The following is a 56,239-nucleotide window of genomic DNA, read 5'->3' as shown; positions in this document are numbered from 1 at the left end:
GCCCCTCGTACTCCAGCTGGCAGACGATGGAGTACGGCGCGAGGGGTGCCTCCGTGGCCCCGACGAGCATGGCCCGGCTGCCCTGGCGGATCGCCCGTTCGGCATGCGCGAAGGCGTCGAGGCCGCCGGCCTCGTCGCTGCACACGACCCCGCAGGGGCCCTTGAGCCCGCGCCGGATGGAGATCTGGCCGGTGCTCGCGGCGTAGAACCAGGCGATCGACTGGTACGGGCCCACGAAGCGCGGCCCCTGCTCCCAGAGGTGCTGGAGCTCGCGCTGGCCGAACTCACCGCCGCCGGATCCGGCGGCGGTGACGACGCCCACGGAGAAGGGGTCGCCCTCGTAGTCGGCCCGGCCGAGCCGGGCGTCCTCCAGGGCGAGGTCCGCCGCGGCGAGGGCGTGGTGGGTGAAGCGGTCGGTCTGGACGAGGAAGCGGTCCTCGACCATGGCGCCGGGGTCGAAGCCCCGGACCTCACCCGCGACGCGCAGCGGCAGGTGCTCGCAGCCCGCCCTGGTGACCCGGTCCAGCACGCTGACCCCGGACTGGGTCGCCTTCCAGAAGGCGTCGGCGCCCACGCCGTTGGGCGCGACGACCCCGATGCCCGTGATGACCGTACGGCTGGTCACGAGACCTCCTCCTTCGGCCGGGTCATGACCACGGCGGACTGGAAGCCGCCGAATCCGCTGCCCACCGACAGGACGCTGCTCAGCTTCCGGGCGCGGGCGACACGGGGTACGTAGTCCAGGTCGCACTCGGGGTCGGGCGTCTCGTAGTTCGCCGTCGGCGGTACCACCTGGTGGGTCATGGCGAGTACGCAGGCCGCGAGTTCGATCGCGCCGATCGCGCCGAGGGAGTGCCCCACCATGGATTTGATGGAGGTCATCGGCGTCTTGTAGGCGTGGTCGCCCAGGACCCGCTTGACCGCCGCGGTCTCGTGGCGGTCGTTCTGCTTGGTGCCGGAGCCGTGCGCGTTGACGTAGTCGATCTCGTCGGCGGCGACGCCGGCCTGGGCGAGGGCGGTTTCGATGGCCCGGGCCATCTCCAGGCCCTCGGCGGTCAGCCCGGTCATGTGGTGGGCGTTGCCGAAGGTGGCGTAGCCGCCGATCTCGCAGTAGACGGTCGCACCGCGGGCGCGGGCGTGTTCCAGCTCTTCGAGTACGAGGACGGCTCCGCCCTCGCCGAGGACGAACCCGTCCCGGTCGGCGTCGAACGGCCGGGAGGCGTGGGCCGGGTCGTCGTTGTTCGGCGAGGTCGCCTTGATGGCGTCGAAACAGGCCACCGTGATCGGCGATATGGGTGAATCGGACGCGCCGGCGATGCACACGTCCATCCGGCCCTCCGCGATGGAGTGGACGGCGTACCCGATGGCGTCGAGCCCCGAGGTGCAGCCGGTGGAGACGGTCTGGACCGGGCCCCGCGCACCCGTCTGCTCCGCAACGGCGGAGGCGAGGGTGGCGGGGGTGAACGCCCGGTGCAGGAAGGGGCCGGCCCGCTTGTGGTCCACGTCCCACCAGGAGCCGGACTGGCTCACGGCGACGTAGTCGTGCTCCAGACGGGTGGTGCCGCCGACGGCCGTGCCGAGGGAGACTCCGGTCCGCCAGGCCTCGTCCGTGGTGAGGTCGAGTCCCGCGTCCTTCACCGCCTCCCGGGCGGCGACCAGGGCGAACTGGATGTACCGGTCCGCCCGGTCCGCCTCGCCCGGTTCGAGGCCGTGCGCGGCCGGGTCGAAGTCGACCTCGGCGGCTATCCGGGAGCGGAACCCGGTCGGGTCGAAGAGGGTGATGCCGCGCGTCGCCGTACGGCCGTTGGAGAGCAGGTCCCAGAAGTCGCGGACCCCGATCCCGCCGGGTGCGACGACACCGACTCCGGTGACGGCCACCCGCCGGGGGGTCACGAGACCGCTCCCGTGCGGTCCGGGGGCTGCTCCCACGCGGTGCCCTCCGGGTGCGGGGCCTGTTCGGTGTCCACGTGCCCGAGCTCGGGCCGCGGGGCCAGCGGCCCGAGGTGGAAGACCATGCGGGCCTCGGTGTCCCCGACGTTGCGGAACCGGTGGCGCACGTTCAGCGGGACCAGCAGGCCCTGGTCGGTGCGCAGCGGGTGGGCCTCGCCGTCGAGGTCGACCTCGAGGCGGCCGCTGACCACGTACACGAACTCCTCGGAGTACGGGTGGTAGTGCTCGGCGATGGACTCCCCGGGGGCCATGATCGCCAGGCCCATGAACCCGCTGGTGGAACCCACGGAGGTCGGGGTGAGCACCGCCCGCAGGTCACCGCCGCGGCGGCGGTTGGGGGGCGTCTCGCTGAGGTCCACGATGCGTGGGGGCTGTTTGGTCATGGCGGGTTCCTCCTGCGTATGGGGAGAGCCTGGCTGCGGCTGGAATGGGACGGGACGGGGACGGGGATGGAGCGTGGTGGCGTGGACCGGGTGGAGCCGGCGGCGGCCGGGCCGGGGGCTCAGGACTTCGCGGGTGCCCGCCGGTCGGTGATCAGCTTCATCGTGTGGTCCGCCGGGCGGGCCCGCTTGCCGGCCCGGACCGTCAGCCGTTCGAGTACCGCCGCCTTGCGCGGTCCCGAGATGCCGAAGGTGGTCTCCGGCTCGGCGTCGAGCGGGCCGCGGACGTCGATGAGTCGGACGACGATGTCGTCGCGCTGGAAGATGCTGCTGCTCCGGACGGGGCTGGCCGGGTGCTTCGCGGCCGCCTCGTCCTGCCGGGCCAGGAACTTGGCCAGGGCCGCTCCGCAGCCGGGCTTGGCCGGGTAGAAGAGCGCGTGCCGCTGCACTTCGGCGGACTCGGGCTCGGGTGCGGCGATGTGGTGGACCGCCGGGAGCGCGGCGCGCATGAAGAACATGCGGGCGGACTCCGGGTCGTTCAGGTTCCGGTCCTTCTCCAGGTGCGGGTTGAGCGCCTCCTCCGCGGCCCGGACCCCGGGCTGCTCGGAGACGTGGCGCAGCGCCGCCATCAGGTCGCCCTGGACCTCGACCGTGCGCACGACCCGGTTGCCGTGCATGAACAGCGAGGTCCGGCAGAGCCGGGTGTGGTCGTCGACCCGGGCTTCCGGCGAGGCGTAGCTGGAGAGGATCGACGCGACCTCCTTCTCGCTGCCCGGCTTGACGGTGAAGGTCAGGGCGTGGCGCACGATGCCCGCGCCCAGCCGGGGGGCGTCCTGCAGCCGGGCGGAGGCCGGGCGGGCCGCCTGGTCGTAGCCCCGGCCGGTCTCCCGCAGGACGGTGAACTTGAGCGGCCGCATGGCGCGGGCGCAGGCGCCGAGCGGCTTCACCTGTTCGGCGTGGTGCTCGCTGTTGACCCATGCGAGGTACTGCGGCGCGCTCTCCCACTCGCTGGTGATGAGCCATTGGGAGGGATTCTCGAAGGACTGGCACAGCTGATCGCTGATGTGGCCCGGAACCGACGCGATGTCGTGGCGGAGCTGTTCGTACGCCTCGAAGAACTGCTGCTGGGTCCCCTCGTGGAGATCCATCAGCAGGACGACCCGGAGCATGGAGCCGTCGAAGGCTGACTGCGACACCCGTTCGGACAGGGTGGTTGTCATCTACTCACTCCTTCATGAGGGGGTGGAGATCCATCGCGTACGGACCCCTCGTCCGTCACCGGTGGCGTCCGCCCGGGCCGGCGGCCGCCTGAATGGGGAACGGCAGGCCGGCGCGTCTCAGGGGGAGCCGCTGTCGCTCATCGTCGTCCGGGTGGGGACGTACCGCTACATGTCCGGATCAAGCGGGTGACAACCGGCGAATCAACTGGGCCTCATCGCGGATCGGGGGCATAAAGACTCCACTCCCCCACACAGAAAACAGGAGCCCGCAGCTGATGGAAGACAACGCCGATGTTCGCGTACCGGTTCTCGTCGTGGGCGGCTCCCTCGTGGGCCTGTCCACCTCGCTTTTCCTGAGCCGCCACGGAGTGAGGCACCTGCTGGTCGAGAAGCACTCCGGCACCTCCGCACACCCGCGGGGCCGTGGCATCAACGCCCGGACCATGGAGCTGTTCCGCACGGCAGGGGCGGAGCGCGCGATCCGCCGGGCGGCGTCCGTACTGGAGGGAACGCAGGGCATTCTGCAGGCGCGGTCGCTGACCGACGGCGACCACAACTGGCTGATCAAGTCGATCGATCCGGCCGGGGCGCTGGCCCGCTTCAGTCCGACCGGCTGGTGCCTGTGCAGCCAGAACAACATCGAGCCGGTGCTGGCCGAACAGAGCCGCGAGCTGGGCGCCGACGTCCGCTTCGCCACCGAGCTGATGAGCTTCGACCAGGACGCCACGGGGGTGAACGCCGTGGTCAAGGACCGGGAGACCGGCGAGCACATCAACGTGCGCGCCGACTTCCTGATCGCCGCGGACGGCCCGCGCAGCCCCGTCAGGGAGCAGCTGCGGATCCCCCAGACGGGCAACGGCGAGCTGTTCCACAACGTGAGCGTCACCTTCCGCTCGGAGAAGCTCGTCGAGGTACTGGGTGACCTGCGGTTCATCGTCTGCTACCTGATGCGCCCGGGAGCGGACGGCGCGCTGCTGCCGGTGGACAACAAGACCCAGTGGGTCTTCCACGCCCCGTGGCACCCGGAGCAGGGCGAGACCCTGGAGGACTTCACCGACGAGCGGTGCGTGGACCAGATCCGCGACGCGATCGGCGTACCCGACCTGGACGTGGAGATCGGTGGCAAGGCGCCGTGGCACGCGGCCGAACGGGTGGCGCTGCGCTATTCGTCCGGACGGGTGTTCCTGGCCGGGGACGCGGCCCACGAGATGTCGCCCACCGGGGCGTTCGGCTCCAACACGGGCATCCAGGACGCGCACAACCTGGCGTGGAAGATCGCCGCGGTCCTGGAGGGCTCCGCCGGCATCGAGCTGCTCGACAGCTACGAGGCCGAACGGCTGCCGGTGGCCAGGGCCACGAGTGAGCGGGCGTCCGCCCGTTCGGCGGAGCACAGCCACCCGGGCTACGCGCCGCCGCCGACCATGGGCGGCGGGCCGGGCAGCGGGGTCCTCACCACGGCCATGGGCTACTGCTACCCGACGGGCGCGCTCGTCGGCGGCGAGCCCGACCGGCCGGTCATCCCGGAGAACCTGCGCCTCGTCGGCGACACCGGCACCCGGGCCCCGCACATGTGGGTGGTCAAGGACGGTGAGCGGGTCTCCACGCTGGATCTCTACGAGCGCTCGTTCGTGCTGCTCAGCGGTGCGGGTACGCCGTGGCAGGCGGCCGCGAAGCAGGTTGCCACGGAGCTGTCGGTGCGGCTGGAGGCGTACACGATCGGCGCCGGGCCGGATGTGGACCTGGTCCAGGACGGACGTACCGACTGGACGGAGGCCCACGCGATGAGCGCCCAGGGCGCCGTGCTCGTACGCCCGGACGGGTTCGTGGCCTGGCGTTCCGAGGGCGCGGTGGCCGATGTTCCGGCCACGCTGCGCGAGGTCCTCTCGACGGTGCTGCGCCGGGCGTGACCACCTCGGCACCGCTTCCGCCGGCCGTGCGTGCGGCCGGCGGAAGGGGTTCAGCGGCAGGCCCAGCAACCCGCCCAGCAGCCGGCGGCGGCGAGGGCCGTACGCCGGCGGGCGCTTGCGGACCCCGACCCGCCGGCCGTGTCCCGGCCGGCGGCGCTCCGCCCGGCGTAACACGCGACGACGACCGCGATCGCGGCCAGTTCCTCGGGGGCGGCGACGCCCCGCTCCACACGCAGCAGGCTCGCTATCGGGACATCCTTCGACATCGGCACGGCCTCTCTCACGGGGGCTGCGCGTGCGCCCGGTCGCTTCGCGAGGGGCGGACCGGCTCGGCTCCGGCGCGGGCGGCACACGGGTGGCTCGGCGCGCTGACGGGACGTGTTCCGCAGACGCGAACCGGCCGGTGGACTCCGGTCGGATCACCGGGAGTCCTGTCGCGACCGACGCTACAAGAGCGTGCCGCGAGCGGCACGCCGGACCGGCCGTGATGAGCGGTCACCGGCCGCTGCTGTGCCGGGGCTGCGCCGGCAACCTGTACGCCGTCTGCACCACGGACCATGTCGGCGGGAACACCGTCGGGCAGTGGGAGGTGGACCACGAGATGCCCGTACCGTGCCCGTTGGCCGGTCTGCTGCCGCTCACCGGGACGGCGGCCTCGGTGCACGACCTGCCCGGGGCCGAAGAGGTGATCGGGCCGCCGCCGTGAGACACGGCGGGTTGGTCCGGACGGGTGAGGCCGTGCCGTTGCGACCGCCGATCGGCGGGAGGCGGCGGCACGGGCCCCTGGTTGTCGTCTCGACCGTCGGCCGGGGCTCCCCGTGTTCACTGCTTGAACTCCCCTCTCCTGTATGCGCTTTGCCGGTTCAATCTCTTGACGCCCCGCGAGGGCGCGGAGGACAGTGTCCAGCGGCGGCTCTGAGAGCGCTCTCAAGGCGGCCGACCCGCTGACCCTTCCCCCCGCACCGCGCCTCGGCGCGCTTCAGAGAGGGCACGCATGCACGAGATATCCGGCATATCCGGCAGGAAGCGACCGACGGTCCGGCGGGCCGTCGCAGCCGCGCTCAGCACCGTCGCCGTGGTCGCGACAGCCGCCGCGGCCGTCGCCGTCGCCCTGCCCGCGAGCGCCGCGGCTCCCCCGGCACCCACCGGCTGGTCCCGGGTGTTCCTGGACGACTTCGACGGCCCCGCCGGCTCCGGGGTGAACGCCGCCGACTGGCAGTACACGACCGGCACTTCCTACCCCGGTGGGCCCGCCAACTTCGGTACGGGCGAGATCGAGACGATGACGGCGGACCCCTCCAACGTCTCCCTCGACGGCGCGGGCAACCTGCGCATCACCCCGCGCCGGGACGCCGCCGGCAACTGGACGTCGGGGCGCGTCGAGACCCGGCGGTCCGACTTCGAGCCCCCGGCGGGCGGCAAGCTCCGCTCGGAGGCCCGCATCCAGATGCCGAACGTGAGCGGCCCGGCCGCCAAGGGCTACTGGCCGGCGTTCTGGATGCTGGGCGCCCCCTACCGGGGCAACTGGTGGAACTGGCCGGGCATCGGCGAGATCGACATCATGGAGAACGTCCAGGGCCTCAACAACGTCTGGGCCACCCTGCATTGCGGTACGACACCCGGCGGCCCCTGCAACGAGACCTCCGGAATCGGCGGCCAGCGCGTCTGCCCCGGGGCGAGCTGCCAGGCGGGCTTCCACACGTACGCCGTCGAGTGGGACCGGTCGACGGCGGTCGAGGAGATGCGCTTCTACGTCGACGAGTTCAACTTCCATACCGTGCGCGCCAATCAGGTGGACGCGACGACCTGGACCAACGCCACGAACCACGGCTACTTCATCATCCTGAACGTCGCCATGGGCGGCGGCTTCCCGGACGCCTTCGGCGGCGGCCCCGACGCGGGCACCCAGCCCGGGCACCCCATGGTCGTGGACTACGTGTCCGTCCTGCGCTCCACCGGCGGCAGCACACCTCCCACCACTCCCCCGACGACGCCGCCGACCACCCCGCCCGGGCATCGCGACGCGTACACCGCGATCCAGGCCGAGTCGTGCGACGGCCACGCGGGCGTGTCCAAGGAGACCACCACGGACAGCGGCGGCGGCCAGAACCTCGCGGCGATCGGCAACGGCGACTGGGCACTGTTCCGGGGGGTCGACTTCGGTTCCGCGCCGGCCCGGCAGTTCTACGGACGCGTGGCCAGCGGCGCGGCCGGCGGGGTCAGCGGGCTGGTCGAGGTACGGCTCGACAGTCCGGCCTCGGCGCCGATCGGCAGCTTCGCGGTCGCCTCCACCGGCGGCTGGCAGACCTGGCGCACGGTGCCGGCCAACATCACCTCGGTCACGGGCACCCACGACGTCTACCTGACCTTCACGAGCGGCCAGAGCGCCGACTTCGTGAACGTCAACTGGTTCGACTTCGGTCACTGACCCCCACCCCCTCGCAGGCCGGACGTCGTCCGCGCGGCAGTCCGCGCGGACGACGCCGCGCGTCCGGTGGACGGCCCGGGCGGGGCCAGCCAGGCTGGGGCCGACCGCACCACGACGCCGCAGCAGGCCGCCGCCGCAGGAGGACACGCCATGCCCGAGGAAGAACCCCGCGCCGAGCTGGACGCGCGCTACAGCGACGAGCAGGCGACGGCGGTGCCGTGGCGGGACGCCGTCACCCGGCTGGCCGCGGCGGAGCTGTACTGGCTGACGACCGTACGCCCCGACGCACGGCCGCACGTCACCCCGCTGATCGGCGTCTGGGCGGACGGCGCGCTGCACTTCTGCACCGGCCCCGAGGAGCGCAAGGCCAAGAACCTCCGCGGCAACGCGCACGTCGTCCTCACCACCGGCACCAACACCCTGCACGAGGGGTTCGACCTGGTCGTCGAGGGTGTGGCGGCCCGGGTCACGGATCGCGAGCGGCTGCTCCGGCTCGCCGCCGCCTGGGAGGCGAAGTACGGCCCCGAGTGGCACTTCGACGTCGCCGACGGTGCGTTCGTGAATCCCGACGCGGGCGAGGCACTGGTCTTCGCGGTACGCCCGAGCACGGCCTTCGGCTTCGGCAAGGGCGGGTACAGCCAGACCCGCTGGCTCTTCTCCTGACCCCCCGCGCCGCGGCCCCGGCCCGCCCCGGCCGGATCCCTCCCGGCCGCCACCTGCAGCCCGTCCCGCGGGAACCGCGCCGTCAGTGGGGTTAGGCTCGGAGCAGATTGCGAAGGGGATGGTGCGCATGTGCCGGTGGCTCGCCTACTCGGGTTCGCCCATGCTCCTCGACACCGTGCTGTACCGCCCGGAGCACTCACTGATCAACCAGAGCCTCCGCTCCCGGATGGGCGCGGAGCCGACCAACGGCGACGGGTTCGGCATCGGCTGGTACAGCGCGGACGGCGACGGCACACCGGCGGTCTTCCGGGACGTCGGCCCGGCGTGGAACAGCCGCAACCTGCAAGAACTCTCCGCGCACGTGCGTTCGCCGCTGTTCTTCGCGCACGTCCGCGCCTCGACGGGGTCGGCGATCCAGCAGTCCAACTGCCACCCGTTCCGCCACGGCCGCTGGCTGTGGATGCACAACGGGGCGATCGCGGAATTCCACCGGTTGCAGCGCGACCTCTGCATGGCCGTCGATCCGGCGCTCTTCCCGTGCATCGAGGGGTCCACCGACTCCGAGGTGATGTTCTACCTGGCGGTCACTTACGGTCTCGACCAGGACGTTCCGGGGGCGGTGGCCAGGATGGCCGGCCTGGTGGAGCGCCTCGGCAAGGAGCACGGCGTGCCCGAGCCGCTCCAGATGACGGTGGCGGTGAGTGACGGCGAGCGCGTCTGGGCCTTCCGCTACTCCAGCCAGGGGAAGTCCCGGTCTCTCTACTACAGCAGCAGGGCCGAGACCGTCCGCCACCTGCATCCCGAGCTGCCCTACCTCCAAGAGGTCTCGGACGAGACCCGTCTCGTGGTCTCCGAGCCGCTCGGAGACCTGCCCGGTGTGTGGAACGAGCTCCCGGAGAGCAGCTATGCGGTGATCCCCTCCGGTCCCGACCCCGACTACCTGCCGTTCCTCCCCGAGCTCTGACCCGGGCGGCGCTCGGTGCCGGGCTGCGGCGTAGCGGGCGGGGTGGGGGGTATGCGCCTGTCCGGAGAGCAAGAGCATGCGAATGTCACCTTCCGTGTCCGCTCCGGCACGGTCGAGCACGTGCGAGCGCGTCCAGCAGGTGGGAGCACGGGCGGGCGGACAACCGCACCCGCAGCAGCACAGGGAAGGCAGGGCCTGGCGTGAGTTATGTGCAGCGTGGCGCAGCCTACGCACGCGACAGCCGGTACATCACCACCCGGATCACCGCCGACGGGAGCGAGGGCTTCGCCGTCGAGCCGGGCCGCTACCGGCTGGTGGTCAGCCGGGCGTGCCCCTGGGCCTCCCGCGCCGTCATCGTGCGGCGGCTCCTCGGTCTGGAGAAGGCACTGCCGATGGCCGTGGCGGGCCCGACGCACGACGAGCGGAGCTGGCGGTTCGACCTGGACCCGGGCGGCCGTGACCCCGTACTCGGCATCGAGCGGCTCCAGGAGGCCTACCTCGCCCGCGATCCCGACTACGACCGGGGGATCACCGTTCCGGCGATCGTCGATGTGCCGACGGGCGAGGTGGTGACGAACGACTTCGCGCGGATCACGCTCGACATGTCGCTGGAGTGGGCGGCGTACCACCGCGAGGGCGCCCCGGCCCTCTACCCGCCCGAACTGCGGGCGGAGATCGACTCCGTGAACGAGGCCGTGTACACGGAGGTGAACAACGGCGTCTACCGTGCCGGTTTCGCCGGGTCCCAGGAGGCCTACTCCGCTGCGTACGAGCGGCTGTTCGCCCACCTCGACCGGCTCACCGAGCGGCTCGCGGGCTCCCGTTACCTGGTCGGCGACACCATCACCGAGGCGGACGTACGGCTGTTCACCACCCTCGTGCGCTTCGACGCCGTGTACCACGGCCACTTCAAGTGCAACCGGCAGAAGCTGTCGGAGATGCCGGTCCTGTGGGGCTACGCGCGCGACCTGTTCCAGACCCCCGGGTTCGGCGACACCGTGGACTTCGATCACATCAAGCGCCACTACTACCTGGTCCACGAGGACATCAACCCGAGCGGCATCGTGCCCGCCGGACCGGATCTGTCCGGCTGGCTCGATCCGCACGACCGGGCGGCGCTGGGCGGACGTCCCTTCGGCGACGGCACGCCGCCCGGACCCGTCGCTCCCGAGGAGGCCGTCCCGTCGGGTTCGAGCCCGCTCTCACCCTGACCCCACACCCAGGGGCGATCACCGGTTACGCTGCTGTCCGGCGAGGGGCGGGCACCGTGCGACCGCCCCTGTGTGGACCCCGTGGAGGAGCATCCGTGACCGAGCCGCGTCCCGACAGCCGGCCCACCCTGGAGGCCGTCGCGGCGCACGCCGGGGTCTCCCGGGCCACCGCGTCCCGTGTGGTCAACGGCGGTGACGGAGTCCGCGCCCATCTGGCGGACCGGGTGCGTACGGCGATCCGCGAGCTGGGCTACATCCCCAACCACGCGGCGCGCACCCTGGTCACCCGGCGCACCGGCGCCGTCGCGGTGATCATCCCCGAGCCGGAGATCCGGGTCTTCTCGGACCCGTTCTTCTCGCGCCAGGTCCGCGGCATCGCGAAGGAACTGACCTCGCACGACACCCAGCTGGTCCTGCTGCTGGTGGAGGACCGCGGGGACTACGACCGGATCGAGCGCTATCTGGCGGGCGGCCATGTCGACGGCGCCCTCGCCTTCTCCCTGCACGCCGACGATCCGCTGCCCGCCATCATCGGCCGCCTCGGCATGCCCACGGTCTTCGGCGGCCGCCCCGGCTGGACGGCCGGGCCCGCCGAGCAGGACGGTGTGGCCTATGTGGACGCCGACAACCGCGGGGGCGCGCGGGATGCCGTGCGCTATCTCCTGGGGCAGGGCAGGAGGCGGATCGCGCACATCGCCGGGCCGCTCGACCAGACCTCGGCGGCCGACCGGCTGAGCGGCTACCGGGACGCACTCGCGGCCGCCGGCCCCGAGCTGTTCGCCGAGGGGGACTTCACCCCGGCGGGCGGGGCCCGCGCGATGGCGGAACTGCTGGAGCGGGACGCCGGTATCGACGCCGTCTTCGCCGGGAACGACCTGATGGCGACGGGCGCGCTGCGCGTACTGCGGGAGAGCGGCCGGTCGGTACCGCAGGACGTGGCCCTGGTGGGCTTCGACGACGCCGAACCGGTGGCGGAGAGCGCCGACCCGCCGCTGACGACCGTACGTCAGGACATAGAGGGCATGGGCCGGCTGATGGCACGGCTGCTGATGGACGGTCTGAACGGGGGGCCGGAGGAGCGGATCGCTCCGCGTCCGGTGATCACCACCACGGAACTGGTGCGGCGCGCGTCGGCCTGATGTGCCGCAGGGGCCCGCCCGCGGGCGGGCCCCTGGGGTCAGGGCGAGAAGCCATCACCGAGGGCCGAGCGCCCAGGACCCGGACCCTCGGACCCCGACCCCAGGACCCGGACCCCCGGACCCGGACCCCGGGACCGAGGCCTTCCGGATCAGCGCCGCACCGGGCACTGCTTCCAGGTGAAGTGGTACACGCTGTTGATGCTGCCGTCCGTCGAGTCCAGAGCCATGTAGCTGGTCAGCGACGGGTCCGAGCTGCCCAGTTCCGCACGCAGCTCGGTGTTGATGTTGAAGTTGCGCTGCTCACCGCAGGGTGCGAAGACCAGGGCCTCGATGCCCGTGGTGTCGGTGGCCTGCCAGTTGTCGTCGAGCGCGCCGTTGAACTTGTGGGTCCGGGAGGCGGTCTGGCTCATGCCCTGGAAGTAGTAGCTGGCCTTCTGCGTGCCGACGGCGCCGGGCTGCAGGTTGCCGAAGCCGCGGTAGTCGACCTTGGCCACGGCGTACGTGTACCCCTGCGGGACATGGACGTCGAGGGAGAGGAGGCAGTTCTTGCGGCCTTCGACGGCGGGGGCGCCGCCGCCGACCTGGGCCACGTACTCGCTGTAGGTGATGGTGAAGGCCGAGTTGTCCGGCGACACGGCGACGGCGGCGCTGCCTGGACGGCAGCCCGATCCGTTCACGGTGGCGACGTCCACACTCACCTGGTCTTCGGGGGCCGAGGGCGCCGAGGACGAGGCCCCGGCGGCGGGGGTGAGCGCGAGGAGCGTTGCGGTCACGGCGGCTGCGGTGAATCCGGTACGGAGCGACTTGATCACAACGCCATGGATAGCCGTCCGCGCGGACCCGTCCGGTCTACGGGCACGCGGTCTCACCTCGTTGGCCGAAGGCCATCACCGCAGAAACGATAAATCTACCCAAATCATCCCGCCGAATGGCCCCAGGCACCTCGGGGCACCGAGTCGCAACGATCACTTGTTCCTGTTTGTCCTAATATCGGCGAGGTCCTTCAGGCAACCAGGGTTCCGGAGCCGGCCGGGGTGCCGGGCCCTCCTGCGGTGAGGAGTCCCATGTCCCGCGCACCACGCTCCGCCCTCCTGTCGGCGCTGGCGCTCGCCGGCGCCCTGACCGCGGCCCTGACCGTGGCCCCGACCGGAACTGCTCCGGCGTTCGCCGCGGTCCACCACACCGGCGACGAGGGCGCAGTGCTCGGCGAGGAGCACGCCCGCGCGCACGCGCGGCTGCGCGACGCGGCCAGGGGGACCCAGGGCTATCCGCAGGCCAAGCGGACGTCGAGCCTGGCCTCGTTGCAGCAGTCCCAGCGCACGGCCAACGCGAAGTTCGACGCCGCCCGGTTCGGCCGGTTCACCGAGTTCTTCCCCTCGCCCGACTTCGGCGTCCACGTGGCCCAGCTGCCGACCGGCAAGGTCCTGCTGTTCTCCTTCGAACGCGTGGAGGCCGACCCCACCAAGGAGACCGGGCCCACCAACACGGTGGGCCGGACGAACGCGGGCCGCGCCTACCTCTGGGACCCCGCCAGGGGGACGGGGGCCAGGGCCTTCAAGAACGTGCCACCGCCGGTGGTGCTGATGCCCGACGGCAGCTACGCCCCGCGCCCGGCCCCGTTCTTCTGCGCCGGCCACTCCTACCTCCCCAACGGAATGGTGGGGGTGTTCGGCGGCAACGTCGGCGGGAAGGGCGGCAGCGGCGCCAAGCTCTCCTTCGTCTTCGACCCGTGGACCGAGAAGTGGTTCCGCAATCGCGACATGTCCGTCGGACGCTGGTACCCCTCGGTCGTGACCGGGCCGGACGGCCGCCAGATCATCATGTCCGGCCAGTCCGAGCGCGGTACGGGCACACCCACGCCGGTGGTGGAGCGCTTCCCCGCGCTCGGACGTCCCGTGCCCTGGCGCCCGTACGACATCCCGGCGAACGTCCCCTCGGAGCGGCTCCGTTCCGACGCGCCCTTCCGCAACGACTATCCGCACCTCTTCGCGCTGCGGGACGGAAGGATCTACGGGCTGGGCCGCGACGCCGACCAGCAGTGGCTGTTCGACCCGGTCAAGGAGACCCGTACCGACCTGCCGCGGCGGCCCGCCGACTTCCGCGGCTACGGTTCGGCGGTGCCGCTGCCGGCCGGCCTGCGCGGCCCGGACTCCGTCCTGGTGCTCGGCGGCGACCCGCGCGACCCCCTCACCTACCGGCTGTCCGGGGGCCGCTGGAGCATCGAGGGGCCGAGGGCCTTCGGCCGCACCCAGGACGGGACCCTGATCCTGCCCGACGGGACGTTGCTCACCGTCAACGGCGCCCTGGACACCCGGAACTACGGCAACGGGCCGTTCAACCCGAAGGCGGACCTGAAGTACCGGCAGATCGAACTGCGCGACGCCCGCGGCCACTGGACGCTGGGTCCGGCCCAGCGGCTGCCGCGCGGCTACCACTCCAACGCCCTGGTCCTGCCGGACGGCCGGATGATGGTCACCGGGGACGAGCTCCAGCAGATCGCCAACGACCCCGACATCAAGGACGGGATGGACGGCAGCATCGAGCTCTACGAGCCCGCCTACCTGCACCGGGGCCCCCGCCCGGCGCTCGACCGGGCCCCGGCGGGCGATCTGGGCCACGACGCGGCCTTCCAGGTCTCGAGCGCCACGGCGAAACAGGTCACGCGGGCCGTGCTGCTGGCCCCGACGACCGTCACCCACTCGGTGAACACCAGCCAGCGCCACCTGGACCTGCGGATCACCGGCGTGCACGGCTCCACCATCGGCCTCCGTACGCCGCCGAGCGCGGCGGACGCCCCGCCCGGGTACTACATGCTCTTCCTGCTCAACGCGAAGGGCGTGCCCAGCACCGCGAAGTGGGTGAAGCTGGGCACGCGTTCCGCCGGCTCCCGCTAGTCCGTCTCCGCCGGGCCGAAGCGGACGACCGCCGCGCGGCCGTCCGTGCGGACCGGGCAGTCGAGCTGTCCCGCCACCAGGGCCGCGTCGTACGGGAGGAGTTCCGCGGGGCCGTCCGGCCGGTCGAGCACGGCCGGCCCCTCCAGGGCGACCACCAGCAGCGTCCCGCCCGGCGGGACCGCCAGGACCGACCGGCCCCGTACGACGGCGGTCCGCGCGTCCACCGCGCCCCGGCGGTACATCACGTTGAAGTTCACCACCGGGCCGGCGAGGAGCCGGCAGTCGGTGGGCTCGTCCCCGGGGAAGTCCTGCGGCGCGTACCGCTCGGCCACGAGCCGGCGTACGCCGCCCACGGTGAGGTCCATGCCCGCGCCCTCGGCGAGGGTCAGGGTCCGCGCGATGCCGGGGAAGGCCGAGAACGGCCCGTCGGCGGCGACCTCGGCCAGGCTCACGCGCCAGCCGAAGTCGTCCATGCCAGCCCCCTCGGGCCAGGCCGCGATCTCCCGGGTGACTCCCCCGCCGTTCTTCCACACGGTGGCCGTGCGATCGGCCGCCCGCAGGATGCGGATCCCGCCGCCGCTCGGTGCGCCCACGGTGATCAGGCCTTCTCCATCGAGGGGCGCAGGCGGCCCAGCAGGGCGTAGAGCGTCGCGCTCTCGGTCTCGTCGAGGGCGTCCAGCGCGCCGTGCATCGCCTGCATCTCCTCCCGGACCCGGCGGATCACCTCGCGCCCCGCGTCCGTGGCGACGACGTTCTTGACGCGCCGGTCGGCGGGGTCGGGCTCCCGGCGCACCAGCTCGCGCGCCTCCAGGCGGTCGACGATGCCGGTCACGTTCGAGGCGTCGCAGACCAGCAGGGTGGCGAGGCCCCGCATCGGCACGGGGCCGTCGAGCTGGGCGAGGACCCGGGCCTGGGTGGAGGTGAGGCCGTGCTGGGCCGCGGCGGCCGCGAACTCGCGCCACTGGGCGGTGCCGATCGCGGCGAGCAGCTCCAGCAGCTGGAGCTTGGTGGGGATCTGCGTGGCGGTGTCGCTCATACCTGGAGCGTACTCAGGATGCTTCACATTATCAATTGTTTACTTGACCACCTGAACTATCGACGTTTACCGTCGTTCGAGTTACTTGATGAAGTCAAACATCTGCGTTCCGAAGCTCTTCAGCTCCGAAACACGAAGAAGGTCACCCCCAGCCATGAGCACCCCCTCCCCCGCCACCCCGGCCGCCGGGCACCGGAACGAGACGGTCATCGTCTTCGCCCTGAGCCTGGCCGCCATGGTCGTCTCGATGATGCAGACGCTGCCGGTCCCGATCCTGGGCCTCATCCGCCAGGACCTCGGCACCACGACGGCCAACGTGAGCTGGGTGACCACCGCCACCCTCCTGTCGGCCGCCGTCTTCACCCCGCTGCTGGGCCGCTTCGGCGACCAGCACGGCAAGAAGCCCACCCTGGTCGCCGTACTCGGCGTCATGGTCGCCGGCTCCGTCATCGCCGCCCTGGCGTCCTCGCTGCCCCTGCTGATCCTGGGCCGGGTGCTCCAGGGCGCCGCCACCGCGATCTTCCCGCTGGCCCTCTCGGTCCTGCGCGAAGAGGTCCGGCCGCAGAAGCTGCCGGGCGCGATGGCCCTGGTCAGCGGCACGCTCGCGTTCGGCAGCGGGCTCGCGCTCGTCGCGACCGGGCTGCTCACCTCCGGCTCCGGCGCGGACTACCGCAACGCCTTCTGGATGGCGACCGGCTTCGCGCTCCTGGCCCTGCTCGCGGTCGTCCTCCTGGTCCCCGCGACCCGGCACAAGACCGGCGGGCGCACCGACTTCCTCGGCGCCCTGACCCTCGGCATCGCGCTGCTGCTGCTCCTGCTGCCGATCTCCCAGGGCCACGAGTGGGGCTGGGGCTCCGCCCGTACGCTGGGCAGCTTCGCCGGCGCCGCCGTCATGGCCGCCGTCTGGGTGCTCGTCGAGCGCAGGGTGAGCGAGCCCCTGGTCGACATGAAGATGTTCGTCCACCGCCCGGTGCTCATGGCCAACCTGGCCGGCGTCCTCGTCGGCTTCGGCATGTTCGCGAACTTCCTGGGCGTCTCGTACCTCGTCCAGATGCCCGAGGCGCTCACCGGCTACGGCTTCGACGCGTCCATCCTGCGGGCCTCCGTGCAGTTCCTGCTGCCGGGCGCGATCGTGTCGCTGCTCGCCTCGCCCGTGGGCGGTCAGATCGTGCGGCACCGCGGTCCGCGCACCGCGCTGGGTCTGGCCGCCGGGCTCGGCACGGCCGGGTTCGCCTGGCTGGTCCTGGACCACCAGCACAGCCTCTCGGTGATCGGCGCCGGACTCGTCGTCGGCGCGGCCGTGAGCTTCGGCTACGCCGCCATGCCCGCCGTGATCATGTCCAGCGTCCCGCACCACCAGAGCGGCATCGCCAACGGCATCAACTCCATCTCCCGTTCCACGGGCAGCGCGATCGGCAGCGCCGTCGTCACCACGATCCTGGCCTCCAGGACCATCGAGCACCTGCCGGCGGGGGTTCCGCCGCTGCCCGCCGAGTCCGGGTTCACGCTGACCTTCGGGATCGGGGCCGTGGCCTTCGCACTCGTCGCGGTGATCGGGTGGATCGGACTGCGCAGCGGTCACGGCATGCGGACGGCTGCCTCCGGACCGTCGGCGAAGGCCGAGCCGGCCACGGTGACCGAGTCGGCCGAGTCGGCCGCGGTGGACGGGCCGGCCGTGACGGCCGGGAAGACGCAGAAGGCGGACGCCGTCCGCTGAGCCCGCGTGTCGCTCGCGGCGGGCGGGCCCCCCGGCCTTGCATGGTGGGTGCATGAAGGCTACGGAGGTCATCGCCGACGGGTTCGGACGCATCCGGGAGATCGTGCACGAGGTCGTGGAAGGGGTCCCGCCGGAGCTGCTCAACGCCCGCGTGGACCCGGCGGCGAACTCGATCACCTGGCTGATCTGGCATCTGACCCGCGTCCAGGACGACCACCTCGCGGACGCTGCCGACACCGAGCAGGTGTGGGACACCGAGGGGTGGTCGGACCGGTTCGCGCTGCCACTGCCCGCCGGGGCGACTGGGTACGGGCACTCGCCCCGGGACGTCTACACCGTCCGGGTCGATTCGGGCGAGCTGCTGCTGGGGTACTTCGACGCGGTGCACGAGCGGACCGCGCGGTTCGTCCGGGGGCTCGCCGCCGCCGAACTGGAACGGGTGGTGGACGAGCGCTGGGACCCGCCGGTCACCCTCGGGGCGCGCCTGGTCAGCGTGCTGACGGACGACCTCCAGCATGCCGGGCAGGCGGCCTTCGTACGGGGCGTGCTGGAGCGGGAGCGGGGCGTCTGACGGCGCCGCCGTCCCGTTGCCCGGACAGCGCCGCCGCCGAGCGGACGCCTGCATGGCAGAGGGCCGGGATCCCCGATGGGGTCCCGGCCCTCGCGCACTACGCTCCGCTGGCGTCGAGCATGCCCTCGCGCTCGACGATCTTCACGCGCTCGCGGCCCTGGGGCTCACCGAGGGCCTTCTCGGCCGCGTCCAGCTTGTACCAGCCCTCCCACGTCGTGTACCGGACGCTGCGCTCGGCGAGGAAGGCCTCGACGGCCTCCGGCGCGGGGGTGGCCGGCTCGCTGAGGCGGCCCTCGGCGTGGTCGGCGAGCAGGTTCGCGACGGTCTCGTTCGCGTCGCCCTTGGTGTGGCCGATCAGGCCGACCGGGCCGCGCCGGATCCAGCCGGTGACGTACGTCGACTGCAGGTGGCTGCCGGCCTCGATCACGCGGCCGCCCTCGTCCGGGACCGTGCCGGATTCGACGTCCCAGGGGAGCTTGGGCAGCTCGTCGGAGAGGTAGCCCACGGCCCGGTAGACGGACTGGATGTCCCAGTCGGTGAAGGCGCCGGTGCCCTTGACGTTGCCGGTGCCGTCGAGCTCGGTGCGCTCGGTGCGCAGCCCGACGACCTTGCCGTCCTCGCCGAGGATCTCGACGGGCGACTCGAAGAAGTGCAGGAACAGCTTGTGCGGGCGCTCGCCGATGTCGCGGATCGCCCAGTTCTCCAGGGTCTTGGCGACCATGTCGGCCTGCTTGTTGGCGCGGCGCGTGGCTATGGAGCCCTCGTCGTAGTCGATGTCCTCGGGGTTGACGATGACCTCGATGGTGGGCGAGTGGTCCAGCTCGCGCAGCTCCATGGGGCTGAACTTGGCCTGGGCCGGTCCGCGGCGGCCGAAGACGTGCACCTCGAGGGCCTTGTTCGCCTTGAGCCCGTCGTAGACGTTCGCGGGGATCTCGGTCGGCAGCAGCTCGTCGGCCGTCTTCGCGAGGATGCGCGCGACGTCGAGGGCCACGTTGCCGACGCCGAGCACGGCGACCTTCTCGGCCTCCAGCGGCCAGGTGCGCGGGACGTCCGGGTGGCCGTCGTACCAGGAGACGAAGTCGGCGGCGCCGTAGGAGCCGTCGAGCTCGACGCCCGGGATGGTCAGGGCGCGGTCGGCCGTGGCACCGGTGGAGAAGATCACGGCGTCGTAGAAGGACTGCAGCTCGTCGAGGCTGATGTCGTTCGGGTAGTCGACGTTGCCGAAGAGACGGACCTGCGGCTTGTCGAGGACCTGGTGCAGCGCGGTGATGATGCCCTTGATCCGGGGGTGGTCGGGGGCGACGCCGTACCGGATCAGGCCGAAGGGTGCGGGCATCCGCTCGAAGAGGTCGATGGACACGCCGGGCTCGACGGCTGCCTCGGACTTCAGCAGCGCGTCGGCGGCGTAGATACCGGCGGGGCCGGCACCGACGATTGCTACCCGCAGAGGGCGAGGCATGGCAGAGGTTCCCTTCGACTGACGGCAAGGTGGATCAAGGGGAACCCTAAACGAAGGTAAGCCTAACTCAGCACCCGGCATCTCTTTATGACCCCATAATCAGAACTTATGACCTCCCCAAGCAGCGCTTGGAGGTCCAGGGAACTCGCTGGTCAGCAGGGGCGTCACCTGACAGACTGAAACCGCTTGATCACCCCAGGAGGACAAAATGGCTGACGAAACCGACACCCCGCAGGACGAGTCCCCCGCCGACGCGGCCAAGCGCAAGTTCCGGGAGGCCCTGGACCGCAACGCCGCGAACGCCCAGTCCCAGCAGGCGCACCAGAGCCGGGCGAAGGTGCAGGGTGCCAGCAGCGGCCCCGGCGGCAAGAACAAGAAAGTCCGCCGCAAGACCGGCTGACCCTCGGAAGCGAGGAGCTCGCCCCCGCCCTCGCGGCCGGGGGTGGCTCGACCCGGCATTGGGCCACCCGGGTGAGTGGGGATAACCCCGAGCGCTGTCGACAGTTGATCAGCACGTCCCGCCGAGGGCAGCTATCTCATGCGACAGTGCGACAGAAGGATTCCCCACATGTTCAAGAAGTTCATGGCCACCGCAGCCGCCACCGCCGCCGTGCTCGGCGCGGGTGCCGCAGTCGCCTCCCCGGCGATGGCGATCGGCAACGACAACGGTGTCAACACCGTCAACGGCAACGGCGCGGCCCAGCTGTACGGCAACCAGGAGACCCACGGCAAGATGAGCCCGCAGCTCGGCGCCATCCAGGGCTCGCTCAACAAGCTCTGCGTCGGCCTGCCGGCCAAGGTCAACGCCCAGTCCCTGGTCGCGGTCCTCGCCAACATCGGCGTCCAGGACGTCAACGTCCTGTCGAACCCGCAGAACCAGCAGTGCGCCGAGAACTCCACCCAGGCCAAGGGTGACGAGTCCCTCTCGCACATCCTGAGCAACATCCCGGTCCTCTCCGGGAACGTCTCCTCGGGCAGCTGATCGGTTCGATTTCGCGCCGGTGTCACGCGTCACGCGTGATGCCGGCGCGTTTCATTTGGTCTAGACCTTGACAGGTTCAGACCATTCTCGCTTCAGTGGGCACTGTTGTCCCCCACGGCAATTCCCCCCACTGAAGGAGCAGTTACGTGATCCGTGCGCTTCGTCGCCGCGCCCTCTCCCTGGCCGCCGCCGCGGCCGTCACCGTCGGCCTCGCCATCGCCCTCCCCTCTTCCCGCGCCGCCGCGGCGCCCGCCTGCGCCGGCGCCTGGGCCTCCTCCGCCGTCTACACGAACGGCATGAGCGCCTCGTACGGCGGCCACAACTGGCAGGCGAAGTGGTGGACCCAGGGCGAAACCCCCGGCACCACCGGCCAGTGGGGCGTCTGGTCGGACCAGGGCGTCTGCGGCGGCGGTGGCGGCCAGGACCCGGATCCGGGCAACCCCACCGGATTCGTGGTCTCCGAGGCCCAGTTCAACCAGATGTTTCCGAACCGGAACCCCTTCTACACCTACAACGGCCTGGTCGCGGCGCTCTCCGCGTACCCCGGCTTCGCCAACACCGGCGACGACACCGTGAAGCGGCGCGAGGCCGCGGCCTTCCTGGCCAACGTCTCCCACGAGACGGGCGGACTCGTGCACATCGTGGAGCAGAACACCGCCAACTACCCCCACTACTGCGACGCGACCCAGCCCTACGGCTGTCCCGCCGGGCAGGCCGCCTACTACGGCCGCGGGCCCATCCAGCTCAGCTGGAACTTCAACTACAAGGCGGCCGGTGACGCCCTCGGCATCAACCTGCTCGCCAACCCGTACCTAGTGGAGCAGGACCCGGCCGTCGCCATGAAGACGGCGCTCTGGTACTGGAACACCCAGAACGGCCCGGGCACGATGACCGCCCACGCCGCCATGGTCAACGGCGCGGGCTTCGGGGAGACCATCCGCTCGATCAACGGCGCCCTGGAGTGCAACGGCGGCAACCCCGCCCAGGTCCAGAGCCGGATCTCCAAGTACCAGAGCTTCACGCAGCTGCTCGGGGTGAGCCCCGGGAACAACCTCGGCTGCTGAGCCGCCGCGGTACCCCCGGTGGCGCGGTCACCGCGTGCGCAACGCGGTGGCCAGCTGGGCCCGGGACCGCACGTCGAGCTTCTGGTAGATGCGGGTCAGCCGGGCCTCCACCGTCTTCACGCTGAGGAACAGCTTCGCCGCGGCCTCCTGGTTGCTGGCGCCCTGGCTGACCAGCAGCGCGAGCCGGGTCTCGGCGTCGGTCAGGGTCGCGGCCGCCGTCAGCTGCGCGCCGGCGATGTCGCCGGGGGACACTTCCCCGGCGAGCTCCGTCCAGGGGGTGGCCCCGGCCCGGTCGAACACCTCGGCCGCGGCCCGCAGCGCCGCGCGGGCCGGGGCCCGGCGCCGTCGGCGGCGCTCCACCCGGGCGAGGGCCAGCAGCGTACGGCCGCGCTCCAGCGGCAGTTGGAGGGCGTCGAAGCGCTGGGCGGTGGTCTCCAGCAGGTGCACGGCCGCGTCGGCGTCGCCCTGCGCGGACAGGCACAGGCCCCGGGCCCGGTCGAGGGCCGCGACGACCCCGGTCCGGCCCAGGCCCACGGCGACCGTACGGACGGAGGCGAGCAGCCGGGCCGCTTCGTCGGGGGCGTCGGCGGCGATCAGGGCCTCGGCGAGCTCCCCGTGCCAGCGCAGGATCGAGGGGTCCACCACCTGCTGGGCGGCCTCCAGCTCGGCGACCCGGCGCAGGGTGGCGACGGCCTTCGCCGCCTCTCCCGTGGCGAGTTCGACGAGGCCGAGCGCGTGCAGGCTGCGGGAGAGGAAGACCTGGTCCTGCTCCTCCTGCGAGGCCTGGATACCGCGCCGGGCATAGCCCTCGGCCCGGGCGAAGCTGCCGCCCATGGCCTCGGCCATCGCGGCGACGTACCAGGCGGGGCCGGGTGAGAGGCCCGCGTCGATCGTGAGGTCCAGGGCCCGGCGGGCGTGTGCGGAGGCGGCCTCGCAGCGGCCGCTGCGCAGTTCCACCTCGGTGAGGCTGCGCAGTACCTCGAAGACGTCCTCGGCGGATCCCGTGCGCTGGACGGCGGGCAGCAGGACCATCAGCTGCCGGCGGGCGTCATCGAGGCCGTCGTCGAAGAGGGCGTGCCGGACGGCGAGGTACTGGGGGGCGTTGCGCATGCCCAGCGGCACCTCGGGGGCCGGCAGGGCGAGGGCCTCGGCCAGGATCGCCTCGGCGCCCGGGTCGCCGAGGATGCGGCCCATGCGGGCCCGTACGGTCAGGGCCATGGCCTCGGCGACCTGGTCGCCGCCGAGCGCGGCCAGCGCCCCGGCGCGGGCGGCGGCGTCGCGGGAGCGGACCGGGTCGCCGTCGCTGAGGTTGTTCTTCCAGGCGATCCGCAGTTGCACGGCGGCCTGGAGCGAGGGGTCCCCGGCGGCCTCGTCCATGGCGTGGGCGAAGGTCTCGTCGAGGGCGCCGAGCGCCTGCCCGGCGGCGTCGATCACGGCGAGCCGGGCCCGTACCCGGTCGGAGGGCGAGGCGTCGCGGGCCAGGACGGCCCGGGTGGCGCGGCGGGCGAGGTCGGCGCGGCCGGCCCAGCCGGCGTCCTCGGCGGCCGTGACCAGGCGGGCCAGTTCCTCGCCGGCCAGCCAGGACGGCGTGCGTTCGGCGGCGAGCAGGCCCAGTTCGGCGGCGAGGGCGCGCTGCCCGCGGCGGCGGCAGGCGGCGGCGGCCTCGGTGATCTCCGCGGCGAGCCACTGGTCGGGGGTGTCCACGGCCAGCGCCCGGTGGCGTACGGCCTGGACGGGATCGTCGACGGCGGCGGCCAGGGCCGCGTGGCCGGCGGCGCGTTCGGGCCAGCCGGCGTCGGCGGCGAGGGCGGTGGGCAGCGCGCCCGCGGTGAACTCCACTGCGCCGTCCTCCCCCACCCTGACCAGCGCGGCGCGTTCCGCCTCGGCCAGCTCCGCCTCGGCGTCGGGGCGGCCGGCGCGGCGCAGCAGGGAGATGGTGGGGCGGGTGGCGAGGGCGGCGAGGAGCAGGGTGCGGCGGGCCTGGGCGGGGGCCGCGGCGAGGAGCCGGCGGGCCACTTCGCGGGCCTGCCCGGAGACGGGCAGGGTGTCGGCGTGGTGGGCGCTGCTGTCCCGGGCCTCGGCGGCTTCGGCGAGGGAGTGGCCGAGGGCGAGGGCCAGGCGCGGGTTGCCGCCGCTGGCCTGGTGGATGCGGCCGGCGAGGCGGGCCGGGAGGCCGTGGTGCAGGAGGAGTTCGGCGACCTCGTCGGCGCCGAGCGGGGGGACGCGGATGGCGGGGACGCCGGGGCCGCAGAGGGGTTCGCCCACCGGGACCCCGCCCTGGACGCATTCGGCGACCAGGACCCGGACCCGGGGCGGGGTGAGGCGCAGGGCGAAGCGGAGCAGGTCGGTGCTCTCGGCGTCGAGCCACTGGGCGTTGTCGAGGACGAGCAGGACGGGCTGGCGGGCGGCGAGCGTACGCAGTACCTCGACGACGGCGAGGCGCAGGGCGATGTGGTCGCGGCCGGCCCGGGGGGCGTCGGCCTCGCGGCGCAGGAGGGCGATGGCGGTGCGCTGGGGGCCGGAGAGCTGTTCCAGGGCGCCGCAGGGCACGGAGGCGAGGAGGGCGGCGGCGGACGCCTCGGGTATCCATTGGTCGGCCGCCTCGGGGGCGAGACAGAGCACGGTCTCGCGGCGTTTTTCGGCCGCGGCCGCGACGGCGCGCACCACCTCGGTCTTGCCGGCGCCGGCCGGTCCCGTCAGGAGCGCCCGGCCGTGCGTGGTCAGCGCGCGGTCGACCGCCTTGATCAGTTCTCCGTGTCCGACACTTGTGTCAGCGTGCCCCGTCGCCGCCACCACGCACAGCCACCAGCCTCTCGATCCCAGCTCCTGTGCCTCTCCTGTGAGAGGCGACAATACGAGGTCGAGTGGTGGGTGGACACGGATTGTGACGCAGAAATCAGTCACGTACCGCGAAAACCCGTCGGACCTGCCGATACGAGGTGTATCAGCAGGTCCGCGGGTCGGCCTTGGTCCGTACTATCCGGCCGTCAGGCCGACTTGCCGCCTGATCAGAAGGTCAGGTTCCAGGAGTCGATCTTGCCGGTGTCGCCGCCGGCGTTGTCGTTGACCCGGAGCTTCCAGGTGCCGTTCGCGACCTCGGAGGAGGCGTTCACGGTGTAGACCTGGTTGATGTTGTCGGTGCCGCTGCCGGAACGGTTGTGCAGGTTGTAGACGCTGCCGTCCGGGGCGATCAGGTCGACCTTGAGGTCACCGATGTAGCTGTGGACGATGTTCACGCCCACCTTGAGGGCGGCCGGGGCGTTGCCGGTGACACCGGTGACGGTGATCGGGCTCTCCACGGTGCTGTTGTCCGCGATCGTGTAGTCCGTGGTGTTCTCGCGGCCCGAGGTGGGCGGGGTCGAGGTCACGGCGGCGACGGTCGCGGCGGCGTCGGCGAGGCCGGCGCCGCAGCCGCCGGTGCAGGTGCCGGGCAGCGGGCGGGAGTTGGCCTTGATGGCCGTCTCGATCTGGGCCGGGGTCAGCGAGGTGTTCGCCGACTTCAGCAGGGCGGCGAGACCCGCGATGTGCGGGGCGGCCATGCTGGTGCCCTGGTAGGGCTTGTAGATCTCGGCGCCGGGGGTGGTGGTGCCCGCGTTCAGCGTGGAGAGGATCGCGTTCTCGGGGGTGGTGACGGTGCCGGGCGTGTCGGTGGCGCGGCGGGTCTCACCGCCCGGGGCGGCGATGTCGATGATCGAGCCGAAGTTCGAGTAGTACGAGCGCTCGCCGGCACGGTTGGTCGACGCCACGTTGATCACGTTGTTGCAGCTGGCGGGCGAGTAGCCGGACGCGTTGGCGTTGCTGTTGCCGGCGGCGACCACGACGGTCGTGCCGCGGGCGACGGCGGAGTTGATCGCGTTCTGGTAGCTGGTGCCGCAGGCACCGGGACCGCCGAGGCTCATGTTGATGACCTTGGCGGGGGTGGCGTTGGCCGGAACGCCCGCGACGGAGCCGCCGGAGGCCCAGGTGATCGCGTCGACGATGTCCGAGGTGGAGCCGCCGCACTTGCCGAGCACGCGGACGGGCTGGATCTTCGCGCCGTAGGCGATGCCCGCGATGCCCTTGGAGTTGTTGGTGGCCGCGGCGATGGTGCCCGCGACGTGGGTGCCGTGCCAGGAGGAGGTGCTGGCCTTGGAGCCGACACCGCACTCGCCGTCGGTGGCGTTCCAGTCGCCCTCGTCCGCGGGGTTGGCGTCACGGCCGTTGCCGTCACGGGCCTCGGAGGAGGTCGAGATGAAGTCGTAGCCCGCGACGACGTTCGCGGCGACGTCCGAGTGGGCGACGTAGCCGGTGTCGATCACGGCCACGGTGACGCCGGAGCCCGTGGTCTTGTCCCAGGCACCGGGGACGTTCATGCCGGCGGTGGGCTCGAAGAGGTCCCACTGCTTGGCGTACTCGGTGTCGTTCGGGGTGACGGCCTGGGCGTAGGCGCGGGTGTCCGGCTCCACGTAGGCGACGTCCGGGTCGGCACGGAACTGGGCCATCACGTCGGCCGCGGCGGCCGGGGCCACGGTCCCCCCGAGGTTGACCAGCGCGGCTCCGGTGCCGAGGCGGCGGTCGAACTTCGCCTTCTTGCCGGCCTTCTTGCCCTTGGCGGCGGCGTCGTCGGCCGCTGCGGTGTTGGAGCTTGCCTCGGTGGCCGAGGACTTGTATCCGACGATGAGGTTCTCTACCGGCGCCGTCGGGACCACCGTGGCGGCCGGGGCCGCGGCGGGGTTCTCGGTGGCCAGGGCCACGGAGGCGGTCGCGGAGCCGGCGAGCAGGGTGACGGACATGGCCACCACGGATATGAGCCTACGTCTGGATGCGTGCACGAGTTCCCTTTCGCGGGCCGGTTCCGGGCAGGCCGGAGCGGCCGGTCGGTGCAGTGTGGGAGGTTCCGGCGGCCGCGGGGCCGGGAGCGAGGTGGTCGAACTCGCCCCGGCCGCCGCGTGCCACGTTGCCGAGCCGCAACGGCGGGGCAGGGCAACGGCATTCCCGGCTCTCCCCCCGACGGTGCGGCCTTCACGCCATGTGGGGTTGGCGTGTGTGCCGTAGAGTCGGGGGAAGATCGCCGGTGGGCAGACAGTAGGCAACACGGGGATGAACTCGATACGGGGAAAACCCTTGTCCGGCCCCTGCGCCGCCCCCCGGGGGTCCCTCGGCAGGGCCTCTGACCAGGGGAATTACTGCGGCGGGACGAGCCGGCGGAAGTACGTCCAGCTGGTCTCGTTCGGCTCGCTCCACTTCTCGGGGGCGTGGGCGAATTCGGGGTGCCGCTCGGCGATGTACGCCCGGGTGCGCTCCGGGACCTGAGCGTACGAGTCCAGCTTGCGGCCGCGGCAGTGGAAGGTGAGGCCGCCGGGGCGCTGCCCCTGTTCCATCCAGGGCAGCCACGGGGACATCCGGGTCCAGGACATGGTGGCGGGGACGCTCGCGACGTCGGTGGTCAGGGCGGCCGCGGGCGCGAAGAACTGGAAGAGCTCCAGGGCGCGGTAGGTGTCGTCGGCCGAGTGGGCGGGGTACTGCGCGACCGGCAGGGGCGAGGGGTAGGCCAGCGGGATCTCCAGGCTGAAGCAGACCTGGTCGCCCAGTTCCGTCACGGGGACGGGGAACGGCCGCCACCTCTGGTTGGCCGGGTCGTTCCAGACGTGGACCACCGGCTTGTCCTGCCAGGTCTCCAGGATCTCCCGGGTCCCGGGGTCCAGGTAGAAGGCGGCTTCCCTGGACAGGAGCTCGTAGCCGCCGGTCTCCCGGTCCGCCACGAGGCGCGCGACGTTGAGCCCCTCGAAGCCGAAGAGGCGCCGGTAGGGCTCGCCGGGCGCCCAGGAGTGCACGTCCCCGGTCCACCAGTAGGTGACCTCGGCGCCGTCGAGCGAGGCGCGGGTGCGGGCGAATGCGTGCAGGAGCTCGGCGGGTGTCAGCGCTGATGTCATACGCCCCACTGTGTCCGGCCGCCGCCCGGCCGGACAAGCGGCCCCACGGACAACCTGGACCCCTGGGTCGGCGGGGCGCCGTTCAGCCGTACCGTTCGAACAGGGCGTGCAGGTACGCCTCCAGCCGCTCGGTCAGCACACCGGTCGTCAGGTCGGCGCGGCCCAGTTCGCGCCAGGGGACGGCCACCTTCTCCGCGTCCGGCGCGAAGCCCAGCGCGTCCAGCAGCCGCCAGTGGAGGTGGGCCGCGGGATCCTCGGCCAGGGTGCCTCCCGCGGCGGCGTAGCGGTCGGCGAAGGCCATGCCGGCGGGGACGCCGTGCAGGAGGGCCAGGGCCGTCGAGCAGTGGGCCACGTCGAGGTCGGCCGGCCCCCAGGAGGTCTCCACCCAGTCGACGACCCCGCTGATGCGGAGGTCCGCGCCGGCGCCCGTGAAGAGGACGTTCCCGGGGTGGAAGTCCCGGTGCAGGAAACAGCCCCGATACGCGGGTGCGTCGCGGCGGATGACGTCGACCGCCCGCCTCCAGAGCTCGGGCCGGCCGGTGGCCGCGGGCGGGGTCACCCGCTCGGGAGAGGCCCAGGCCTGGTAGGTGCGCGGCCGTCGCTGTACGGGCACCCGCAGCCGGTGGATGTCCACCAGCTGCCGGGCCAGCAGTGCGGCGCGGTCGTCGGCGCCCCGGTCGTCCAGGCGCACGCTCCCCGGCAGCAGGGACATCAGCAGGGAGGGATGGTCGCAGTGCTCGCCCGTCGCATCCAGCGCCACGAGCGTCGCCGCGGGCACGTCCGTGTCGCCGAGCAGGCCCAGGATCGCCGCCTCCCGGCTCAGCAGCCCCTCCGCGTGCCGGAGGTAGAAGGGCTTGACGAAAGACCGCAGGACGAGCGAACGCCGGCCGTCCGGGCCGTCGCAGAGGTCCAGGCGCCGCATCTGCGAGGTCCAGCCGCCGCGCAGCCGCACCGCCTTCTCGATGCGCTCCGCCTCGGGCAGCCCCTTCTCCACCCAGGAGCGCGTGGCGTCCCAGCGCTCCTGGTCAAGCCCTGCGTCCATGCCTGCGACCCCTTTCACCGGAACCCCTGCCGTCACCCTAACCGCCCCGCTGCGACCGCCATACGGATGCCAGGTTGACGACGGGGGCGCCACCGGCAACGGTGACCGCCATGGGGAACGAACACCGGCTGCTCACGCTCATCATCTGCCTGGTCCTGGGCGGCGGGCTGATCGCAGCGGTACTGGGAGCATCGCGGGCGGTCGGGCCGCACGCCGGAACGGCGTCCGGGCGGCCCGCGCCGTCCGACTATGTCGACATACGCGACGTTCCGCGCGGCTCGGCCGCCACACCCGTCCCGGGGCCCGAAGGGTCGGCCGGCTCGGTGGTGGTGGAGTGCGGCCGCAACGAGCAGGGCCACTACAACGAGGACAACCTGGTGGTCTCGCCCGGCCTGCCGGGCGGCGCCCACCACACGCACGCCTACGTCGGAAACCTCTCCACGAACGCGATGTCGACCGCGGCGTCCCTGGACGCCGCCGCCACGAGCTGCACCGGCGGCGACCGGTCCACGTACTACTGGCCCGTCCTGCGGCGCCCCGACCGCCCGGGCACGCGCCCGCACGAGGGTTCGGCGGGACACGGCAACGTCGGCGAGATCCTGCCGGAGGCCTCGGTCGTGGTGGAGTTCCGCGGCAACCCGGTGAGCAAGGTCGTGCCGATGCCGCGCTTCCTGCGCGGGATGACGGGCGACGCCGTCGCGTACACGGCCGCCGACGAGGCCGACGTCCGGGCCCGCTGGGGGTGTTCGGGCTCCCCGGACCGGGCCACGACGCGCTACCCGCGCTGCCCCACCGGTGACCGGGTGACCCGCACCCTGGTCTTCCCGAGCTGCTGGAACGGCCTCGACACCGTCGGCGCCACGCACCGCTCGCACCTGCGCTTCCCCGCCGGGAACGGGGTCTGCCCGAAGGACACCTTCCCGGTGCCCGAACTGCGCCTGTCCCTCGCCTACGAGGTCCCCCCGGGGCTGAACGTGGCGCTCGACTCCTTCCCGGAGCAGCGGCACAGCCCGAAGACCGATCACGCGATGTTCGTGAACGCGATGACCGACCGGCAGATGGCCGCGGTCGTCGACTGCCTCAACGCGGGCCGCGTCTGCCGGATCTGAGTGACGCAGGTCACTTGAACCGAATGCGTCCCGATGGCGTGTTCCGACCGCACCACATATGCGAGGAAGACGGAGAGGGTGAGATGGCCGGACCACTGTGGCCCCGCACTCGGCGGGGCTCGACCGATGAGGCACTGATCAAGTCGGTGTACGAGGAGCACGGCCACGCCCTGCTCGCGTACGCCACCCGGCTCACCGGAGACCGGGCCGCCGCCGAGGATGTCGTCCAGGAGACGCTCATCCGGGCCTGGCGGCACTCCGAGGTGCTGGTCAACGGAAAGGGCTCGGTGCGCGGCTGGCTGCTCACGGTGGCCCGCAACATCATCACCGACCGCTACCGGGCCAAGGCCGCCCGGCCCGCGGAGGTCTCCGGGGCCTCCTCCGCTCCCCCGGTGGAGGCGGACCACGCCGACTCGGTGGTGGACAGCATGACGGTCCTGGGGGCCCTCGACCAGCTGTCGCCGGAACACCGCGACGTGCTCAAGGAGTTGTACTACCGGCAGCTCAGCGTCGCGGAGGCGGCCGACAGCCTCGGCATCCCGGCGGGCACGGTCAAATCGCGTTCGCACTACGCCCTCAAGGCGCTGCGCGACGTCTTCAAGAGCGACGGCTTCAGGGACATCGGTTCCAGAGAAGGAAAACGATCGGGCAGGCCGCCCCAGCAGCCCGCCGGACTGCGTGAGGTGGTGGCATGAACCGGCAGCGGCACGAGGAGGAACTGCTCGGCCCCTATGTACTCGGCGTCCTGGACGCCGAGGAGATCCGCCGGGTCGAGGAACACATGAGCGGGTGCGTGCAGTGCCGGGAGGAGGTGACCGCGTTGCGCGAGATGGAGGCGGCACTGGGCGAAGTGCCCGACGAGGCGTTCCTCGACGGTCCGCCGCAGGGCGGGGACCTGCTGCTGCAGCGCACCCTGCGGCAGATGCGCGGTGAGCAGGCGGGTGACCGGCGCCGGCGCGCGGGTCTGACGGGACTGGCCGTGGCGGCCTCGCTGGCCGCCGTGTTCTGGGCCGGTACCCAGCTGGGTACGGGTGAATCGGGGGCCGTCGCACTGCCGCCCGTGCCGCCCTCCCCGACGGCCACGGCGGACCCGTCGCCGCCCCCCGCGGGGACCAAGGTGCTCTCCGCGACCGACAAGGGCACGGGTGCGCGGATGACCGTGCAGATGACGCCCGCCACCAAGTGGGTGCGGGTGCGTGCGGCGGTCACGGGAGTGCCGCCGGGCGAGCGGTGCCGGCTGGTCGTGGTCTCCAAGAACGGTACGCGCACCACCGCCGGCGGCTGGGTCACGGGCAGCCAGGAGAACGGCGAGGCCAAGGGCGCGGCGCTGGACGGATCGGCGGCCGTGGACCCTGCGGACGTCCGGGCGATCCTCGTCGAGAACGAGTCGGGCAAGGCGTTCGTGTCCGTACCGGTGACGGCCTGAGCCGCAGCGGTTCCGGCCGGGGCCGTACCGGTCCCGCCGGAACGTGACGGAGCCCGGGAGCATATCCAGCTCCCGGGCTCCTGTGTGCCACCCAATTGCGCACACCGGCACGTTTAAGAGTCGCGGATCATTCTTAGATCGACGTGTTCTGCCTTTGAACTACCGCGCCACGAGGAGAGGCGCAGAGGGGACTTGAACCCCCATCCATCGATGATCGTCCACGCTCGGTCGATCCGGTGTTCGGCGGCGAATACTGAGACTGGAGCGAGAATCTGAGATTGAGGGGCCGCCTCTACCGGCTTGGGCCACCCCGGCACGCAATGCCGGGGGAGGGATTCGAACCCCCAACTGACACCCCTGTTCAGCTTCAACATCAGTTTCAGCTTGCGCTCTCGCGCACCCCCTGCAGACATACAGGGGGAGTTCTGGGGGCTACCTGAACAGGTAGCCGAACACCGCGTCCCCGACCCGCTGGTCGGTGACCTCGGCGCTGTTGGCCTCCTCGCGGGCGAACTTGACGGCCTGCTGGAGCTTCTCCACGCGGTCGATCAGCTCGTTGACCCGCCGGGCGGGAAGCGCACCGGAGAACTTCACGGTCGTCCAGTACCCGACCGGAACGTCCTCGTAGTACACCTCGACCTGCGCCGGGTGCTTCTCGGTGGCCTCGGCCTTCACGTGGTTGCGCGGCACCTTCTTGGTGCGGATGGTGCGCACCGGGTCCGTCTTCCAGGAGTCCGTGGACGGGTCCAGGTTCCAGGATTCGGAGGCGTCCAGCACCGGCAGCTTCCGTACGAAGGTGTGCATGTCCGTGAGCTGCTTCTCCAGGAAGAGCAGGTACGGTACGGGCACCTGCGCCAGCAGGACCGTCCCGTCCACGACGACGTCGGCGGCCGCGCTGCGGTTGGCCCAGTCCTTGGTCGCCGTCACGTCGAACAGCCGCGTGAGGGTTCCGGCCGTCGCGCGCAGCACGTCCTCGGCCTTGATCTGCACCCGGGTGGACTCGGGCGGCAGTTGCTCGCCCTCCTCGTCCTTGGGCTGGTAGGTCCGGGAGATACCGGCCAGCAGGGCGGGCTTCTGGACGTCGTGGTGAGCCTGCGTGAGCTCCTGGAGGGACTTGGACTTGACGCCCTTTTCCACTGCGATGATCTGATTCAGCTTCGGCACGCGGCCAACCTAGCAGCCGATTGTCCGATGATTCACCGGGATTTCCGGCGCGTGCGCCCGCCGGCCGGGCCCGGCGGCGGGAAGCGCGACCGCGAAGCACGGCGGAGCAGCACGGCAAGGAAGCCCACACTCGGACCGATCATCACATTGCGGTCCATGACATCCTGTGACGTCACAACTCGCCGGACGGTATCGGCGGACGTCCGGGGAATATGGGGAAGGTCCATGAGGCTCTGCTTCCTGGTGGAGGAGCACTACCGCCACGACGGCATGCCGAACGAGGTGATCGGGCAGCTGACCGCGTGGGGGCACCAGGTGGACGTGGTGCGGCCCGGTGGCTCGCTGCTGCGCATGACCGAGGTGGTGGACGCGGGTGCGCACGACGCATGGGTGCTCAAGACGGTGTCCGGCGGTCCGGGCCTGACGCTGCTGGAGGCCGCGGCCGCGGCCGGCATGACCACCGTCAACGACGCCCGGTCGATCCGGGGCGTACGGGACAAGGCGCTGGCCGCCGCCATCGGGCGCGGCCGGGGGCTCCCGCTGCCTCCGACGTACGCGGTGGCCCTCCCCGAGCTGCTCCGGGAGATCCCGGCGGCGGAGTACCCGCTCGTCGTCAAGCCCGCCGACGGCAGCTCCGGACGGGCCGTGCACCTGGTGCCGTCGCCGGAGCAGCTGGAATCCCTGCTGCCCGTGCTCGCGGGCGAGGGCCTGCTCATCGCCCAGCCGTACGTGCCCAACTCGGGTACGGACATCAAGGTGTACGGGGTCGGCGGCGAGCTGTTCGCGACCGAGCGGTGTTCCCCGCTGCACCCGGACCCCTCGGTACGGGAGCGCCGCGTGCCGCTGTCGGCCGAGGTGGCGGCGATCGCCGCCCAGGTCGGGGCGGTGTACGGGCTGGACCTGTACGGCGTGGACGTGCTGCTGGGCCCGGACGGGCCGGTGGTCGTCGACGTGAACGACTTCCCGAGCTTCCGTCAGGTGCCGGACGCGGCGGCGCGGGTCGCCCGGGCGGTCCTGGACCTGGCGCGGGCGGGCGGTCCGACGCAGCCGCCGGCGACCACGACCGCGACGGTGCCCTCGCCCACGCCGCCGCCGTACGAGGCGCTTCCGCTGTCGATCCCGGCGCAGGTCTCGGCCGTGGGGGGCGACGGCGCGTGAGGATCGGCCTGATCACCCCGGAGCCCGGGCATCCGCTGCTGGCGGACGCCACCGCGCTGCTGGCCCCGGAACACACCGTCGAAGCCGTCGACCCGGCCGCACCGGGAGCCGCGGCGCTGCCGCTCGCCGAGGTGTACCTGCTGAAGTCGCGGACACCGCAGGCGCTGGGGCTCGCGCGGGACCTGGAGCGGCGCGGGGCGACCGTGGTGAACTCCGCGGCGGCCACGGAGCTGTGCCAGGACCGTACGCAGATGGCGGACCTCGCACTGCGGGCCGGCCTGCCGTTCGCCGCCACCCGCGGCCACGGGTCCCTCTCGGCGTGGGCCGCCGGGGCCCGGCTCGACGGCCCCGTGGTGCTCAAGAGCCGGCGCAGCCGCCGGGGCGACCTCGTGGCGCGCGTCGACGACGTGACGCGCCTGCGGGAGTTGGCGCGTCAGTGGCCGCACGAGCCGGTGGTGGTGCAGGAGTACGCGCCCAACAGCGGCTGGGACCACAAGCTGTGGGCGATCGGGGACCGGGTCTTCTCGGCCCTGCGCCGATCCGAGCTCTCCCCCGGCGGCCGTGGCCCCACCCGGTCGCTGCCCCTGGCCGAGCTGCCCCGCGGATGGGCCGATCTGGTGCGCGAGGTGGGGACGGTGTTCGCGCTGGACGTCTACGGCGTGGACATCATCGACACCGGGGGCGGGACACCGCTGATCGTGGACGTCAACGCCTTCCCCGGTATCCGGGGCCAGGCCGGCGCCCCCGAGGCCCTCGCGGCGCTCGCCCTGCGGCGCGCAGGTCCGGACGGGGGAATGCGCGGGGCGTGAGGGCCCCGGCCCGGTGTCGCGGCGCGGACGCGCGGCGGGCGCCGTGAGGATCGGGGCATGGGCGTCGTCCTGCCGGTCCTCTTCGCGCTGTTCGCGGCGTTCAGCAACGCGCTGGCCACCGTGCTCCAGCGGCGGGCCGCGCTCACCGTGCCGCAGAGCGACGGCTTCCGCTTCGGCCTGGTGCTCGATCTGCTGAAGCGCCCGCTGTGGATCGGCGGCATCCTCGCCGTCATCGCGGCCGGTGCGGGGCAGGCCGCGGCCCTGGCCACGGGCGCACTGGCCCTCGTACAGCCGCTGTTCGTGCTGGAGCTGCCGCTCGCGCTGCTGATCGCCTCGCTGGTGACGCGGCAACGGCTGCCGCGGGCGCTGTGGCTGGCCGTGGCGGGGGTGGTGGCGGGGCTCGGGATCGCACTGGTGGCCGCCTCGCCCGCGGGCAACCGTACGGACGTGCCGACCGAGCGGTGGGCGGTCGCGCTGACCGCCTGCGCGGTGGTCGTCGCCCTGCTCGCCGTCGCAGGTCTGCGCCGTCCGCCCGGCCGTTCGCGGGCCGTGTGCCTCGGGGCCGCCACCGCCGTCTGCTACGCGCTCACGGCCGCCCTGATGAAGTCGGCGGTGCACGTCCTCGACGACAGCGGCTTCGTCGCCTTCCTGACCACCTGGGAGACGTACGCCTTCGGGGCGAGCGGCATCTGCGCCCTGCTGCTGCTGGAACACGCCATGCAGGGCGGGCCGCTGGTCGCCTCGCAGCCCGCGCTGACGCTCGGCGACGCGAGCATCAGCATCGCACTGGGCGTGATCCTCTACGAGGAACACCTGCGGTCGGGCTGGTGGCTGCTCCCCCAGCTGCTGGGCGTGGCCCTGATCTGCGCCGGAGTAGTGGCCCTCGCGCGGGCCGGGGACGGCGCGCCCTGACGCGCGGTAGCGTGCCGGTCAGTCGAGCGGAGGGTGGCAGCCGTGCGGGCGGTGGTCTTCGAGCGGTACGGGGAGCGGGCCGAGGTCAAGGACGTGGCGGAGCCGGCTCCGCCGGCGGGCGGGGTGGTGGTGCGCGTCGAGGCCACCGGGCTGTGCCGCAGCGACTGGCACGGCTGGATGGGGCACGACCCGGACATCGTGCTGCCGCACGTCCCCGGGCACGAACTCGCGGGTGTGGTCGAGGCGGTGGGGGCCGGTGTCAGGAACTGGCGGGTCGGTGACCGGGTCACGACGCCGTTCGTGTGCGCCTGCGGCAGCTGCGCCGACTGCGCGGCCGGCCACCACCAGGTGTGCGCCCGGCAGACGCAGCCCGGGTTCACGCACTGGGGGTCCTTCGCCGAGTACGTGGCCCTGGACCACGCCGACGTGAACCTGGTGGCCGTGCCCGAGGAGCTCTCGTACGCGACGGCGGCCGGTCTCGGCTGCCGCTTCGCGACGGCCTTCCGGGCGGTGGTGGCGCAGGGCAGGGTGGCGGCGGGCGAATGGGTGTCCGTGTACGGCTGCGGCGGGGTGGGGCTCTCCGCCGTGATGATCGCGGCTGCGGCCGGGGCCCGGGTGGTGGCGGTGGACACGGCGCCGGAGGCGCTGGAACTGGCGCGGAAGTTCGGCGCCGTGCACGCCGTGGACGCCCGCGACGGCGCCGACACCGCCCGGGCGGTGCGGGAAGCGACCGGCGGGGGCGCGCACCTCTCGCTCGACGCGCTGGGGTCGCCGCAGACGGCGGCGGCCTCGGTGGCCGGGCTGCGCCGGCGGGGGCGGCACGTGCAGGTGGGACTGCTGCCGGCGGCGGCCGGCGCGGCGGCCTGGCCGATGGACCGGGTGATCGGCTGGGAGCTGGAGATCCTCGGCAGCCACGGGATGGCGGCGCACGCGTACCCGCCCATGATGGAACTGGTCCGGAGCGGGGTGCTGCGGCCGGACCTGCTGGTCACCTCGACCGTCCCGCTCGACGACGCCCCGGCGGCGCTGGCCGCGATGGGTACGTCGCCGGGGCGCGGGGTCACGATCATCCTGCCGGGGGCGGCGGCGCGCGGCTGAGCTACGATCGCCCGACTCGAACGGACGGGCCGTTCGGCACGGCGGGCGGTGGGCATGGGTTCCGGAAACCGGGTGGCGGGCGCCGTGACCGTGGCGCTGGCGGGCGCCCTGATGCTGGCCGGCTGCTCCGGCGGCGCGGACGGGCCGGGCACCGGGAAGCCGGGCGCTCCGGCCCCGGCCTCCACCCCGGCGACCGCCCCGCCGGCCCCCTCCCCCTCGGGGCCGGCGAGCGCGCAGCCGTCCGCGGAGCCGGGGCCTTCGGCCCCGGGCGGACCGGCGCCGGAGCGGAGCCCCGCGGGCCCGTCGCAGATCCCGCAGAACCCCGACCGGGGCACCAACCCGCCCCCGGCGCCCGACCGCCCGCCGCCGGCGAGCTGGAAGCCGACGCCCTTCGACCCGAAGGACCCGTCGATCCCGAACTACACGGTGCCGCCGCCGATGCGCTAGGACGCGGTTCGGGTGGGCAGGGGGGTGCGTGCGTAGGGGCCGGAGAGCAGGTGGCCCGCGCCCGGGGCCACCGCGTCCAGGTCCAGGGCGCGCAGCATCTGGTGGGCGGTGCAGACGGCCGCCGACACCACCGGCTTGCCGAGGAGTTGCTCGGCCTCCTCGATGGCGCCCAGGGACGGCATCTGCACGCAGGCCGAGAGCACGACCGCGTCCGCGTCGGCGTACTCCAGGGCCCGCGCGAGGCCCGGCAGCCGGGCCGGGTCGTGGGCGGCGACGTCGAGGTTGTCGGGGATCTCGAGGGCCTGGTGGTCGAGGACCTCGATGCCCTCGTGCGTGAGGTAGTCCACGACGGTCCGGGTGAGCGGGCGCATGTAGGGGGCCAGCAGCACGATCTTCCGGGCGCCGATGGTGTGCAGCCCGTGGACGAGGGCTCCGGCGCTGGTGACGACGGGGGCGGGCGCGCCGTTCTCGGCGGTCCGCGTGTGCAGCCGCTGCTCCGAGGTGCGGTGGTAGCCGAGGCCCATGCTCATGATGGCGACCAGGCAGGCGTAGCCCAGTACGTCGACCCTGGCGTCGGAGAGTTCCACGGCGCAGCGGTCGGAGTCGGCGTCCATGGCCTTGAGCTGTTCCGGGGTCACATGGGTCATGCGCATCCGGCTGGAGTGGAAGGTGAAGCGCTCGTCGGGTGCGACGGCCTGGCGGGCCCGGAGGATGGCCGGGACCTCGGTCTCCATGGTGACGTTGGAGCTCGGCACGATCTGGCCGATGCGGTAGGTGCGGGGTGACACGGGTGCTCCTCTTTGCCTGTGCGGGGTCAGCGGGCGTCGACGACGGGGTTGGTCAGGGTGCCGATGCCTTCGACCGTGGCTTCGACGGTGTCACCGGGTTGCAGGAACTCGGGCGGGACCATGCCGGCGCCGACGCCGGACGGTGAGCCCGTCGCGATCACGTCGCCGGGTTCCAGGGTCATGCCGGAGCTGATGTCGGCGATGAGTCGGGCGATCGGGAAGAGCATGTGCCGGGTGTTCGACTTCTGCTTGGTGACGCCGTTGACGCGCAGCGAGAGGTTGAGGGCCATCGGGTCGTGGATCGCGTCGCGGGTCACGACCACCGGGCCGAAGGGGGCGTAGGAGTCCTGGCCCTTGGAGAAGAACCACTGGCCGGAACGCCGCTGGTCGCGGGCGCTGATGTCGTTGATGATGCTGAAGCCGAAGATGTGGTCGTACGCCTCCTCCTCGCTCACCCGGAAGGCGGTGCGGCCGATGACGACGGCGAGCTCGCACTCCCAGTCCAGCTGGGTGGTCAGGTCGGCGTTGTGCAGGATCGGCGCTCCGGGTCCGGTGACGGCGGTGGCGGGCTTGCCGAAGAGGACCGGGCGCGGCGGCAGGTCCTTGTCGGTGTCGAGGCTGCGGCTGGACTCCTCGACGTGCTCGATGTAGTTGAGTCCCACTCCGATGATCTTGCCCGGGCGCAGGGGTGCGCGCAGGGTCACGTCGCCGGGGCGGTGGACGGCCCCGTCCGGGCGGCCGGCGGGGTCCGCGGCGAGCAGGCTCCGGGCCGCCTCCAGGGCGGCGGGGCCGGCCTGGACGAAGGACAGCAGGTCGTGCGGGAGTCGGACACCGGCGTGGTCGGCGAGGACCGCGAGGTCGAGGACGAGGCCGTCGCTCTCGGCGCCCAGTCGTTCGGTGGTGTCGTCGGGGCCGTGGGTGAAGGTCAGCACGCGCATGCGGGGGCTCCTCGTGGGTCAGGCGGCGGTGGCGGGCTGGTGGCCGCCGTTGTCGGGGTACGCCTCTTCCCGGTGGAATCCGAGCGAGCGCATGACGGGGAAGTCGTTGAAGGAGAAGAGGCAGGCGTCCTCGGCCGGGTCGAGGTTGTGGTGCTCGTGCCAGGCCCAGGACGGGACGCAGAAGATGTCGCCCTGCTGCCACTCGAAGCGCTGTCCGGCGATCACCGAGACCCCGCGGCCCTTGGCCGCCGTGTAGATCACCGAGCCGGTGTGGCGGTGCGCGAGGGTGGCCTGGCCGGGGCGCAGCAGCTGCATGTGGGCGCCCATGGTGGGCATGACGGAGCCGCCGGTGACCGGGTTGGTGTACTCGGCGATGATCCCGTCGTACGGGGAACCCTCGCTCGCCTTCGCGAGGCCGCGCAGGGCCTCGTACGTGGGCTCCCAGGGGTAGGCGAGCAGCGGCGAATACGGCCGGGTCCACTTCTGCGCACCGTACGGCAGGAGGTTCGCCGCATAGGTCAGGACCGAGGAGTTGATGACCTTCCCGGGGGTCTGGTACAGCTCGGGGTGGACCTCGTAGAACCCAGCGTCCAGCGCGTTGACCAAGGGGATGTCGAGTCCGTCCTGCCAGATGACGGGGGCGTCGTCGGCGTCGTTGCCGTGCTCGTGCCAGGTCCCGTTGGGGGTGATCGCGAAGTCGCGGGGGCCGACCTTCAGCTTCTGGCCGTCGACGATCGTCCAGGCTCCGGTGCCCTCGTGGACGAAGCGCAGGGCCGCGGCCTGGTGGCGGTGGGCGGTCATGGCCTCGCCGGGGCCCATGATCTGGAGCCCGGTGTAGAGGAGTCCGGCGGCGGCGCTGACCTCCTTGCGGCCCGGGTTGACGAGCATGACGACCCGGCGGCCGGCGTCGTCGCCCGCGACGAGGCCGAGGGCCTTGTGGACCAGGGGGCGCAGCTCCGCGTAGCGCCACAGCACGGGTACGGACCGCGGCTGCGGGTACCAGGGCTCGATGTCGTTGGCGACGGTCCACAGCGCGCCCGCGTCGAGCGTGGCGAGCTCCTCGTAGTAGCGGGTGAGTTCCGGGGTGTCGGACACGCGGGCACGGCCGAGCATCGTGTCGTCCTGCTCGATGGTCATACGTCCTCCTCGGAAGGGGCGGGGGTGGCGGGAGCGATCGGCGCCGCACCGGGAGCGGTGGGCGCGGTGAAGGAGACCGGCGGCCGGGGGCGGTTGTCCACCTCGAGGCGGAAGACGTCGAAGCGGTTGTAGTGGCCGACGATGTCGTGCATCTGCTTGGGCTGGATGCACCGGGCGAGGTCGATCTCCCCGTAGACGATGCCCTCCTCGTCGACGAGGGGTTCGGTGACCGGGCGGCCGTCGGGGCCGAAGATCCCGGACAGGGCGCTGCGGGGGCGGGTGAACTGCTTCCGCAGCTCCTCGTCGTCCCCGGCGAGGGCGTCCACGATCTCCGGGGAGACGGTGGAACAGGCCACGACGGAGAAGACCTTGCCCTCGAAGCTGTGGGCGGCGGTACGCACGGCGATCGCGTCGGCCATGTCGTAGTCGGCGGGGGCGACGGGCAGCGCGATGTAGCAGGAGGCGTGGACGAGTTCGCCCTGCGCGAGGAGGGCGAAGCGGGCCAGGGTGTTGGTGTTCTCGCCGCAGGCCAGAACACCGAGCGGGCCGACGGGAGTGTCGTGGACGACCAGGGAGCTGCCGTCCCCGCCGGTCCAGGTGAGCTTCTCGGCCCAGGTCGGCACCAGCTTGCGGTGCACCCCGAGGAGTTCGCCGTCGGGGCCGATGGTGAGCAGGGTGTTGTAGAGGACGCCGAGGCTGTGCGGGGCACGCTCGTTGACCCCGATAACGAGGACGACGCCGTGCCGGCGGGCCGCGGCGCGCAGGGTGTCGACGTGCGGGCCGGGGATGTCGACGGAGGCGCGCTGGAGCCGCTCGAACCAGGGGGAGCCCTGGACCGGGTTCATCGTCCAGTTCCAGTAGGGGTAGCCGGGGACGAACACCTCGGGAAAGACAACCAGTTGGGCGCCACCCGCCGCGGCCTCGGCGATCAGGGCCACGGCCTTGTCGACGGTGGCGGCGGGGTCGAGGTAGACGGGTGCGGCCTGGACTGCGGCCGCCGTGAAGCGGGGCAGGTGGTCCCTGTCCATGTGCGTGGGCACCTCCGGCTCTATCGGTGGGCGGGTACCGCTGTGCGCGGCAGCCAGCGGCGGTGGACGGATTCGGCGGGCTGCCGCAGGAGTTCGAGGCGCGGCGGGATCCGGTCGGTGCGGGCGGACGGGGGCCGCCCGCTGCCCGCCCGCCAGGCGCGCGCCCAGGGTGCGGCCGGGCCCTGGTAGCCCTGGGCGGCCGCGGCGTGCAGGGTCCACAGGGGGTCGTGCAGCTGGGCGCGGCCGACTCCGCACAGGTCCGCCCGGCCGGCCAGCACGATCGAGTTCACGTCGTCGTACGTGGAGATGGCGCCGACGGCGATGGTGGGGACCCCGGTGGCGTTGCGGATGAGGTCGGCGTACGGGGTCTGGTAGCTGCGGCCGTAGCGGGGCCGCTCGTGGGAGACGACCTCGCCGGTGGAGACGTCGATGGCGTCGGCGCCCGCCTCGGCGAGGGCTCCCGCGATCCGGACGGCGTCGGCCTCGGTGGTACCCCCCTCGGCCCAGTCGGCGGCGGAGATCCGCACGAGCAGCGCCTTGCCGGCCGGCCACACCTCCCGTACGGCGCGCAGCACTTCGAGCGGCAGCCGCAGCCGGCCGTCCAGATCGCCGCCGTACTCGTCGGTGCGCAGGTTGGTCAGCGGGGACAGGAAGCCGGACAGCAGGTGCCCGTGCCCGTACTGGAGTTCCAGCACGTCGAAGCCGGCCCGGTCGGCCCGCCGGGCCGCGCCCGCGAAGTCCCGTACGAGCGCGTCCATGTCGGCCCGGTCGACCTCGCGCGGGACCGGGCTCCACTCGTCCCAGGGCAGTGCAGAGGCGGCGATCGGCTGCCCGTCGCGGGCGGCGGCGCGGCGGCCGGCGTGCGTGAGCTGGATGCCGAGGCAGGTGTCGGACTGGCCGTGGACGAAGTCGGTGATGCGCCGCCAGGCCGCTTCCTGTTCGTCGTTCCACAGGCCGGGGCAGCCCGGGGTGGCCCGGCCGTCGGCGGCGACCGCCGTCATTCCGGCGAGGACCAGTCCGGCGCCGCCGATGGCCTGCGTGCTGAGGTGGACGAGGTCGAAGTCGCCGGGGATCCCTTCGCGCGCGGTGTGCAGGGCGGTCGGCGGTACGACGACCCGGTTGCGCAGCAGCAGTCCTCCGAGCGGGTACGGGCGGAACATCGGCGGCACGGCCGGGTCGCGGTTGACCGCGCTGGTGAAGCCCTCGTCGCGCACGCGCAGGTTGTCGTAGGTGACGCGGCGGCTGCGCGTGAGGAGGTTGAAGGCGAACTGGTGCGGGTCCTGGCCGGTGTAGCGGTCGATGTGCTCGAACCACTCCAGGCTGGCCTGGGCCGCGCGCTGGGTGGACTCCACCACCGGCCGGCGCTCCTCCTCGTAGGCGGCGAGCGCGGTCGCCACGTCGGGGTGCTCGTGCAGGCTGGCCGCGAGGACGAGGGCGTCCTCCATGGCGAGCTTGGTGCCGGAGCCGATGGAGAAGTGCGCGGTGTGGGCGGCGTCGCCGAGCAGGACGACGTTCTCGTGGCGCCAGGTGCGGTTGCGGACCGTGGTGAAGCGCAGCCACTTGGAGTTGTTGGGGATGAGCCGGTGCCCGTCGAGGTGGTCCGCGAGGAGTTCCTCGCAGCGCCGGATGCTGTCCTCGTCGCTGGTGCCGGGCGGGTGGTCGCGGTCGGCGAACTCCTCGAAGCCGGCGCGCCGCCACGCCTCCTCCGCCATCTCCACGATGAAGGTGGAGCGGGTGGCGTCGTAGGGGTACGCGTGCACCTGGAGGGTGCCGAAGTCCTGCTCCTCGACGATGAAGGTGAAGGCCTCGAAGACCTTGTCGGTGCCGAGCCACATGTAGCGGCCGGAACGCTCGTCGAGGTCGGTGCCGAAGGTGTCGGCGTAGGCGGCGCGGGTGGCGGACCGTACGCCGTCGCTCGCCACCACCAGGTCGTACGTGGCGGCGAGTTCGGCCGCGGGCGGGGCCTGGGTCCGGTAGCGGACGTCCACCTCGAGGGCGGCGCAGCGCTGCTGGAGGATCCGCAGGAGGTGCTGCCGGCCGAGGGCGGCGAAGCCGTGGCCGCCCGAGGTGAGGGTGCTGCCGCGGTGGCGGACGTCGATGTCGGCCCAGCGGGCGAACTCGGCCGACATGGCCCGGTGGATCTCGCGGTCGGCCTGGGAGATGCCGTCGAGCGTCTCGTCGGAGAAGACGACCCCGAAGCCGAAGGTGTCGTCGGGGGCGTTGCGTTCCCAGACGGTGACCTCCCAGTGCGGGGAGAGCTGCTTGGCGAGGGCCGCGAAGTACAGTCCGCCGGGCCCTCCTCCTATGACTGCGACGCGCACGGGGTGCCTCCTGGTGCTGGTGCGGTGGTGAGTAGTTCCGGTTGCTGCGGTCCCGCCGTGCCCAGAAGGTCCCGTACGTCCGCGGGCCAGGGGGTCGACCCGGTCGCGTGGGCGGCAGAGTGGGCGATGACCATGCGGCCGGTGGCCGCCTCGCCGCCCTGTGCGCCGCGCACGGTGAAGGCGTAGTGCAGGGAGGCCGTGCCGACCTTGGTGACCGTCAGTTCGGTGGAGACGGTCTCCCCGAACCAGAGCCGGGCCCGGTAGTCGGCCTCGAAGTGCACCCGGGGTGTGCTGCCGAACAGGTGCGAGAGGCCCAGGCGGTGGAGCAGGACGGCCTCGGCCGCCTCGACCCAGCGCACGACGGTGGAGTGGTGGTAGTGGCCGGCGGCGTCGGTGTCGGTCCACTCGACGCGGCGTTCGACGACGACCCCGGTCGGCTCGGCGGCCGCGGGAACGGGGGCAGGTCCCGGGGCGGCGGCGGGGGCGGCGACGGTGTCGGCCCGGGCGCGGTCGCGCAGTTCACCGCGCCGGAGCTTGCCGGTGCCGGTGCGCGGGAGGGCGCTGACGAACTCGACGGCGCGCGGGTACTTGTACGGGGCGATGGTCGCCTTGACGTGCGACTGGAGCGCGCGGACGGTCGAGCCGTCCGCCGGGACACCGGGGTCCAGGACGACGTACGCCTTGACGAGCATGCCGCGCCGGGCGTCCGGTGCCCCGACGACCGCGCACTCCGCGACGTACGGGTGGGTGGCGAGGGCCTTTTCGACCTCGGGGCCCGCGATGTTGTAGCCGGAGGAGACGATCATGTCGTCGCTGCGGGCGACGTACCAGAAGTAGCCCTCCGCGTCGCGGATGTAGGTGTCGCCGGTGACGTTCCAGCCGTTGCGGACGTACGCGGCCTGGCGCGGGTCGTCCAGGTAGCGGCAGCCGGTGGGTCCGGTGACCGCGAGCAGGCCGGGCTGTCCGTCGGGGACGGGGGCGCCGTGCTCGTCGACCACGGCGGCGCGGTAGCCGGGTACGGGGCGGCCCGTGGCACCGGGCCGGATGTCCTCGTCGGCCGCGGAGATGAAGACGTGCAGCATCTCGGTGGCGCCGATGCCGTCGATGATGCGCAGGCCCGTGGCGGCGTGGAACTCGTGCCACACGGCGGCCGGCAGCGGCTCGCCGGCGGAGACGCAGCGGCGCAGTCCGGCCAGCCGGTCCACCGCCCCGGCCTCCATGATCGCGCGGTAGGCCGTGGGGGCGGTGAACAGCACGGTCACTTTGTGCTCCGCCACGAGGTCGGCCAGTTGCAGCGGGGCCGCCTGCTCGATCAGCAGGGTCGCGGCCCCGACGTGGAGGGGGAAGACCACCAGCCCGCCGAGCCCGAAGGTGAAGGCCAGCGGCGGTGTTCCGGTGAACACGTCGTCCGGGCGTGGCTTCAGGACGTGCCGGGAGAACGTGTCGGCGTTGGCGAGGACGTCGCGGTGGAAGTGCAGGGTCGCCTTCGGACGTCCGGTGGTACCGGAGGTGAAGGCGATCAGCGCCACGTCGTCCGCGGCCGTGACGACGGTGTCGAACCGGCCGTCCTTGGTCGCACAGCGCGCGACCAGGTCCGCGGGTCCGCCGCCCCCGTAGGTGAGGACCGGCAGGTCCGGCGGCCCGGGGCGGCGGCCCGCGTCAAGTTCCTCGGCGTAGCGGTGGTCGCACAGGGCGAGGGAGGGCCGGCTGATGTCGGTGAGCTCGGCGAGCTCTCCGGCGCGCAGCAGCGGCATGGTGGTGACCGCGACCCCGCCCGCCTTCAGGACGCCGAACCACGCGGCCACGAGCCAGGGGTTGTTGGGGCCGCGCAGCAGGACGCGGTTGCCCGGCAGGAGGCCGAGGTCCTCGGTGAGCACCTGGGCGACCTGGTTGGCGCGGTGCTGCAGTTCGCCGTAGGTCCAGCGCTCGGTCGGGGTGAGCAGGCAGGGACGGTCGGGGCCGTGCCGCTCGACGGCGTCGTCGAGCAGGCGCCGGGCGCAGTTGAGTCGGTCCGGGTAGTCCAACTCCGGTAGATCGAAGTGGAGTTCGGGCCAGAGGGTGGAGGGCGGAAGCCGATCGCGACAGAACGGGTCGGCGTACGCGGAAGGGGAGAGCTCCATGGGGCGGCACCTCAATCAGGGAGCAGCGGGGAGATGGATGCAAGGTATGTCGAATATTTGGCGTCCGTCAACATCTCGCGATATCGCGCCCTGCCGGCGCCCCTGCCCGACCCCCTCCCGGGGCACGCCGGGACACCCCGGGACGCCCCGGGAGGGCCGCTCAGGGCGCGGGGATGCGCACCCGGACGCACTTGCCGAACTCGCGGGCGACGACGGAGAGTTCACCGCCGAGCTCGGCCGTCAGCAGCTGCACCATCAGCAGCCCGCGCCCGCACTCCGACTCCGGGTCGGCCTCCGCGCGGGGAGCGGGCAGACGCGGCAGCCCGGCCCCCTGGTCGGCGACCTCCAGCCGCAGCCAGCCGCCGCCCGCCACGACGCAGACACGCATCCGCCCGGCACCGGCGCCCGCATGCCGGACGACGTTGCCGACGAGCTCGCTGACGGCCAGCAGCAGGGCGTCCACCACCTCCCCCGGGACCCGCCAGCCGTCGAGCGTGGCGCGCACGCGGGACCTGACCTGCGGAACGCTCGCCGCGTCGGGGTCGGCGACCCAGTGGACGTAGCTTCGGAGCGCAGGAACCGCGGCGGTGTCGGCGGTATCGGCGGTATCGGCGGTATCGGCGGTGGTGAGCATGACGTGCTCCCGGAGGGGAAAGGCGACGCCGCTGGAGCAGCTCGTGCAACCGATCCGGAATCCGGACCGCTTCTGGGCTTGTGGGCAGCGGAAATGCGTCGCTAGAGTCCTTGATTACACGTGTAACAAGCTACGCCCCAGCCCATGACGCGCGCAAGCATTTCGGACAAACGGCACGAAGCCTGCGCCCGGCCCCACCCGCCACGGGGCCACCGCCGAACACCTTCTGGAAGGGCCGCAATGACGCAATCTCCTCCCTCCGAGATCGACATCGCCGACATGACCTGGCCGCCCCCGCCGTACCGGTCCCCCGTACCGCCGGTGACCGGCCCGGACGGCGTACGCCACTTCGACGGGATCACCTACGCGACCACGCCCGGCTACCGCCCGCGGCTGCTGGACGTACAGGTTCCCGCCGGCGAGGGCCCGTTCCCGGCCGTCGTCTGGATCCACGGCGGCGGCTGGCTGGACGGCGACCGCCGCTACCCGCCGCCGACCGTGCCCGCGGCCCTGCTGCACGGAGCCGTACTGGCGGCCGGGCTCGCGCTCGTCTCCATCGACTACCGGCACAGCCTGGAGGCCCCCTTCCCGGCCCAGCTGCACGATGTGAAGGCCGCGATCCGCTACGTCCGCACGTTCGCCGACACCCTCGGGATCGACCCGGACCGGATCGGCGCATGGGGCGAGTCCGCGGGAGGCCACCTGGCCGCCCTCGCCGGGCTCGTCGGCCCCGACAGCCCGCAGGGCGCGGAGCTGGAGGGCGCGCAGGGCGTCACCGCGGGCGAGAGCGGGGTCCGCGCGGTCGTCGACTGGTACGGCGTCTCCGATCTCGTGACCCTGGCCGAGCACCCCATGCCGGCCATGCCCACCGGTGGGGACTTCCCCGACCCCTACGAGGCCCTGCTCGGCTCCACCGTCGCCGAGCGGCCGGACCTGGCGCGGGCGGCGAGCCCGGTGACGTACGCGCAGGGCTCGACCCCGCCGCCGTTCCTGCTGGTCCACGGCACGCACGACGGCCTGGTCCCGTACAGCCAGAGCGAGGCCCTCGCCGCGGCCCTGACGAGCGCCGGGGGCGAGGTCACCCTGCAACCCGTGGAGGGCGCCGACCACATCTTCCTCGGCTCCCGCGACATCCCCGCCATCGTCGAGGGGGGCGTGACCTTCCTGGCCCGCCACCTCGGCGCGCGGGTCTGACGGCGCCGGTCCCCGCGCCCCCGTTCCACCACGGGGGCGCGGCCCCGGCCGCGCCCCCCGCCCCCTTCACAGCACACCCGGCCGCGCGCCCCCGTCGCGGCCACGAAAGGCAGCCATGTCCGCCACCCCGACCACCGCCCCCGACGACAGACGGCACAGACCCCACCGGGCCGGCGGGAGCGCCCGCAGCGCCGCGCCCGACGCGCCGCGCAGCCGCGGCGTCCTGACAGCGGGCCTCCTGCTTCTGGCGGCGGCCGTCCTGCCTGCTCTCGTCGTCCGCTCCGACGTCGCGGATCCCCCCTTCCAGGCGCTGGACGACCGCTGGCTGATCTGGATGGGCGGTCCCCACGAGGGGATCTACCGGGCCGCGGCCACGGCCCTCGACCTGTTCGGCGGGCCGGTCGGCGCCCTGCTCCCGCTGTCCCTGCTGGTCGTACTGCTCGTCCGCAGGCGCTGGGTCGCGGCCGGCTTCCTGCTCGCCGCCCACCTGGGCGGCAACATGCTCGTCATCCAGGGCCTCAAGCACCTGGTGGACCGCCCGCGCCCGGCCCACCCGCTGGTCCGCGTCGACCACGGATCCTTCCCGTCCGGCCACGCGGCCACGGCGGCGCTCCTGGTCGTCCTGCTCGGGGTGATCCTGGTCCCGGCCGCCCGGCGGCGGGCGTGGTGGATCGGGGGCACGGCCTTCACGCTGGCCATGATGTGGAGCCGTACCTGGCTGCACGCGCACTGGCTCAGCGACACGGTGGCCGGGGCCGCCGCGGGCGCGGGGGTGGGGTTGCTGGCGTGGTGGCTCTTCCACCCGGCACTCGCCCGCGAACGTGCCCGCGCCCTCGACCGTCGGGGGGCGGCCGCGGGCGCGGGCACCGTCTGAACCCGCGGGCACGCTCTGAACCCGCGGGCACCCTCCGCCCCCGCGGGCACGATTGAATGCTCGGGTGACCGACTGGGAACTGATGTACGACAGCCGCGGGGACTGCGCCCACGTCCCCGAACTCCTCGACCGGGTCGAGCGCGACCACGACCCGGCGGCATGGGAGGAGCTGGAGCGCCGGCTGACCGTCGGGGCTCCGCTCGCGTTCCCCGCGAGCCTTGCGGCACTGCCCCGCTTGGTGCGCCTCGCGGGCTCGAGCCGCCGGGCACGCAGGCTCGCGGGGAGGATCGTGCGGTACGGGGCGGCCACCGACGGCTGTGACGAGCTGTTCGAGGAGTGCACGGCCTGCGTCATCGAGCTCGGCAGGCTGCTGGACGAGGAGCTGCGGGCGCGACCGGAGCACTACCTCGATCCTTTCCGCGATCTGCTCGCGGCCCGGCAGGAGTACCACTGGGCCGCCGTCCTCCAGGACTGCGCGGATGCCGCCTTCGGCGTCGGCTGCCCGCACTGCCCCGTCGAGGTGACGATGGTCATCGGCACCCGCGGGCACTACTCGACGATCCGCACCGAGCAGTTGGACGACGTGGAGCGGCGCACCCTGCGGCCGGCCTCCCCCGAACAGCTTTCCGGCACCGGGCGGTGGATGTACGAGGTGGCCGTCCGCGACGGCCGGGACGCGCTGGCCGACACGATCGTCCACCTCTTCGGCCGGGTGGAATGCCCCCGCTGCGCCAGCGTGTTCACCTTCGCCGACGCGTACACGGCGGCCAACAACCCCCGCGCGTGAACGAGGCCGGTCCGGGAAGTCGGCAGGGCAGGCGGGTGAAGTCGGCGGGGCAGCGGGGCCTCCGGGTCAGGACGTCCGGCGGGGTACCAGGACCGGCCGCACGGCCGGCACCGGAGCCGCCGTTCCGGTCTCGACCAGCTCGTGCACGGCGTCCGCGATCTGCGCGGGCGTCGGCATGTCCAGCCGGACCGTGCTGAGCGCGGGCTGCTGGAGCGAGGCGAGGACGAGGTCGTCGCAGCCGACCAGGGCGACCTCGTCCGGGACGGCGATGCCCTCGGCGCGGAGCGCGTGCAGCAGCAGGGCGGCGTACTCGTCGTTGTAGGTGAAGGCGGCGTCCAGGCCGAGGCTGCGCCAGCGCCGGGCGAGGGCGGTCGCGGATTCCCGCGTGTAGGACAGTTCCACCGGAGTGACCGTGGCCATGTGCCGGGCGGCGACCGATTCGGCGCCCGCCAGGCGCGGCTCGGCGAGCGTGCCGAGGCCGCGCTCCTGCGGCATGACCACGCCGATCCGGCTCCGGCCGCGCGCGATGAGGTGTTCGGCCGCGGTGGCGCCGATGCGGGTGTGGTCGAAGCCGATGGTGTGCACCCCCTCCACCGGGTGGGAGGCGAAGGCCAGCAGGCCGCGCACTCCGGCGCGGCTCAGCACCTCGGCCGCCTGCGGGGTGAAGCGGTCGCCGTCCAGGGCGACGACGGCCGCGGGGCGCAGTTCGGCCCAGGCCCGGGCGGCGTCGACGGGGTCGGCGAAACGGCCCGCGTGCAGTACGGCCGTGTAGCCGTACCGGTCGAGCTCGCTGTGCAGGTCGTCGACCCAGTCGCTGACGAGCCGTCCGACCGCGGAGATCGACGCGGGCATCAGGACGAGGTTGCTGCGGCCGGCGCGCAGGGACCGGGCGGCGGCGTGCGGTACGTAGCCGAGCTGTTTGGCCGCGTCGAGCACCCGGGCGCGGGTGCCGGCGCTGACCCGGTGGCCCTGGGTGTCGTTGAGGACGAAGGAGACGGTGGCACGCGACACTCCGGCGAGGCGGGCCACGTCGGCACTGGTGATCGATGCCGGGACGTGTGTGTCTTTGGCCATGACGTCCCTCGACGCTCCTTCTGCACTGTTTTGCTCGGGTACTCCTTCCTTATGAGGTTACACGAGTCAAATCAAGGGAGCGGGGATGCCGGGAGCGTCAGGGGTGCGAGGGGGTGCCAGGCGGCGTCAGGGGGTGACGGGCCGGTGCAGGAGCCGGGAGGCTCCCGCGAGATCGCCGAGGGCGGTCACGACCGAGTCGAAGCGCATCGTGGTGCGGGACTCCGTGTCGTACGGCTGCCAGCGCGGCAGGTCCGGGTGGTTCGGATCGCCGGTGCGCACGAAGGCGATCCAGGCCCGGTGCATGGCGTACGCGAGGCCGTCGCGGACGGCCGGCGCGAGGCCCGCCAGGAAGGGGGCGTGCGACCACTGGTCGAAGTTGTCGAAGACGAAGGGAAGTTCGAGGCAGTGTGCGGCGCCGAGCCGGCCCTCGTGGGCGGGGGTGGGGAGGTCGAACTGGTAGGCCCACACGGGACGGCCCGCCGCCGCGCGCGCCTCGGCCAGTCGCACCGCCGGCACCCGGAAGAGCTCGTCCGTGATGAGGTCCATGAGGACGTCGACCGGACGGACGCCGGGCCGGGCCCGCTCGTACGCCGCGTACACGTCCTCGGCGGCTTCGCTCCCGAACGTCTGCGCGATCCGGTCGGTCACCTGCTCGCGGGTGGCCGCGGCGTACCCGTCGTCCAGGGCGAAGCCGAAGTTGGCCTCCTCGCGCGTCCAGCCGATCATGACGTCGATGTCGGCCGCGGCCCCGCCCAGCAGGGCCTGTGCGGGGTGGCGGGCCAGGGTGACTCCGTCGATCACGGGCAGGAAGGGCGTCGGCCAGTATCCCCAGCGCATGGTCTGCGCGAACAGTCCGCCGCCTGCTGCGATCAGCTCGGGCCAGGGCAGTGCGCGCAGCTCGGCCATGTTCGCGGCGCCGGCCAGCTCGAGGTAGGCGGCGGTGCGCTCGAGGTACGCGGCCGGGCCGGGGAGGTCCAGCCCGAAGGGCGGGCTCTGCAGGATCACCCGGCGGATCAGGCCCTCGGCCCGCGGGTGGCCGGCGAGGGCGGCGGTGGACACTGCGCCGCCGGACTGCCCCGCGACGGTGATGCAGTCCGGGTCACCCCCGAAGGAGGCGATGTTCTCCTTCACCCAGTGCAGGGCGGCGAGTTGGTCGCCGAGCCAGAAGTTGCCGCCCGCCTCGCCGCCCTCCTCCTCTTCGGCGTCGTAGGTGCCCGGGTAGAGGTAACCCAGGGGCCCGATGCGGTAGTTGATGCTCACGACGACCAGGTCGCCGTCGCGCGCGAAGGTCTCACCGGAATAGCCGGGCAGCGAGCCGGAGCCGGACACGAAGCCGCCGCCGTGGATCCAGACCAGTACCGGCCGCCGGGCGTCGTCGACGGCGGGCGTCCAGAGGTTCAGGGTCAGGCAGTCCTCGTCGAAGGGGGGCGACCCGTGCCCGCCGAGCACCGGGTCACCGCCTTCCACGTACATCTGCGGCGCACTCGGACCGTCGGAGGTGGCGTCCCGCGTGCCGATCCAGCCGGGGTGCGGCCGGGCGGGCCGCCAGCGCAGGTCGCCGACCGGCGCCGCGGCGTAGGGGACGGCACGGAAGACCGTGACCCCGCCCTCGTTCGCGCCGCTCAGGCGACCTGCGGGCAGGTCCACCAGCGTCCGGTCCCGGCCTGGGGGGTGGGGCATGAGCCGTTCCTTCCTCGCTGCCGCGTGCCGGGTGCACGCCGCCGGTCGAGACTATGGCGTGAATTTGTCGAACGTCAATGATGCTCAATAATCCGGCTCCGGGGCGCGGGCCTCACAGCCACAGGCTGTTCGAGGCCATCCGCTCCGACTCCGTCTCCAGCAGCGGGGCGAAGGCCCGCCACAGGACGAGGCAGGTGCCGGCGCCGACGAGGACGCCGGCGAAGGTGTCGCTGAGCCACTGGGCGTGCAGCCAGGTCCGGCTGCCCATCATGGCGAGGACGTACGCGGCCCCGAACGCCCACCACCAGCGTCGCGCACGCGGCGGGAACACCACCACCGCAACGGAGACGACCAGTGTCACGGCACTGAACACCTGCCCGGACGGGTACGAGCCGTCGCTGACCAGGACCCACGGGTGCGGCGGACGCGGCCGGTCGGCCAACTGCTTCAGGGGCAGCAGCACGACGAGGTTGGCGACGACGGTGACGGTGAAGACGAACAGTCCCGAGCGCCAGCGCCCGTAGACGCAGAGGCAACCGATCACCAGCAGCGGCACGACCATGCCGAGCGGGCCGCCGAGCCGGTCGAGGACGGTGGTGAAGCCGCCGAGGCCGTCACCCCCGGCGGCTCCGTCGGCCGAGTCGTTCACCGAGGCCGCCCAGCGGTCGTCGAGGCCCTGGAAGAACGGCCGCCGGTCCAGCCGGAGCAGCAGCCCGGCCAGCAGCGCGAGGGCGAGGAGGGCGATCCCGAGGCCGAGCGCATGGCGGGGCGGGGCCGCCGGAAGGTGGTGGCGGGGCGGGCGGACCGTCGGGTGCGGCCGCGGCGGCACGGAGGAGGGCGAGGGGAACATGGCGGGCCTTTCACGGTCGTCTCCCCAGGCGGTGGGGGCACGCGGAGAGCAGGCACGGAAGCGTCGGGCGCAGGACGGCGCCCGGGAGCGGAAGGAGCGGGAGGGAGCGGAAGCGGGTATCGGGGAGGAGCCCGGGTGGCGGGGAGCGCGGCGCGCTACGGGGCCGGTGCGGCCGGCAGCCGCGCGCACGCGACCGGAGGCACACGGCTCCCGGCGTCCGGGACGGGCGGGCCGGGGCCCGCCGGCGACAGGATTGTCGCGGTGCGGCACGGAGTATTGCCCATGCGTCACGACCGCCACAAGGGCAAGAGGATTTCTCGACACATCCGTGGTGCGCGACGGCCGCCAGGCGTTGGTTACACGTCATGGCATGCCGACTCCCCCGTCGGTCACGATCTGCACAACGACCTGCCGCAGACTCTGGCGGAGCCCGGAAATGGGTGCTACACAGTGTCCACCGCACCTGGTGACACGTGTAACAACATCACGTTACGAATCGACGTCCGCCACCGCATCCTCCCGGCGACGACGCCGTCCGGCGCCCGCCCGCGGGCCGCCCCCCCCTCTTCCCCGCACGCCACCTCCCCGCTCCGTCCCCCGAGGAGTCGTCATGGCCACGCCCGAAGTCGTCGAACCGTCCGTCCCCCCGACCGGGGAGCCCGCCCCCCGGCGTGCTCTCCTGCCCCTCCTGCTGGTCGCCAACTCCGCGATGATGGCGCTCTACATGGGCGTCGGCTCCGTCCTGCTGCCCACCCAGATCGCCGCGATCGCCCCCGACGACAAGGTCGCCGTACTCGGCCTCATCGGCGGCATCAGCGCGGTCTTCGCCACCGCCTTCAACCCCATAGCCGGCGCCCTCTCCGACCGCAGCGGGCGCCGCAACCCGTGGATCGTGGGCGGCGGCCTGGCCTCCCTCGCCCTCCTCGCCGCCCTCGGGAACGCGACCACTGCGCTGCTGGTCGGCATCGGCTGGTGTCTCATCCAGGCGACCATGAACGTCTTCCAGGCGGCGGTCACCGCGATCGTGCCCGACCGGATCCCCGCCGCCCGCCGGGGCACCGCATCCGCCCTGGTCGGGCTCGGCCTGCCCATCGGCGGTACCGTCGGCGTGCTCGTCGCCTCCCAGACCGCGGACCAGTTGCGCACCGGCTACCTCGTCCTCGGCGCGATCGTCGCCGGGTCGGCCCTGCTGCTGAGTACCTTCTGCCGGGACGTCGCGCGCACCGAGCCCGCCGCCCCCGCACCCGCCAAGGCCCGCGGCGCCCAACTGGCCGCCTTCCTCTCGGCCCTGGCCAACCACGACTTCCGGTGGGCCTTCATCGGCCGGGCCCTGATGGTCCTCGGATACTTCTCCGTCGTCGGCTACCAGCTGTACATCCTCGACGACCACATCACGCTGCCCGGCGGACTCACCCCGCCCGCCGCGATGGCCGTACTGACACCCGTGTCGATGGTCGCGATGGCCGTCTCGACCGTGGTGGGCGGTCTGCTGTCGGACCGCTGGAACCGCCGCAAGGTGTTCGTCGGCGTGTCGGCCGCCCTCGCCGGGCTCGTCATGGCGGTCCCCGTGATCAGCCCGACCTGGACCGGCATGCTCGTCTTCAGCGCGCTCAACGGACTCGCCTTCGGCTGCTTCATGGCCGTCGACACCGCGCTCGTCACCCTGGTGCTGCCGCGGGCCGAGGACGCCGCCCGCGACATGGGCGTCCTCAACATCGCGAACGCAGGGCCGCAGATCATCGCCCCCTTCGTCGCCTCGGCCGTCGTCACCGCTCTGGGCGGCTACACGCCGCTCTTCCTCGTCGGCGGGGCCCTCTCGCTGGTCGGCGCGCTCGCCATCCTCCCGATCCGCAGCGTGCGCTGACCCCTGCCGGGCCCGCCCACAGCTCCGGCGGGCGCACGCCGAGGGTCGCGCGCCCGCCGGTACCCACCCCTGCCCACCCTCATCTCCCTTCCTCCCAAGGAGCACCACGTGAGACGCAAGCGAGTTCTGTCGCTGGCCGCCCTGCTGCTGTGCACGCCGGCCCTGGCCGGCACGGCACCGGCGGTCGCAGCGCCGCAGACCGCACCGCAGGCCGCGCCCGCCGGGCCGTTGCGGATCCTGCTCACCAACGACGACGGCTACAACGCACCGGGCATCCGCAAGGCCTTCGAGCGGCTGACCGCCGCCGGACACGACGTCACGATCGTCGCCCCGCTCACCAACCAGAGCGGTGCCGGCACGAAGATGTCGAACGCCCCGACGATCACGGTGAAGCACCCCGAGCCGAAGGTCTGGGCCGTCGACGGCAGCCCCGGCGACTCCGTCGCCTTCGGGCTGGCCGAGGTGTTCGCCGGGGACGCGCCCGACCTGGTCGTCTCGGGCACCAACTTCGGGCCCAACGTGGCCGGTCTCGCCACCCACTCCGGTACGGTCGGCGGCGCCGTCGCCGCGCTGGAGCACGGCGTACCGGCCATCGCGCTGAGCACCGGCGGCGTCACCGTCCCCGACCCGGTCACCACCGTCAACGCCATGGGCCCGACGCTCGACTTCGCGGTCAAGCTGATCGACCGGCTGCGGGCGCGCGCCTGCTCGGGGCCGCTGCTGCCCCAGGGCGTCGGCCTGAACGTCAACCACCCGGTGGTCGGCGCGGACGGCAAGGGGACGGCCGCCGGTGTGGCCGCGACCTTCCAGGATCCGCAGACCCTGCTCGAACCGGACTTCACCGACGCGGGCGACGGCACCTGGAAGGTGGCCGTGAGGGTGGACCTGCGGCCCGCCGCCAAGGGCGGTGACCTGGAGGCCGTCGTCGCCAACCGGATCGCCGTGAGCCCCATGAGCCCCAACTGGAACACCGGCCCGGTCGACCACGCCGTGACCTCCGCCCTGATCGCAGGGCTCCGCCCCTGACGAACCCCGGCCGGGGCGGGGCCCGCACCCCGCTCCGCCCCGGCCGGCCGGGCCCGGCGCCGACGCCGGCCCGGCCCTGTCCCCACCCCGGCACGACGTCGTCACGCACCGGCACACTCCAGGAGGAGACGGATGAAGAGGCCCGGAAAGCGGCTGTCCTCGGCAAGGTCGCTGCTCGGTACCGCACTCGCCCTGATGGCCCTGCTCGCCTCGGCCCCACCCGCGGCGGCCGCGCTGTCGCCCTCCCCCTCCGGCGGAGCGGCGCGCCCGGTCGTCACCGTCGCGCAGGGCGGCCTGCGCGGCCAGTCCCGCGACGGCGCGCAGGAGTTCCTCGGTGTCCCCTACGCCGCTCCCCCGGTCGGGTCCGCCCGGCTCCGGGCGCCCGCGCCCCCGCCCCGGTGGCCCGGGGTGCGGGAGGCCACCCGGCAGGCCCCCGCGTGCCTGCAGTTCTCGCCCTTCGGCCTGAGCGATCCGGCGGCGGTCAGCGAGGACTGCCTGTACCTGGACGTCTACCGGCCCCGGACCGCCCGCCCCGGAGACCGCCTCCCGGTGATCGTGTGGATGCACGGGGGTGCGTACAGCCAGGGCACCGGCACCCAGTTCGGCGGCCGGACCATGGCGGACCTCACCCAGAGCGTGGTGGTCAGCATCAACTACCGGCTGGGACAGCTCGGATATCTCGCACTGCCCGAGCTCGGCCGCGAGAACGCCCTGCGCTCCGGGTCCTTCGGGCTGATGGACCAGCTCGCCGCACTGCGCTGGACCCGGGAGAACATCGGCGCCTTCGGCGGGAACCCGGGGAGCGTCACGATCTCCGGACAGTCCGCGGGCAGCGGTTCCGTCTGCGCGCTCCTGGCCGCCCCGTCGGCCGCCGGCCTGTTCCACCGGGCCGTGCTGCAGAGCGGCCCGTGCACCCTGCTGGGTACGCCGGACCGCGCCGACGCCGAGGCGCAGGCCCGGGCCTTCGCCGCTCGGGCGGGGTGCTCGGCGGCCGCCGAACCGGCTGACTGTCTGCGCGCGGTCCCCGGACCGGCGCTGGTGGAGGCGGCCCGTACGCTGCCCACCCGGGGTCCGGCCTCCGGTGACGGGCTGCTGCCGGTCGCTCCCGCGCAGGCCATCGGGAGCGGTGCGTGGAACAAGGTGCCGGTGCTGATCGGGAGCACCCGTGCCGAGGCCCGCTTCTTCGTCGCCCTCACCCAGCCGCAGCTGACCGCCGAGCAGTACACGGCGCAGGTCCTGGCGGGTTACGGAGCCGCGGGGCC

51 protein-coding genes and 1 pseudogene (2 of these 52 only partly in view) are annotated in these 56,239 nt (G+C 72.9%); 27 read left to right on the top strand and 25 right to left on the bottom strand.

Annotated elements, in window-relative coordinates; all coding sequences use genetic code 11:
* The 4 genes from B6R96_RS32900 to B6R96_RS32885 form a co-directional block, all read right to left on the bottom strand.
* Window positions 1–625, bottom strand: the 5' portion of a protein-coding gene (locus B6R96_RS32900) for a beta-ketoacyl synthase N-terminal-like domain-containing protein (protein ID WP_081524509.1). It extends 602 nt beyond the left edge of the window; the window shows 625 of its 1,227 coding nt (coding positions 1–625); its start codon is at window positions 623–625; its stop codon lies beyond the left edge, outside the window.
* Window positions 622–1,893: a beta-ketoacyl-[acyl-carrier-protein] synthase family protein gene (locus tag B6R96_RS32895; protein WP_053174054.1), complete on the bottom strand. Its 1,272-nt coding sequence runs from the start codon at window positions 1,891–1,893 to the stop codon at window positions 622–624. Before B6R96_RS32895 ends, B6R96_RS32900 begins: the two co-directional genes overlap by 4 nt.
* Window positions 1,890–2,333, bottom strand: coding sequence for a cupin domain-containing protein (locus tag B6R96_RS32890; RefSeq protein WP_030384548.1), 444 nt, complete (start codon window positions 2,331–2,333; stop codon window positions 1,890–1,892). The genes B6R96_RS32895 and B6R96_RS32890 overlap by 4 nt, the downstream gene beginning before the upstream one ends.
* A gap of 119 nt (window positions 2,334–2,452) precedes the next feature.
* The gene (locus B6R96_RS32885; RefSeq protein WP_053174056.1) at window positions 2,453–3,550 is read right to left on the bottom strand and encodes a SchA/CurD-like domain-containing protein; all 1,098 of its coding nucleotides are present in this window, start codon (window positions 3,548–3,550) and stop codon (window positions 2,453–2,455) included.
* A 275-nt stretch (window positions 3,551–3,825) separates the two neighbouring features.
* On the opposite strand from B6R96_RS32885, the gene B6R96_RS32880 reads away from it, so the two are divergent.
* Window positions 3,826–5,457, top strand: a complete 1,632-nt coding sequence (locus B6R96_RS32880; RefSeq protein WP_030384546.1) for an FAD-dependent oxidoreductase — start codon at window positions 3,826–3,828, stop codon at window positions 5,455–5,457.
* Between the two features lie 50 nt (window positions 5,458–5,507).
* On the opposite strand, the gene B6R96_RS32875 is transcribed toward B6R96_RS32880, so the two are convergent.
* Window positions 5,508–5,723, bottom strand: coding sequence for an acyl-CoA carboxylase epsilon subunit (locus B6R96_RS32875; RefSeq protein ID WP_037859066.1), 216 nt, complete (start codon window positions 5,721–5,723; stop codon window positions 5,508–5,510).
* 221 nt (window positions 5,724–5,944) lie between these two features.
* Between B6R96_RS32875 and B6R96_RS32870 the strand changes: the two genes are divergently transcribed.
* The 6 genes from B6R96_RS32870 (at window position 5,945) to B6R96_RS32845 (ending at window position 11,862) form a co-directional block, all read left to right on the top strand.
* Entirely contained in the window at window positions 5,945–6,163 is a 219-nt protein-coding gene (locus B6R96_RS32870; protein WP_081524508.1) for a hypothetical protein, read from the top strand.
* A gap of 288 nt (window positions 6,164–6,451) precedes the next feature.
* Window positions 6,452–7,885, top strand: coding sequence for a glycoside hydrolase family 16 protein (locus tag B6R96_RS32865; protein ID WP_081524507.1), 1,434 nt, complete (start codon window positions 6,452–6,454; stop codon window positions 7,883–7,885).
* 150 nt (window positions 7,886–8,035) lie between these two features.
* The gene (locus B6R96_RS32860; protein ID WP_081524506.1) at window positions 8,036–8,548 is read left to right on the top strand and encodes a pyridoxamine 5'-phosphate oxidase family protein; all 513 of its coding nucleotides are present in this window, start codon (window positions 8,036–8,038) and stop codon (window positions 8,546–8,548) included.
* Between the two features lie 127 nt (window positions 8,549–8,675).
* On the top strand, window positions 8,676–9,512 hold the full coding sequence (locus tag B6R96_RS32855) for a class II glutamine amidotransferase (RefSeq protein WP_030384542.1): 837 nt from the start codon (window positions 8,676–8,678) through the stop codon (window positions 9,510–9,512).
* A 200-nt stretch (window positions 9,513–9,712) separates the two neighbouring features.
* A complete protein-coding gene (locus B6R96_RS32850; protein ID WP_081524505.1) occupies window positions 9,713–10,723 on the top strand; it encodes a glutathione S-transferase family protein in 1,011 nt (336 codons plus the stop codon).
* 95 nt (window positions 10,724–10,818) lie between these two features.
* On the top strand, window positions 10,819–11,862 hold the full coding sequence (locus B6R96_RS32845) for a LacI family DNA-binding transcriptional regulator (RefSeq protein ID WP_081524504.1): 1,044 nt from the start codon (window positions 10,819–10,821) through the stop codon (window positions 11,860–11,862).
* Window positions 11,863–12,011: 149 nt separating this feature from the next.
* Here the strand turns inward: B6R96_RS32845 and B6R96_RS32840 are convergent, their stop codons facing one another.
* Complete coding sequence (locus B6R96_RS32840; RefSeq protein ID WP_081524503.1) at window positions 12,012–12,674, bottom strand: DUF4360 domain-containing protein; 663 nt, start codon at window positions 12,672–12,674, stop codon at window positions 12,012–12,014.
* 252 nt (window positions 12,675–12,926) lie between these two features.
* Between B6R96_RS32840 and B6R96_RS32835 the strand changes: the two genes are divergently transcribed.
* A complete protein-coding gene (locus B6R96_RS32835) occupies window positions 12,927–14,756 on the top strand; it encodes a glyoxal oxidase (protein WP_081524502.1) in 1,830 nt (609 codons plus the stop codon).
* On the opposite strand, the gene B6R96_RS32830 is transcribed toward B6R96_RS32835, so the two are convergent.
* Both B6R96_RS32830 and B6R96_RS32825 read right to left on the bottom strand, forming a co-directional pair.
* The gene (locus B6R96_RS32830) at window positions 14,753–15,349 is read right to left on the bottom strand and encodes a HutD/Ves family protein (protein ID WP_237291583.1); all 597 of its coding nucleotides are present in this window, start codon (window positions 15,347–15,349) and stop codon (window positions 14,753–14,755) included. The genes B6R96_RS32835 and B6R96_RS32830 overlap by 4 nt on opposite strands.
* Window positions 15,350–15,354: 5 nt before the next feature.
* Entirely contained in the window at window positions 15,355–15,792 is a 438-nt protein-coding gene (locus B6R96_RS32825; protein WP_030384536.1) for a MarR family winged helix-turn-helix transcriptional regulator, read from the bottom strand.
* A gap of 154 nt (window positions 15,793–15,946) precedes the next feature.
* Here B6R96_RS32825 and B6R96_RS32820 point away from each other — a divergent pair, with 154 nt between their 5' ends.
* Window positions 15,947–17,509: an MFS transporter gene (locus tag B6R96_RS32820; protein WP_081524501.1), complete on the top strand. Its 1,563-nt coding sequence runs from the start codon at window positions 15,947–15,949 to the stop codon at window positions 17,507–17,509.
* A 52-nt stretch (window positions 17,510–17,561) separates the two neighbouring features.
* The gene (locus B6R96_RS32815; RefSeq protein WP_081524500.1) at window positions 17,562–18,080 is read left to right on the top strand and encodes a mycothiol transferase; all 519 of its coding nucleotides are present in this window, start codon (window positions 17,562–17,564) and stop codon (window positions 18,078–18,080) included.
* A gap of 97 nt (window positions 18,081–18,177) precedes the next feature.
* Here B6R96_RS32815 and B6R96_RS32810 read toward each other — a convergent pair whose 3' ends face one another.
* Window positions 18,178–19,539, bottom strand: a complete 1,362-nt coding sequence (locus B6R96_RS32810) for an FAD-dependent oxidoreductase (protein ID WP_030384533.1) — start codon at window positions 19,537–19,539, stop codon at window positions 18,178–18,180.
* 208 nt (window positions 19,540–19,747) lie between these two features.
* Here B6R96_RS32810 and B6R96_RS32805 point away from each other — a divergent pair, with 208 nt between their 5' ends.
* The 3 genes from B6R96_RS32805 (at window position 19,748) to B6R96_RS32795 (ending at window position 21,585) form a co-directional block, all read left to right on the top strand.
* The gene (locus tag B6R96_RS32805; protein WP_030384532.1) at window positions 19,748–19,939 is read left to right on the top strand and encodes a DUF5302 domain-containing protein; all 192 of its coding nucleotides are present in this window, start codon (window positions 19,748–19,750) and stop codon (window positions 19,937–19,939) included.
* A gap of 168 nt (window positions 19,940–20,107) precedes the next feature.
* Window positions 20,108–20,521 carry a rodlin gene (locus B6R96_RS32800; RefSeq protein WP_030384531.1) on the top strand — a complete coding sequence of 138 codons (414 nt, stop codon included), beginning with the start codon at window positions 20,108–20,110 and terminating at the stop codon, window positions 20,519–20,521.
* A gap of 146 nt (window positions 20,522–20,667) precedes the next feature.
* The gene (locus B6R96_RS32795) at window positions 20,668–21,585 is read left to right on the top strand and encodes a glycoside hydrolase family 19 protein (protein WP_081524499.1); all 918 of its coding nucleotides are present in this window, start codon (window positions 20,668–20,670) and stop codon (window positions 21,583–21,585) included.
* Between the two features lie 27 nt (window positions 21,586–21,612).
* Here B6R96_RS32795 and B6R96_RS32790 read toward each other — a convergent pair whose 3' ends face one another.
* The 4 genes from B6R96_RS32790 to B6R96_RS32775 form a co-directional block, all read right to left on the bottom strand.
* Window positions 21,613–24,381, bottom strand: coding sequence for a helix-turn-helix transcriptional regulator (locus tag B6R96_RS32790; protein ID WP_237291582.1), 2,769 nt, complete (start codon window positions 24,379–24,381; stop codon window positions 21,613–21,615).
* Between the two features lie 212 nt (window positions 24,382–24,593).
* The gene (locus B6R96_RS32785) at window positions 24,594–26,357 is read right to left on the bottom strand and encodes a S8 family peptidase (protein ID WP_030384528.1); all 1,764 of its coding nucleotides are present in this window, start codon (window positions 26,355–26,357) and stop codon (window positions 24,594–24,596) included.
* A gap of 390 nt (window positions 26,358–26,747) precedes the next feature.
* Window positions 26,748–27,497, bottom strand: a complete 750-nt coding sequence (locus B6R96_RS32780; protein ID WP_081524498.1) for a DUF1838 family protein — start codon at window positions 27,495–27,497, stop codon at window positions 26,748–26,750.
* Window positions 27,498–27,579: 82 nt separating this feature from the next.
* A complete protein-coding gene (locus B6R96_RS32775) occupies window positions 27,580–28,539 on the bottom strand; it encodes a phosphotransferase family protein (protein ID WP_081524497.1) in 960 nt (319 codons plus the stop codon).
* A gap of 110 nt (window positions 28,540–28,649) precedes the next feature.
* On the opposite strand from B6R96_RS32775, the gene B6R96_RS32770 reads away from it, so the two are divergent.
* The 3 genes from B6R96_RS32770 to B6R96_RS32760 all read left to right on the top strand — a co-directional run bounded on the left by B6R96_RS32770 (window position 28,650) and on the right by B6R96_RS32760 (window position 31,074).
* Window positions 28,650–29,648 (top strand): DUF1996 domain-containing protein, encoded by a 999-nt coding sequence (locus tag B6R96_RS32770; protein WP_081525365.1) that lies wholly within the window; start codon window positions 28,650–28,652, stop codon window positions 29,646–29,648.
* Window positions 29,649–29,731: 83 nt separating this feature from the next.
* A complete protein-coding gene (locus B6R96_RS32765) occupies window positions 29,732–30,343 on the top strand; it encodes a sigma-70 family RNA polymerase sigma factor (protein ID WP_030384524.1) in 612 nt (203 codons plus the stop codon).
* The gene (locus tag B6R96_RS32760) at window positions 30,340–31,074 is read left to right on the top strand and encodes a zf-HC2 domain-containing protein (RefSeq protein WP_030384523.1); all 735 of its coding nucleotides are present in this window, start codon (window positions 30,340–30,342) and stop codon (window positions 31,072–31,074) included. Before B6R96_RS32765 ends, B6R96_RS32760 begins: the two co-directional genes overlap by 4 nt.
* Window positions 31,075–31,506: 432 nt before the next feature.
* Here B6R96_RS32760 and B6R96_RS32755 read toward each other — a convergent pair whose 3' ends face one another.
* Window positions 31,507–32,238: a DUF7873 family protein gene (locus B6R96_RS32755; RefSeq protein WP_030384522.1), complete on the bottom strand. Its 732-nt coding sequence runs from the start codon at window positions 32,236–32,238 to the stop codon at window positions 31,507–31,509.
* Window positions 32,239–32,463: 225 nt separating this feature from the next.
* On the opposite strand from B6R96_RS32755, the gene B6R96_RS32750 reads away from it, so the two are divergent.
* Genes B6R96_RS32750 through B6R96_RS32730 form a run of 5 tightly spaced genes read left to right on the top strand, consistent with a single transcriptional unit; the run spans window position 32,464 to window position 36,662 of the window.
* Window positions 32,464–33,396 carry an ATP-grasp domain-containing protein gene (locus B6R96_RS32750; RefSeq protein ID WP_081524496.1) on the top strand — a complete coding sequence of 311 codons (933 nt, stop codon included), beginning with the start codon at window positions 32,464–32,466 and terminating at the stop codon, window positions 33,394–33,396.
* Complete coding sequence (locus B6R96_RS32745) at window positions 33,393–34,205, top strand: ATP-grasp domain-containing protein (RefSeq protein WP_081524495.1); 813 nt, start codon at window positions 33,393–33,395, stop codon at window positions 34,203–34,205. The genes B6R96_RS32750 and B6R96_RS32745 overlap by 4 nt, the downstream gene beginning before the upstream one ends.
* A gap of 57 nt (window positions 34,206–34,262) precedes the next feature.
* Window positions 34,263–35,117 carry a DMT family transporter gene (locus B6R96_RS32740; RefSeq protein ID WP_081524494.1) on the top strand — a complete coding sequence of 285 codons (855 nt, stop codon included), beginning with the start codon at window positions 34,263–34,265 and terminating at the stop codon, window positions 35,115–35,117.
* 42 nt (window positions 35,118–35,159) lie between these two features.
* Window positions 35,160–36,215, top strand: coding sequence for a zinc-dependent alcohol dehydrogenase family protein (locus B6R96_RS32735; protein WP_081524493.1), 1,056 nt, complete (start codon window positions 35,160–35,162; stop codon window positions 36,213–36,215).
* A 54-nt stretch (window positions 36,216–36,269) separates the two neighbouring features.
* A complete protein-coding gene (locus tag B6R96_RS32730) occupies window positions 36,270–36,662 on the top strand; it encodes a hypothetical protein (protein ID WP_159396399.1) in 393 nt (130 codons plus the stop codon).
* Here the strand turns inward: B6R96_RS32730 and B6R96_RS32725 are convergent.
* From B6R96_RS32725 to B6R96_RS32695, 8 genes and pseudogenes are all read right to left on the bottom strand, one after another.
* Window positions 36,659–37,396, bottom strand: a complete 738-nt coding sequence (locus tag B6R96_RS32725) for a maleate cis-trans isomerase family protein (protein ID WP_081525364.1) — start codon at window positions 37,394–37,396, stop codon at window positions 36,659–36,661. The two genes, B6R96_RS32730 and B6R96_RS32725, sit on opposite strands and share 4 nt — an antisense overlap.
* A gap of 80 nt (window positions 37,397–37,476) precedes the next feature.
* Window positions 37,477–38,388 carry a fumarylacetoacetate hydrolase family protein gene (locus tag B6R96_RS32720; RefSeq protein WP_081524491.1) on the bottom strand — a complete coding sequence of 304 codons (912 nt, stop codon included), beginning with the start codon at window positions 38,386–38,388 and terminating at the stop codon, window positions 37,477–37,479.
* A gap of 18 nt (window positions 38,389–38,406) precedes the next feature.
* Window positions 38,407–39,525, bottom strand: a complete 1,119-nt coding sequence (locus B6R96_RS32715; protein WP_081524490.1) for a cupin domain-containing protein — start codon at window positions 39,523–39,525, stop codon at window positions 38,407–38,409.
* Window positions 39,522–40,553, bottom strand: coding sequence for a carbon-nitrogen hydrolase family protein (locus B6R96_RS32710; protein ID WP_081524489.1), 1,032 nt, complete (start codon window positions 40,551–40,553; stop codon window positions 39,522–39,524). The genes B6R96_RS32715 and B6R96_RS32710 overlap by 4 nt, the downstream gene beginning before the upstream one ends.
* A 20-nt stretch (window positions 40,554–40,573) precedes the next feature.
* Window positions 40,574–42,874 carry an oxidoreductase gene (locus B6R96_RS32705; protein WP_081524488.1) on the bottom strand — a complete coding sequence of 767 codons (2,301 nt, stop codon included), beginning with the start codon at window positions 42,872–42,874 and terminating at the stop codon, window positions 40,574–40,576.
* Window positions 42,856–43,392: an acyl-CoA thioesterase gene (locus tag B6R96_RS38335; RefSeq protein WP_261341252.1), complete on the bottom strand. Its 537-nt coding sequence runs from the start codon at window positions 43,390–43,392 to the stop codon at window positions 42,856–42,858. Before B6R96_RS38335 ends, B6R96_RS32705 begins: the two co-directional genes overlap by 19 nt.
* Window positions 43,384–44,994, bottom strand: a pseudogene (locus B6R96_RS32700) (AMP-binding protein); the annotation flags it as partial. The gene B6R96_RS38335 and the pseudogene B6R96_RS32700, both read right to left, overlap by 9 nt.
* Window positions 44,995–45,154: 160 nt before the next feature.
* A complete protein-coding gene (locus B6R96_RS32695; RefSeq protein WP_081524487.1) occupies window positions 45,155–45,628 on the bottom strand; it encodes an ATP-binding protein in 474 nt (157 codons plus the stop codon).
* Between the two features lie 240 nt (window positions 45,629–45,868).
* Here B6R96_RS32695 and B6R96_RS32690 point away from each other — a divergent pair, with 240 nt between their 5' ends.
* The 3 genes from B6R96_RS32690 (at window position 45,869) to B6R96_RS32680 (ending at window position 48,483) form a co-directional block, all read left to right on the top strand.
* On the top strand, window positions 45,869–46,822 hold the full coding sequence (locus tag B6R96_RS32690; protein WP_081524486.1) for an alpha/beta hydrolase: 954 nt from the start codon (window positions 45,869–45,871) through the stop codon (window positions 46,820–46,822).
* A 115-nt stretch (window positions 46,823–46,937) separates the two neighbouring features.
* Complete coding sequence (locus B6R96_RS32685) at window positions 46,938–47,696, top strand: phosphatase PAP2 family protein (protein WP_081524485.1); 759 nt, start codon at window positions 46,938–46,940, stop codon at window positions 47,694–47,696.
* 64 nt (window positions 47,697–47,760) lie between these two features.
* On the top strand, window positions 47,761–48,483 hold the full coding sequence (locus B6R96_RS32680) for a hypothetical protein (protein WP_081524484.1): 723 nt from the start codon (window positions 47,761–47,763) through the stop codon (window positions 48,481–48,483).
* Between the two features lie 66 nt (window positions 48,484–48,549).
* Here B6R96_RS32680 and B6R96_RS32675 read toward each other — a convergent pair whose 3' ends face one another.
* The 3 genes from B6R96_RS32675 to B6R96_RS32665 form a co-directional block, all read right to left on the bottom strand.
* Window positions 48,550–49,557 carry a LacI family DNA-binding transcriptional regulator gene (locus B6R96_RS32675; protein WP_081524483.1) on the bottom strand — a complete coding sequence of 336 codons (1,008 nt, stop codon included), beginning with the start codon at window positions 49,555–49,557 and terminating at the stop codon, window positions 48,550–48,552.
* Window positions 49,558–49,683: 126 nt separating this feature from the next.
* On the bottom strand, window positions 49,684–51,237 hold the full coding sequence (locus tag B6R96_RS32670) for a carboxylesterase/lipase family protein (protein WP_081524482.1): 1,554 nt from the start codon (window positions 51,235–51,237) through the stop codon (window positions 49,684–49,686).
* A gap of 112 nt (window positions 51,238–51,349) precedes the next feature.
* Window positions 51,350–52,087, bottom strand: coding sequence for a phosphatase PAP2 family protein (locus B6R96_RS32665; RefSeq protein WP_081524481.1), 738 nt, complete (start codon window positions 52,085–52,087; stop codon window positions 51,350–51,352).
* Window positions 52,088–52,697: 610 nt separating this feature from the next.
* Here B6R96_RS32665 and B6R96_RS32660 point away from each other — a divergent pair.
* The 3 genes from B6R96_RS32660 to B6R96_RS32650 all read left to right on the top strand — a co-directional run.
* Entirely contained in the window at window positions 52,698–53,951 is a 1,254-nt protein-coding gene (locus B6R96_RS32660; RefSeq protein ID WP_081524480.1) for an MFS transporter, read from the top strand.
* Between the two features lie 108 nt (window positions 53,952–54,059).
* On the top strand, window positions 54,060–54,977 hold the full coding sequence (surE, locus tag B6R96_RS32655; RefSeq protein ID WP_107475628.1) for a 5'/3'-nucleotidase SurE: 918 nt from the start codon (window positions 54,060–54,062) through the stop codon (window positions 54,975–54,977).
* A gap of 132 nt (window positions 54,978–55,109) precedes the next feature.
* Window positions 55,110–56,239 carry the 5' portion of a carboxylesterase/lipase family protein gene (locus tag B6R96_RS32650; RefSeq protein ID WP_081524478.1) on the top strand. 487 nt of this gene lie beyond the right edge of the window, so 1,130 of the gene's 1,617 nt are visible here — the first part of the coding sequence; it begins with the start codon at window positions 55,110–55,112; its stop codon lies beyond the right edge, outside the window.

Source organism: Streptomyces sp. Sge12, from assembly GCF_002080455.1.
Classification (GTDB): Bacteria; Actinomycetota; Actinomycetes; order Streptomycetales; family Streptomycetaceae; genus Streptomyces.
This window is presented reverse-complemented; position numbering and strand designations above follow the sequence as displayed.

Bases quoted from the DNA above. Each gene is read 5' to 3' on its own strand.
- B6R96_RS32760 (WP_030384523.1), top strand. From the start codon at position 30,340: ATGAACCGGCAGCGGCACGAGGAGGAACTGCTCGGCCCCTATGTACTC.
- B6R96_RS32660 (WP_081524480.1), top strand. From the start codon at position 52,698: ATGGCCACGCCCGAAGTCGTCGAACCGTCCGTCCCCCCGACCGGGGAG.
- B6R96_RS32710 (WP_081524489.1), bottom strand. From the start codon at position 40,553: ATGGACAGGGACCACCTGCCCCGCTTCACGGCGGCCGCAGTCCAGGCC.
- B6R96_RS32860 (WP_081524506.1), top strand. From the start codon at position 8,036: ATGCCCGAGGAAGAACCCCGCGCCGAGCTGGACGCGCGCTACAGCGAC.
- B6R96_RS32765 (WP_030384524.1), top strand. From the start codon at position 29,732: ATGGCCGGACCACTGTGGCCCCGCACTCGGCGGGGCTCGACCGATGAG.
- B6R96_RS32665 (WP_081524481.1), bottom strand. From the start codon at position 52,087: ATGTTCCCCTCGCCCTCCTCCGTGCCGCCGCGGCCGCACCCGACGGTC.
- B6R96_RS32805 (WP_030384532.1), top strand. From the start codon at position 19,748: ATGGCTGACGAAACCGACACCCCGCAGGACGAGTCCCCCGCCGACGCG.
- B6R96_RS32750 (WP_081524496.1), top strand. From the start codon at position 32,464: ATGAGGCTCTGCTTCCTGGTGGAGGAGCACTACCGCCACGACGGCATG.
- B6R96_RS32715 (WP_081524490.1), bottom strand. From the start codon at position 39,525: ATGACCATCGAGCAGGACGACACGATGCTCGGCCGTGCCCGCGTGTCC.
- B6R96_RS32740 (WP_081524494.1), top strand. From the start codon at position 34,263: ATGGGCGTCGTCCTGCCGGTCCTCTTCGCGCTGTTCGCGGCGTTCAGC.
- B6R96_RS32815 (WP_081524500.1), top strand. From the start codon at position 17,562: ATGAAGGCTACGGAGGTCATCGCCGACGGGTTCGGACGCATCCGGGAG.
- B6R96_RS32730 (WP_159396399.1), top strand. From the start codon at position 36,270: ATGGGTTCCGGAAACCGGGTGGCGGGCGCCGTGACCGTGGCGCTGGCG.
- B6R96_RS32690 (WP_081524486.1), top strand. From the start codon at position 45,869: ATGACGCAATCTCCTCCCTCCGAGATCGACATCGCCGACATGACCTGG.
- B6R96_RS32695 (WP_081524487.1), bottom strand. From the start codon at position 45,628: ATGCTCACCACCGCCGATACCGCCGATACCGCCGATACCGCCGACACC.
- B6R96_RS32675 (WP_081524483.1), bottom strand. From the start codon at position 49,557: ATGGCCAAAGACACACACGTCCCGGCATCGATCACCAGTGCCGACGTG.
- B6R96_RS32770 (WP_081525365.1), top strand. From the start codon at position 28,650: ATGGGGAACGAACACCGGCTGCTCACGCTCATCATCTGCCTGGTCCTG.
- B6R96_RS32870 (WP_081524508.1), top strand. From the start codon at position 5,945: ATGAGCGGTCACCGGCCGCTGCTGTGCCGGGGCTGCGCCGGCAACCTG.
- B6R96_RS32835 (WP_081524502.1), top strand. From the start codon at position 12,927: ATGTCCCGCGCACCACGCTCCGCCCTCCTGTCGGCGCTGGCGCTCGCC.
- B6R96_RS32885 (WP_053174056.1), bottom strand. From the start codon at position 3,550: ATGACAACCACCCTGTCCGAACGGGTGTCGCAGTCAGCCTTCGACGGC.
- B6R96_RS32800 (WP_030384531.1), top strand. From the start codon at position 20,108: ATGTTCAAGAAGTTCATGGCCACCGCAGCCGCCACCGCCGCCGTGCTC.
- B6R96_RS32855 (WP_030384542.1), top strand. From the start codon at position 8,676: ATGTGCCGGTGGCTCGCCTACTCGGGTTCGCCCATGCTCCTCGACACC.
- B6R96_RS32875 (WP_037859066.1), bottom strand. From the start codon at position 5,723: ATGTCGAAGGATGTCCCGATAGCGAGCCTGCTGCGTGTGGAGCGGGGC.
- B6R96_RS32825 (WP_030384536.1), bottom strand. From the start codon at position 15,792: ATGAGCGACACCGCCACGCAGATCCCCACCAAGCTCCAGCTGCTGGAG.
- B6R96_RS32725 (WP_081525364.1), bottom strand. From the start codon at position 37,396: ATGGAGACCGAGGTCCCGGCCATCCTCCGGGCCCGCCAGGCCGTCGCA.
- B6R96_RS32810 (WP_030384533.1), bottom strand. From the start codon at position 19,539: ATGCCTCGCCCTCTGCGGGTAGCAATCGTCGGTGCCGGCCCCGCCGGT.
- B6R96_RS32865 (WP_081524507.1), top strand. From the start codon at position 6,452: ATGCACGAGATATCCGGCATATCCGGCAGGAAGCGACCGACGGTCCGG.
- B6R96_RS32785 (WP_030384528.1), bottom strand. From the start codon at position 26,357: ATGTCCGTCACCCTGCTCGCCGGCTCCGCGACCGCCTCCGTGGCCCTG.
- B6R96_RS32820 (WP_081524501.1), top strand. From the start codon at position 15,947: ATGAGCACCCCCTCCCCCGCCACCCCGGCCGCCGGGCACCGGAACGAG.
- B6R96_RS32880 (WP_030384546.1), top strand. From the start codon at position 3,826: ATGGAAGACAACGCCGATGTTCGCGTACCGGTTCTCGTCGTGGGCGGC.
- B6R96_RS32890 (WP_030384548.1), bottom strand. From the start codon at position 2,333: ATGACCAAACAGCCCCCACGCATCGTGGACCTCAGCGAGACGCCCCCC.
- B6R96_RS32670 (WP_081524482.1), bottom strand. From the start codon at position 51,237: ATGCCCCACCCCCCAGGCCGGGACCGGACGCTGGTGGACCTGCCCGCA.
- B6R96_RS32775 (WP_081524497.1), bottom strand. From the start codon at position 28,539: ATGGACGCAGGGCTTGACCAGGAGCGCTGGGACGCCACGCGCTCCTGG.
- B6R96_RS32780 (WP_081524498.1), bottom strand. From the start codon at position 27,497: ATGACATCAGCGCTGACACCCGCCGAGCTCCTGCACGCATTCGCCCGC.
- B6R96_RS32720 (WP_081524491.1), bottom strand. From the start codon at position 38,388: ATGCGCGTGCTGACCTTCACCCACGGCCCCGACGACACCACCGAACGA.
- B6R96_RS32685 (WP_081524485.1), top strand. From the start codon at position 46,938: ATGTCCGCCACCCCGACCACCGCCCCCGACGACAGACGGCACAGACCC.